Consider the following 48,204-nt stretch of genomic DNA (forward strand, 5'->3'; position numbering starts at 1 on the left):
AGTGCCCAGGCCCAGCGCCAGCACGCAGCTGGCGACCAGGCCCAGCCGCGCGCGCCGTTGCCGTTGCAGCTGGCGGCGAATCTGCGGCAGGAACGGGGTATCGGCCGGCGGCGGTTCCAGCCCGGCCCACGCCGCCCGCAGCGAGGCGGCATCGCTTTTCCAGCCGGCAATGCGCGCCGCCTGCTGCGGATGCTGGTGCAGCCGGTGTTCCAGCGCGCGTGCGCGCTCGGCATCGAGCCGCCCGTCCACATAGGCGTGCAGTTCTTCGTCGTCGGGGGGCAGTGTGTTCATTTCAGTACCCGCAGTACCGGGGTGGGGTCGAGGCTGCCTGCGTCCAGCGCGCGCAGCCGGTCGCGTGCCCGCGACAGCCGCGACATCACCGTGCCGATGGGAATGCCCAACGCGTCGGCCGCCTGGCGATAGCTGAACCCTTCAACGCTGACCAGCATCAGCAACGCCCGCTGTTCGGCCGGCAGCCGGGCAAACGCGGCCAGCTGCGCACGTCCATCGTGTACGCGCTCGGCCGACGGCGAGGTGCCGGCCTGCTGCGGCGCGAACAATGCCACCACCCGCTGCCAGCGCGCCGCGTGCCGGCGCTCATCGATGAACTGGCGATAGAGGATGGAAAACAGCCAGCCTTGCAGCGCGGCGTCCTCGCGCCGCGTATCCCAGCGCCGCAGCGCGCGCTCCAGCGTGGCCTGGACCAGGTCGTCGGCGCTGGCCGCATCGGCCGCCAGGGAGCGGGCAAAGCGGCGCAGGCGGGGCAATAGCGCGCGCAGGCGTTCGTCGTCGAAGGTGTCCATCACAGTCCGGCAGCAGGGGTACGGGTATGACGCTCAGGTCTGGCGATTATTCCCGTATGGATGCCCACATTCGCCGAAGATCGTTCGCAATCCGATGGAATAGATGCCGCGCCCGCACGTCCTACCTGTCAATCCACCCAGGAAACGCCGATGACTGCCGACTCCCCCCCTCCTGCACCGCGCCGGCGCCGCTGGCTGCCACTGGCCGGCATCGCCGCCATCGCCGGGCTTGGCGCGGTCGCCTTTGCCTGGTCGGCCGGCTGGATCGGCAGCAGCCAGCGCCTGACCGCGGCGGAGTTCACCAACACCATCGAGGCCACCGGGGCCCGGCATCCGGGCTTCCGCCGGGCGCACAGCAAGGGCATCTGTGTGACGGGCAGCTTCCAGGGCACGGCCGAGGGCGCTGCGCTGTCCAAAGCACGGGTGTTCTCGCAGACGGCGGTGCCGGTGCTGGGCCGGATGTCGATCGGCGGCGGCGATCCGCATGGCGCCGAGGCGGCCGCGCGCGTGCGCAGCATGGCGCTGCAGCTGCGCAGCGACGACGGCCAGGAATGGCGGATGGCGATGAACAGCTTCCCGTTCTTCGGCGTGCCCTCGGCGGCGGCGTTCCTGGAGCAGACCCGGGCGCAGATCCCGGACCCGGCCACCGGCAAGCCCGACCCGGCCAAGCTGGCCGCCTTCCTGGCCAAATACCCGCAGGCGCGGCGGTTCCAGGCCTGGGCCAAGTCGGCGCCGTGGTCCAACAGCTGGGCCAACACCGCCTACAACGGCATCCACAGTTTCCGCTTCACCAATGCCGCCGGCGAGACCCGGCTGGTGCGCTGGTCGATGCGGCCGCAGGCACCATTCGTGGAAATGGACCAGGCCCAGCGCGCGCAGGCACCGCTGGACTATCTGGCCGACGAATTGAGCCGCCGCCTGGCCGCCGGACCGGTGCGCTGGGACATGCAGGTGAGCCTGCCCGAGGCCGGTGATGCGATCGATGATCCCTCGCAACCGTGGCCGGACAGCCGCCGCCAGATCACCGTGGGCACGCTGACGCTGCAGCAGTGGCAGCCGCAGGCCGGGGGCGCCTGCCGCGACCTGAATTTCGATCCGCTGATCCTGCCCACCGGCGTGGCCGGGTCCGATGATCCGATCCTGGCCGCGCGGTCGGCGGTGTACGCGCAATCCTTCGACCGGCGCGAACGCGAGATCGCCAGCGGCACAGCCACCGAGGCCACCGGCCAGGGAGTCACCCGATGAACAGTCCACCCGTGAAATGCCCGCCCTCGCACTTCAACCTGCTTGCCCGCATCCTGCACTGGAGCATGGCGGTGCTGATCCTGACGATGCTGTTTGTCGGCGTGATCATGGTGAGTTCGCTGACCTTGCGGCCGACGCTGGTCGACCTGCATCGCCCGCTCGGTATCGCCATCGGGCTGCTGGCACTGGTGCGTCTGGGCAACCGCCTGAGCCACCGGCCACCGCCGCTGCCGGCCGACCTGCCCGCCATCCAGAAGTTCGCCGCGCTCGCCTCGCACTGGGTGCTGTATGCGCTGATGCTGGCGATGCCGCTGATCGGCTGGGCAATGCTGTCGGCCGGCGGCTATCCGATCGTGATGTTCGGCAGCGTGCATCTGCCGGCGATCGTGCCGCACTCGCCCGACGTGTATGCGCCACTGCGCGCGGCCCACGGGCTGCTGGCGTACCTGCTGTTCGCCACGGTGCTGCTGCACCTGTCGGCGGCGCTGTACCACGCCTGGGTGCGCCGCGACGGCGTGTTCGCGGCGATGGCCCGTGGCCCGCGGCGCGAGCGTTCGTAGCGGTTACAGCCAGCCTTTCTGCCGCGCGAGGCGATACGCCTCGATGCGGTTGGCCACGCCCAGCTTGCCGATGCACTCGGACAGGTAGTTGCGCACGGTGCCGTGCGACAGCCCGAGCTGTTCGGCGATCTCGTTCGCCGCACGGCCTTCGCCGGCCAGCCGCAGCACCTGCCGTTCACGATCATTGAGCGGGTCGGCTTCCGACCAGGCTTCCAGCGCCAGCTGTGGATCGATCGCGCGGCCGCCACGCTGCACCTGGCGCAGCGCTTCGGCCAGCTTTTCCGCCGGTGCATCCTTGAGCAGATAACCCGCCACCCCGGCGTCCAGGGCGCGGCGCAGGAAGCCGCTGCGGGCAAAGGTGGTGACAATCACCACCTTGACCGGCAGGCCATGACGCTGCACCCGCTGGGCCAGCTCCAGGCCGGTCAATCCGGGCATTTCGATATCGGTGACCAGCACGTCGGGGGTGAGCCGTTGCAGCTCGCGCCAGGCGATCTCGCCATCGGCGGCAGCCCCGACCACCTCGATATCGCTCTCCAGATTCAACAGCGCCGACAGCGCGCCGCGCACCATCGCCTGGTCTTCGGCCAGCAGGATGCGGATCATGCCGGCCCTTGGGGCGACAAGGCCGGGGAGGCGCCAGCGGGGACGGCGGGAGCGGCGGCCGGTTCCTCCCCGCCGCGCGCCGCGCCCGTGGCAATGCCGATGGGCACGCGCACCTTCAGCCGGGTACCGGCCCCGCGTGGTGAATCGATCTGCAGCGTCCCGCCCAGCGCCAGCACCCGCTCGCGCATGCCGGCCAATCCGTTGCCATGCAGCGAGACGCCGCCGCGGCCGTTGTCATGGATTTCCAGCCATACCGCATCGGCCTCGCTGCGCAGGGCGATCATCGCCTCGCTGGCCTGGGCGTGACGGGCGATGTTGGTGACCGCCTCGCGCAACACCAGCGACAACCCGGCTTCGATCCAGGCCGGCATCGCCGGCGGCGGTGCGTGGCGCAGGTGCACCCGCGACGATTCCAGCAGCAGGTGGGCGGCGGCGATCTCGGCCGCCAGATCGGCAGCGCGGAAGCCGGTCACCGCGCTGCGCACCTGCGCCAGCGCATCCCGGGCGATCTGTTCGGCCTCTTCCAGTTCGCGCCGGGAGGCGTCGCCATCACGATCAAACAGCTTGCGCGACAGCTCCAGTTTCAGCGTGATCAATGACAAGGTATGGCCGAGCAGGTCATGCAGGTCGCGGCCGATGCGTTCGCGCTCGGCGGTGGCGGCCAGCCGCCGCACTTCCTCGTGCGACAGCCGCAACGCGGCGTCCTTCTCGCTGCTGGCACGCTCGACGTTGACAATCAGGCCGATGATGACCGCCAATACCGGCACCCAGGCGATGGTCTGCCACGGATAGCCGATCCACAACGTCAACGCGACGAACACGGCATTGAGCACCGCCAGCTCCATCAGGTAACGCGTGGTGCTCCTCCCGCAGCCGGTACGCAGCATCACGCAGCCGAAGATGAAATAGCTGATACCGGACGGATACACCGGCAGCAATGCGAACGACAGCGCGATCATCGCCAGCGCGAACAGCGGTGCGATACGTCGCGACGCCAGCAGCGTCATGAAATAGAGCAGCACGAACAGCGGGTATGACCACAGCGTGACCAGCGCCCAGCGCAGGGTGTAGCCGCCACCGAACATCGGCGTGATGAACACCCATACCGTCCACAGCAGATGCACCGCATCCAGCCACGGCCATTTGCCGAGCTTGAGGTTGTCGGCCACCACCGAATCCGGTGCCGGGGTCAGCCAGCCGGGAATATAGCGACGCGTCACGCAGCGGCTCCTGTGCAGTCCCCGGTCATGATGCCATCAGCCATGCCGGCGCAAGCGCCAGCTGGCCAACGCGGTGACCAGCACGGTAAACAGCGCCAGCCACAGCACATGTGGCCACGGCGTGCCGCTGTCGAACCCCACCGCCGCCTGGGCCAGCTGGTTGAGGTGGTGGCTGGGCCAGACCGGGGCGAGCCTGCCGATCAGCGGCGGCAGCATCGACAGCGGAAACCACAGCCCGGACAGGAACGCCATCGGCAGGTACAGCAGGTTGACCAGGGCCGGTGCGCCATGGCCCTTGACCAGCGTGCCCAGCAGCAGGCCCAGCGCACAGAACGGCAGCGCGCCGCCGATGCACACCGCACCCAACCACAGCATCCGCGGCCATGACAGGGTGACTCCGCCCAGGGTGAGCGCCAGCGTCATCAGCAATGCCGCGATCAGCGCGGCCATCAGCATCGCCATCACCATCTTGCCCAGCAGGTAGGCCGCCGGCGGCATCGGCAGTGCGCGCTTGAGCGTGAGCAGGCCATTGTCGCGCTCCAGCGCCAGCGACATGCCGAAGCCGAACAGGCCCGGTGCCATCACCCCGAAGGTGGCATAGGTGGCCAGCAGGAAGCGTGGCGCTTCGGGGGAATTGCGCGCCCCCAGCACCACCGCGAACAGGGTGTAGAACAGCGCCGGGAACAGCAGCGTCGGCAGCAGGAAGCTGGGGCTGCGCAGGTAGCGCCGGCATTCGCAGCCGATCTCCTGCACATACGCGGCCAGCAGCCGGCGCCGCGTCATCGGCCGCACCGGCGAACCGGCATCGTTTGCAAAGGGCATGGCGTTCATCAGGCGGCCTCGGACCATGTGGGGGATGCGACATCGCGGGTCAGCTCACAGAAGGCTTCGCCCAGCCCGGCCGGTTGCACCTCCAATCCGGACAGCGCCGGATCGGCGTCGAGCAGGCGCCGCACCACCGCTTCGACCGGATCGCAGGACAGCCACAGGCGGTCGCTTTCGCGCCGGGCCTGCCGCACGCCCGGCCAGCGCGCGACCACCTCGGCGTCCAACGTGGTGACACAGCGCACGTGACGGGTGGCGACCCGGGCACGCAGCGCGGCCACGCTGCCGTCGCTGACGATGCGCCCGCCCCGCATCACGCAGACGCGATCGGCCAGCTGCTCGGCCTCTTCCAGATAATGGGTGGTCAACACCACCGCGGTGCCGGCCGCGACCAGCGCGCGGATCGTCTCCCACAGCCGCTGCCGGGCCTGGATATCCATACCGACGGTCGGCTCATCCAGAAACAGCAGCTCCGGATTGCCACACACCGCCAGCGCGAACTGCACGCGCCGCTGCTGGCCGCCGGACAACTTGCCGTACGGGCGCACCAGCAGGTCTTCGACCCCGGCCAGCACCGCGCTGTCCTGCACGCTGCGTGGCGCCGGATAGTAGCTGGCGGTCAAACCGATCAGCTCGCCCACGCGCAGGCTGGGTGGCAGTTCGGCATGCTGCAACATCACCCCGATCCGGCGCCGCGCCGCCAGTTGCTGCGGGTCATGGCCGAACAGCTGCACCCGGCCCTCGTCGGCGCGCAGCAGGCCCAGCAGCAGCGCGATGGTGGTGGTCTTGCCCGCGCCGTTGGGACCGAGCAACGCCAGCACCTGGCCGGCCTGCAGCGCCAGATCCACTCCATCCAGCGCCAGCTGCTTTCCATAGCGTTTGCGTACGCCCTGCAGCCGGGCCAGCACCGCTTCATTGCCTTGCATCGCGCACCACCTCGCACCGGGAATGGGTCCACGATAGGCAGGCCCCGGCCGTCGCGGCAGTGCGGCCGGTCAGTCAAAGCGGGTGACAAGCGTCACCTGCGCCTGACCCGGCTGTCTCCTAGAATCGGTGCCCGGTCCACCGTGCTCCTCGCCCTGCCGGCGGGAATTGCCAGCGGCATTCGGTTACCGTCAGTCACACTTTCCTTCAAGGGTCGTCCTGCTCTCCTATGAATGCCTCTGCCGAACTGTTGAAGGAACTGCGCATTGACCGCAAGACGGCGCCGCCGCCCCCCTCGCCGCGGCGCGGGTGGTGGATCGCGCTGGGGGTGCTGGGGGTGGTCGTGCTCGGCACGCTGGCCTGGCTGCTGCTCGGCCGCGCCAGGCCGGTGGAAGTCAGCACCGCCCCGGTAGTGGCCATCGGCCAGGACAACGCTTCAAGCTCGGTGCTGGATGCCAGCGGCTACGTGGTGGCCCGGCGCACGGCCACGGTGTCGGCCAAGATCACCGGCAAGGTGCGCGAGGTGATGATCGAGGAAGGCATGCGCGTGGAGGAAGGCCAGATCATGGCCACCCTCGACCCGATCGATGCCAATGCCCAGCGCAGCCTGGCAGCGGCGCAGCTGGCTTCGGCGCAAAGCCAGCTGGGCGCGTTGCAGGCGCAGATCAAACAGGCCGATGCCGATGCCCAGCGGCTGCAGGCCCTGGCGGCCCAGCAGCTGGTGTCGCGCTCGCAGTTCGAGCAGTCCGTGGCCGCGCGCGACAGCCTGCACGCGCAGCTGGTCACCGCCCAGCGCAACAGCACCGTGGCCCGTGAGGCGCTCGCCATCGCCGAGCTGGGCGTGGACAACAACATCGTGCGTGCCCCGTTCTCCGGCGTGGTCACCGCCAAGGCGGCGCAGCCGGGCGAGATCGTCTCGCCGCTGTCGGCCGGTGGCGGCTTCACCCGCACCGGTATCGGCACCATCGTCGACATGGATTCGCTGGAGATCGAGGTCGACGTCGGCGAGGCCTATATTGGCCGGGTACAGCCGCAGATGCCGGTGGAAGCCACGCTCAACGCCTATCCGGACTGGAAGATTCCCGGCCACGTGATTGCGATCGTCCCCACCGCCGACCGCGGCAAGGCCACGGTCAAGGTGCGGGTGGCGCTGGATCTGAAAGACCCGCGGATCGTGCCGGAGATGGGCGTGCGGGTGAGTTTCCTGGAAAAGCCGAAGGCCACCGGTGAGCACCGGCCCGAAGGCGTGCGCGTGCCGGCGGCGGCCATCGTGCAGCGCGGGCAGAAGCCGGTGGCGTTCGTGGTCGGCGACAGCGACATCGTGCAGGCGCAGGCGCTGCGGACCGGGATCGAGATGGGCAAGGACCGGCAGGTGCTCTCCGGCCTGTCCGCCGGGCAGACCGTGGTGCTCAATCCACCGGAGACATTGAAGGATGGCGACAAGGTGACGCTGGCAGGCGCGGCGGGCAAATAAGGCTGGGCGTCGCGCGTGATATCCCGCCTCCCACAGCGCGCAACGGACCAGGCCCCGCTCCACTTGCATTGCGGTTGATCGCGTTGTGATTACGGCTGCCCACGCTTTTGCTGTTCCGCTTTTGCTGTTCCGCTTTTGCTGTTCCGCGTTTGCTGTTCCGCTATTGCTGTTCCGCTTTTGCTGGTCCGCGTTTGCTGTTCCGCTATTGCTGTTCCGCTTTTGCTGTTCCGCTTTTGCTGACCTGCTTTTGACTCCTCAAACGCCGTAGAGCGAGCCGAGCACCGCCGCGAATCGGGGAGAACCGGCGCGGGTGTCTGAGCGCAGTGAATTCCGCGCCGCCCCGATTGGCGAGGAGCGCAGGGAACCGATGCGGCTGCATCGCATCGGATCGCGTCCCGGCGGCGTGTTCTTTGCTTACTTTCTTGCCCGGGCAAGCAAGTGACTCGTTCGCCGCGCAGCGGAAGCGAAAGCCGTTGCTTCTATTTCCCACCTGAAAAGGACGAACCAAAAAAGAACAGGCAAACGCTTTCGCGCCATTGGGCGCGAGTGACTTTTGTCCTGGCAAAAGTCACCAAAACCACCTGGCCTGACGTGGGATGCGGCGTTGCCGCACCGGTCCCCTGCGCGCCTCGCAGGACAGAGCCGGCGCACAACTCGCTACGTTCAGACACGTGCGCCGCTGCGCCCCCGTCCCGCTGTGGTGCTCGGCCCGCTCTAGCGCCAGCGAAAATCAAAAGAAACAAGCAACGGCAACAGCACCGCCTCAACTGCCCATCCCCGCATCACCTCGCAGAGGACTACCCATGAGCACCCTTGTCTCCCTCCGCAACATCACCAAGACCTACCAGCGCGGCCCGGAAAAGGTCCAGGTGCTGCACGGCATCGACCTGGAGATCGCCCGCGGCGATTTCGTCGCGCTGATGGGGCCGTCCGGCTCGGGCAAGACCACCCTGCTCAATCTGATCGGCGGCCTGGACACCCCCAGTGGCGGTGAGATCGAGATCGAGGGCGAACGCATCGACCGGATGTCGGCCGGCCAGCTGTCCACCTGGCGCAGCCACCACGTCGGCTTCGTGTTCCAGTTCTACAACCTGATGCCGATGCTGACCGCGCAGAAGAACGTGGAGCTGCCGCTGCTGCTGACCACCCTCAACGCCGCCGACCGCAAACGCCGTGCGCAGATCGCCCTGACCCTGGTCGGCCTGGCCGACCGGCGCTCGCACCGGCCCAGTGAACTGTCCGGCGGCCAGCAGCAGCGCGTGGCGATCGCCCGCGCGATCGTCTCCGACCCGACGTTCCTGATCTGCGATGAACCCACCGGCGATCTGGACCGGCAGTCCGCCGAGGAAATCCTGTCGCTGCTGCAGCAGCTCAATCGCGAGCACGGCAAGACCATCATCATGGTCACCCATGACCCCAAGGCCGCCGAGTACGCCACCCACACGGTGCACCTGGACAAGGGTGAACTGGCCGATGCGCCAGCGGCCCACTGACGGAGGATGCCGCGATGAAATATTTCTCGCTGATATGGGCGCAATTGTTCCGCAGCAAGACGCGGACGCTGTTGACCCTGCTCTCGGTGGTGGCCGCGTTCCTGCTGTTCGGGATGCTCGATTCGGTGCGCGTGGCCTTCAGCTCCGGTGGCAGCGTGGAAGGCGCCAACCGGCTGATCGTGACGTCGCGCCTGTCGATCACCCAGTCGCTGCCGATCCGGCTGGAGCCGCAGATAGGCCAGGTTGCCGGGGTGCGCGATGTCACCTATGCCATGTGGTTTGGCGGCATCTACCAGGACCCGAAGAATTTCTTCGCCAATTTCTCGGTGGCGCCCAATTACTTCGACATCTACCGCGAACTGCAGTTGCCGCCTGCACAGGTCCAGGCCTTCCAGGACACCCGCACCGGCGCGGTGATCGGCGAGACGCTGGCCAAGGAATTCGGCTGGAAGATCGGCGATACCGTGCCGCTGCAGGCCACCATCTTCCCCCATGGCGGCAGCAATGACTGGCCGCTGCAGGTGGTCGGCATCTACCGCTCCAAGGACCGCACGCTGGCGGCCAACGAGGAGCGCCAGCTGATGATGAACTGGAAGTACTTCGATGAATCCAACGACTACATCAAGAACCAGGTGAGCTGGTTCACGGTGACGCTGGACAACCCGGCGCATGCCTCGCGCGTGGCGCAGGCGATCGATGCGATCTCGGCCAACTCCGACCATGAAACCAAGACCCAGACCGAATCGGCGTTCCAGCAGGCCTTCGTCAAACAGTTCGCCGACATCGGCATGATCGTCACCTCGATCATGGGCGCGGTGTTCTTCACCCTGCTGCTGCTGACCGGCAACACCATGGCCCAGGCCGTGCGCGAACGCGTGCCGGAGCTGGCCACGCTGAAGACGCTGGGCTTCCCGGACCGCACGGTGCTGGTGCTGGTGATGGTCGAGGCGGTGCTGCTGATCGGCCTGGGCGGGGCGATCGGCATGGGCCTGGCCGCCGGGATCCTGCCGGTGCTGGCCCCGCGCACCATGGGCCTGCTGCCGCCGCATGTCCCGGTGCAGACCTGGGCGATGGGCATCGGGCTGATCGTGGTGATCGGCATTGTGGTGGGACTGCTGCCGGCGCTGCGCGCCAAGCGGCTGAAGATCGTCGATGCACTGGCCGGCCGTTGAGCCCGGGAGAACGCCATGAAGAAGCAATGGTTGGGGAATGCGCTGTCGATCCTGCTGCTGGCGATCGGCCTGGGAATCTGGATCGCGCTGCCCTGGTTCGGCGTGCTGGCGGTGGTCGTGCTGATCGGCGCGTGGCTGGCGTTCACCCGCAGCGGGCGGCTGGCGCTGGCGGCGACCCGTATCGGCATTGCCAGCCTGCCGCAGCGCTGGGGCGCCTCGTCGGTGGTGGTGGTGGGCATCGCCGGCGTGGTCGGGGTGCTGGTGGCGATGCTGGCGATGGGCGAAGGCTTCCAGGCCACGCTCAACAACACCGGCGATGACAGCAGCGCGATCGTGCTGCGCGGCGGTTCGCAGGCCGAGACCAACTCGGTGATCATGCGCGACCAGGTGCCGCTGCTGTCCACGCTGCCCGGCATCGTCAAGGATGCCCAGGGCCGTCCGCTGGTCTCACCGGAGCTGTCGCAGGTGGTGAACCTGATATCCAAAAGCGATGGCACCGACGTCAACGCGCAGTTCCGTGGCGTCGGCGAGATGGCCTGGGCGGTACACGACAAGGTCAGGATCACCGAGGGCCGGCGTTTCACTCCCGGTCTGCGCGAGATCGTGGTCGGCAAGGGAGCGCAGTCGCAGTTCGCCGGGCTGGAGGTCGGCAAGACGCTCAACCTGGGCAACCAGACCTGGACGGTGGTGGGCGCATTCGCTTCCGGCGATGCGCATGACTCGGAGGTGTGGACCGACGCGCAGACGCTGGCCACCACCTATCAGCGCAGTGCCTGGCAATCGATCAGCGTGCGCACCACCGGCAAGGCCGGCTTCGAGCAGTTCAAGGCGGCGGTGGCCAACGACCCGCGGTTGAAGCTGGACGTGGAAACCACCCGCGACTACTACGCCAAACAGGGCGGCGGGCTGACCAGGCTGATCAGCGTGCTGGGCACGGTGATCGGCGCGATCATGGCCATCGGCGCGGTATTCGGTGCGCTCAACACCATGTACGCGGCAGTGGCGACGCGGGCGCGCGAGATCGCCACGATGCGTGCAATCGGCTTCCGCGGCGTGCCGGTGGTGACCGCGATCATGCTCGAGACCATGCTGCTGGCCCTGCTCGGCGGTGCACTGGGCTGTCTGGTGGCCTGGGGCATCTTCAACGGCTACAGCGTGTCCACCATCGGCAGCAATTTCAGCCAGGTGGTATTCCAGTTCAAGGTGTCGCCGGATCTGCTGTGGAGCGGGTTGAAATGGGCACTGGGCATCGGTCTGGTCGGCGGCCTGTTTCCGGCCCTGCGTGCGGCGCGGCTGCCGATCACCACCGCGTTGCGCGAGACCTGAGGATGACGTCGCGGCACCGCGACCGCTGAGATCGCGCCGGCACGGCCAGCAACGGCCGTGCCGGCGTTGCCCGGCCACTGCCGCAGGCCCCACGTTGAACCCTGCCGCATTGCCGCCGCGCGTGCGTCGGCCCACAAGCCCGGCAACCACCCGCTGCCGTACGTGCCCGCCGCGCGGACACGTTCCAGGGCGGTGCATGCGTCTTTTTTTGCCGGCAGACGGGCGCAGCCCCTGGATGCACCGGTGCGCCGGTACGCCGCACTGCCGGAACCGGGGGTCCCGCTTTCGAATAAGCATCGGCTTCGTGTGCCGGCACGCCGCGGCGGCGAGTTCGCAGCGGTGGCTTGCGTGCCGCACCCGGCGCGCCCCTCTGCAAGGGCTGCGGCGGGGGCCGCATTTGCATGCCGGCGCGGCCACCCGCGCCGGCATGCGCGGTCGTGCAAAGCCCTATTTGCAAACTTTTCGTTAAACTGTCTGGTTCCCCCACGTGTTCCACCTCATGGCGCCGGTAAAAGGGCGCTTTTCCGTAGTACAGAAAGAGAATTTGTTCAGATGTATTTGAATCACCACCCGCTGCACACTGCTGTCCTGTTCGCCCTTGCCGCTGGCGCCAGCCTGCCGGCCTTCGCCCAGAGCGAAGACGCCCCGATCACCCTGGACCGGATGGAAGTCACCGGTTCGCGCATCCGCCAGGCGAGCCTGGAAACCGCCCAGCCGGTCTTCGCGATCGGCCGCGCCGAAATTGAAAAGAAGGGCTACGTCAACGTCGCCGACATCCTGCAGGATGTTCCCGCTGCCGGTTCGCCGAGCATGAGCCGCGCCTCGGCGCTGACCTCCTCGCGCGATTTCGGCGGCATGTACGTCAGCCTGCGCAACCTCGGCCCGGAGCGCAGCCTGGTGCTGGTTGACGGGCGCCGCATGGGCGTCAGCGCCGGCGGCTATTCCGACCTGGCCTCGATCCCCTCGTCCATCGTCGAGCGCGTTGAAGTGCTGACCGACGGCGCCTCGGCGCTGTACGGCTCGGACGCCATCGCCGGCGTGGTCAACGTCATCACCCGCAAGAATTTCGACGGCGCGGAAGCCAGCGCCTACGTCGGCCAGTACAGCCAAGGCGATGGGCAGAAGAAGGCCTACAGCGCCACCTTCGGCAAGACCTTCGACCGCGGCTGGCTGACCCTGGGTGCTGAAGTCACCAAGGAAGATCCGGTGCTGGGCGGCGCGCGCGAGTTCACCGCGTACCCGAACGGCCCGCTGCATCCGCAAGACGGCCTCAGCGGTGTCACCGAATGGGGCTGGGCCACGGTCGGCGGCAAGACCATCAGCGTCGGCCCCGGCGGCAATCCGGCCAATATCGGCGACTACCAGCCGCGCGACCCGGCCACCTATGCCAACACCAAGCGCAGCATGACGCTGCTGACCGGTCTTGAGCGCAAGGCGGTGTTCGCCAACGGTGGTTTTGACATCACCGACAACCTGCGCCTGGTCGCCGATGCGCTGTACAACGAGCGCGAGTCGAGCAAGCAGCTGGCCGGCTATCCCTACCAGGTCACCGCCGCCAACGTCAGCAGTGGCGCCCGCGCCGCGCTGTCCAAGAACAGCGTGTTCAACCTGTGGGGCCAGGACGTGCTGTTCGCGCACCGCACCGAAGAGCTGCCGCGCGGCACCGAGAACAACCTGACCACCAAGCATGCCAGCCTCGGCCTGGAAGGCGTGCTTGAAACCGGTTCGCGCTACTGGGACTGGAACGTCAGCTACATGTACAACCGCAACGAAGGCGAGCGCATCGGCACCGGCAGCTTCTACCAGCCGCATGTCGATCTGGCCGTCGGCGCCTCGTTCATCGATGCCGGCGGCGTGGCCCGCTGCGGCACCGTCGGCAACGTGATCGCAGGCTGCACGCCGTGGAATCCGCTGGCGCCGATGGGCAGCAACAGCACCGGCTCGCTCAGCAACAAGGCCGTGCGCGATTACCTGTTCACCCGCTTCACCGACCAGATCCAGAGCACCACCAAGGTCGCCAGCGCCAACATCTCCGGCTCGCTGTTCAGTCTGCCGGCCGGTGAGCTGATGGCCGCCATGGGCGTAGAGCACCGCGAGGAAGCCGCCAGCTACATCCCCGACCTGATGGTGCAGAACGGCACGATCGCCGGTACCACCGGCCAGCCCACGCGCGGCGACTACGCGCTGGACGAGGTCTACCTGGAACTGCAGGTGCCGTTGCTGGCCGACCTGCCGCTGGTGCGCGAGCTGTCACTGGACGTGGCCGGCCGTTATTCGGACTACGACAACTTCGGTGCCACCACCAACGGCAAGTTCGGCCTGAAGTGGAAGCCGCTCGACGCCCTGCTGGTGCGCGCCACCTACGGCACCGGTTTCCGCGCGCCGACCGTGGACGATCTGTACGGTGGCTCGGTCAGCACCCGCGACCGCCTCACCGATCCGTGTGACAGCGCCTTCGGTGCCGCCTCGCGTACCGCCGCCGTGGCGGCGCGCTGCAATGCCGCCGGCCTGGCCAGCGACTTCCGCCAGAAGACCGCCGATGGCGACAACGCCGCTACCGCCGGTGCCCAGGCCGTCACCGATTTCAGCTCCGGCTCCAACCCGGACCTGAAGCCGGAAACCGCCAAGACCTGGACCGCCGGCGTGGTCTACAGCCCCGAGTTCGTCCGCGGCCTGGACCTGAGCCTGGACTGGTGGAAGATCCGCATCGACAACGTGATCGTTGGCGAGTCGGCCACCGACATCCTCAACCAGTGCTACGTGCAGGGCATCGCCTCGGCCTGCGACCGCTTCACCCGCTACACCTCGGGCACCAACAAGGGCCAGGTCAGCGGCATGAACCGCACGTTGAACAACGCCGGCTACCAGGAAACCGCCGGCTACGACATCGGCATCCGCTACCGCCTGCCGGAACTGGCGATCGGCCAGTTCGCCGTGCGCTGGAACACCACCTACGTGGATTACCTGCAGCGCAAGAACGACAACGTCGACACCACGCCGGTGGAGGAATTCACCGGCTGGGGTGGCAACTTCCGCGTGCGCTCCAACCTCAACCTGGATTGGCAGTACGGCAACCTCGGCATCGGCTGGACCACCCGCTACTACTCCAGCATGAAGGAGAAGTGCTCCTACGATCTGGATGGCGGCCCCGAGTGCAACCTGCCCGGCTTCCAGTCGGCCTATACCGACGTGCAGCCGAGCCGCAAGACCGGTGCCAACACCTTCCACGACCTGCAGGTGCGTTATGCGATGCCGTGGAACGGCACCGTGTCGCTGGGCGTGAACAACGTGTTCCAGCATGAAGGCCCGACCATGTACAGCCAGCCGAACAGCAGCTTCACCTACTACGGTGGCTTCGACATCGGCCGTTTCATGTACATGAAGTACCAGCAGCGGTTCTGATCGTGCAACACCGCCGGTAACGGCACGCAAATGGAAACGGCGCCCCGCAAGGGCGCCGTTTTTCCTGGCACGCGTGCAGTGCCGGGCAACGCCCGGCAAGCGCGGTCACGCCGCCGCTTTATCCGGCTGGCGCGCGCGGGCAGCGCGCAGGCCGGCAATCGCGAACACCGCCAGCCCCGCCCAGATCAGGCCGAAGCCGAGCAGCTGGCTGTGCCCGAACGCCTCGCGGAACACCAGCACCCCGACCAGGAACTGCAGCGTCGGCGCGATGTACTGCAGCAGCCCGACCACCGTCAGCGGCACCCGGCGCACGCCGTAGGCGAAGGCGATCAGCGGAATCGCGCTGACCGCGCCGGCCAGCACCAGCAGCACCTTGCTGTCCCACCCCCAGCCGGAAATGAAGCCGCCGCCGTGGCCGTTTTCGGCCCACAGCACATAGCCCAGCGCCGGCAACACCATGAACAGGCTTTCCACGCCCAGCCCGGCCACCGCGTCCACCACCACCAGCTTGCGGATCAGCCCGTACAGGCCGAAGGTGATCGACAGCCCGATCGCGATCCACGGCGGCCGCCCGCTCTGCCAGGTCAGCCACGCCACCCCCAGCGCGGCCAGCGCCACCGCCAGCCATTGCAGCTTGCCCAGCCGTTCGCCCAGCACCAGCACGCCGAGCAGCACGCTCAGCAGCGGGTTGATGAAGTAACCCAGGCTGGTTTCCACCACATGCCCGGCATTGACCGCCCAGATGTACAGGCCCCAGTTGGCGGCGATCAGCAGGCTCGACAGCCCCAGCAACCAGAAACGGCGCGGGCGCGCGGCAATGGCCCGCAACCAGTCCCAACCGCCGCGCAGCACCAGCCAGCCGACCAGCAGCACCGCACTCCAGACAATGCGGTGGGCGATGATCTGCAATGACGGCACCGCCTTGAGCAGATGCCAGTACAACGGAAACAGGCCCCAGATCACGAAGGCCAGGGTGACGCCCCACAGGCCGTGGTGCGGCTCGCGCGGGTCCTGGCTCATGCGCGGCGGACCCTGGCCAGGGTGATGACCACGACGCCGGCCAGGATGACCACCATCGCCCCGATATCGGCGCCGCTGAAACGCTCCGACGCCAGCCATGCCCCCAACGCCACCGCGATCACCGGATTGACGTAGGCATAGCTGCTGGCCAGCACCGGGCGCACGTTCTGCAGCAGCCAGACATAGGCGGTGAAACCGACGATCGAGCCGAACACGCTCAGATATCCCACCGACAGCACCCCCTGCAGCGACGGCCAGCCGTGCACGCGCTCGCCGCCAAGCAGGCCGACCGTCATCAGCACCGCGCCACCGCACAGCATCTGCGCGGCGGCGGCCATGAACGGCGAGGGCAGGTCGCGGCCCTTGGACCAGATCGAGCCGGCCGCCCAGCCCAGTGGCGCGATCAGCAGGAACACCAGCCCGCGCGGGGTCGAGGTCAGGCTGCTGCCGGCGTTGAGCCAGAGCACCCCGGCAAAGCCGATGGCGATACCCAGCCATTCGCCCCGGCCGATCGGTTGCCCGCGGAACGCGGAGAACAGCGCCATCCACAGCGGCACCGAGGCCACCGCCACCGCCGCCAGTCCGGAAGACACGTCGCGCTCGGCCATCACCACCATGCCGTTGCCGAGAAACAGCAGCGCAAAACCCATCACCGCCAGCGTCGGCCATTGCGTGCGGGTCGGCGCCGGCACACCGCGCCAGCGCAACACGCCGTACAGCACGCTGCCGGCGATCACGAAGCGCAGCCCGGAAATCACCGACAGCGGCGGCAGCCCGCTTTCCAGCGCCAGGCGGATACCCAGGTAGGTGGAACCCCAGACCACATAGACCAGCAGCAGGGCGAGAACGACAAGCCCGCCACGCGGAGCAGGCGAAGCGGAAACGGGAACAGACATGGGCGTGGCCGGCGGGTGAGGCGGCAATTCTAGGGCAGGCGCCGCGGCCATGGGTGCGCCATCGCTGGAACGCCCGGTTGCAGCGACATACGCCGGTTGTCGCGGAAGGCGCCCGCGCGGCGATCACGGCCGCCGGCGGAACACCTTCCGATCAAGCGTGGGCGCCGCAAGCGCTCACCCTTCGCGCTACGCGGCGGTCAGCGCCGCGCCGCCTCGCTGTGTTCCCGGATGGCGCGGAACTCGGAGCCCTCGTCCCACTGTGGCCAGCGCCGGCTGTTGGCCAGCTCCAGCCCCAGGTCGTAGACCAGCAGCGTGTCGGCGGCGTGGCCGCTGGCATCCCAGTCCGGGCGCCATCCATCACAGGCCTGGTGGTAGCAGCTGGCGAAGTAGGCATCACGCAGCGCGCGACCGGTTTCCACCCCGCCCTCCAGCCTGTCCAGGCCGGGGCCGATGGTGATCGCCGGCACGCCCAGGCGGGCGAAGGCGAAATGGTCGGCGCGGTAGAAGAAGCCGGCCTCCAGGTTCGGATCCGGCGAGTAGCGGCGGCCGCGCGCCTTGGCCACCCGCTCCAGATCGCCTTCCAGCGACACCCGGCCCTTGCCCCAGGAAGCGATGTCACGGGTTGGCCCATCGGGGCTGAACATCTCGATATTGAGCACCGCGGCGGTCTTGTCCAGCGGCGCCAGCGGGTGCGCGGCGTAGTAGCTGGCACCAAGCAGGCCTTTCTCCTCGACGGTGAGCGCCACGAAATACAGCGTGCGTTGCGGCTGCGGCCCGGCGGCGAACACGCGGCCCAGTTCCAGCACCGAGGCCACCCCGGTGGCGTTGTCGATCGCGCCGTGGCGGATGCGGTCGCCATGGGCATCGGGCTGGCCGATGCCGAACGCGTCCCAGTGCGCGGAGAAGATCACCGCTTCGTCGGCATGGCGGGCACCGGGCAGCTTGGCCACCACGTTGCGGGTCACCACCGGGTCACGCTTGAGCGCGAAGTCCGCCGACAGCGCGGCATCGCCCAGCGCCAGCGGCTGGAAACCGGGCCGCATCGCCTTGCGCTTCTCGGTCTCGAAATCGAAACCGGCGCTGCGGAAAATATCGTCGGCCAGCGCCCGCTGCATCCAGCCGCGCACCGGCACATGCTGGGCCAGCGCCTGCTCGGGGCTGCGTTCGATATCGAACAGCGGCGAGGTGCCCGAGGCCCGTACCGTCGCCCACGGATAGGCGGCCGGCGCGGTCTCGTGCACGATCAGCACGCCCGCGGCCCCGCGGCGCGCGGCTTCCTCGTACTTGTAGGTCCAGCGGCCGTAATAGGTCACCGCCTTGCCCTCGAACGCGCCGGGCCGGTCGGCCTCGAAGTCGGCATCGTTGATCAGCACCACCGCGATCTTGCCGTGCAGGTCGAGATCCTTGTAATCGTTCCAGCCGCGCTCGGGCGCATCGATGCCGTAACCGACGAACACCAGCGGCGCATTCTCAAGCTTCACCCGCGCCTGCGGCCGCAGGCTCTGCAGGGTCACATCCTCGCCGTTGACCAGCGCGCGGCGCTTGCCCCGCAGGCGCAGGCTGGCGCGGACCGGGCCTTGGACCTGCGCCCGGACCAGCGGCACCGGCTGCACCCAGCCCCCCTCGCTGCCGCCGGGCTGCAGGCCGGCCTTGCGGAATTCGGCGATCAGATAATCCACCGTGCGCTGTTCGCCGGCACTGGCCGGCGCCCGGCCCTCGAACGCATCCGACGCCAGGATGCGCACGTGCCGCGACAACGCCTGCGGATCGATGCCGCCGCCGGGAAGATCGTTGGCCGCATGGGCAATGCCGCCGGCAAACAGGCAGGAAGACAGCAGCAACATGTGCATCGGATTCACGGCAGGCACCAGCGATAACGGACCGGCGAATTCTATCGCGCCGCCCCGCCGAAGCTGCAGCAATCCTGTATCCGGGGCGCACGCCGCCATGCACTTTGCCGCCAGCGGGGTCGGGCAGCGAATGGCGGGCGCCGCAATCGAAGAGCGCACCGCCGCCATCGTCGAGCAGCCGATACGCCGCGTCGAAATGGTCGCGCTGGACCGCCGTGTCGATGGTGTGGAAGACCGCAATCGCCAGGCATCGTGCGAAGGATTGCGCAGCAGGGGCTGCCGCTCCTGGCCACACCCACGCAACGGCGTTGGTCGCCGCCCGCCAACCGCCGCAGCTCAGCGGCGCAGCAGCACCGGCCGCAGCAGCAGCGCGGCCGCCATCACCGCCAGGAACACGCCGTACGCGTAGAGCACGGCAAGCACCTGCCGCCAGATCGCGCCGGCTTGGGCATCGGCCAGCCCCGCGGCGTAGCCGTGATGCATGGCGAAGACGCTGGCCACCAGCGCCACCCCCAGCACGCCGCCATCAAACCACTGCCGCCGGCGATGGCGTGGCTGCCGCGGAAACCACCAGTACAGCGTCGCCATGACGCAGAACCACGGCAGGAACAGCAGCAACGACAACCAGGCCATCAACGTGCTCCTTTGGATCGGATCGGTTACGCGGCGTCGCGCAGCGCCTGCAGGGCGGCCAACACCTCGGCCACGTCGGTTTCCACCCGCATCAGCGGCGTCTGCAGCGCAGCGCCGTGGTCGGCCTGCCTGATCACCGCGATCAGCTGCCCGGCATCGCGCGGCGAATCGAAGCCTTCGCTTTGCAGCAGCAGCTTGCCTTCACCATCGAGCAGCTTGAAGTAGAAGCGGCCGTCCTTCTCGCGGTACTGTTTGAACAGCGGCAGTGCGGCCTTGGCGGCCACGTGCGCCGGCGCCGCGTCACCGGCCTGCGACAGGTCGCGCAGGCCCACGGCGTGGCGCAGTTCCTTCAACAGCGGGATCGCGAACTGCTCGCGCAGCTGCTGGCCACGCTTGCGCAGGATCGCCTCGATCTTTTCCGGCTCGGCCATCAGCGCGTTGTAGCGCTCGCGCAGCGGCGACAGCTCGGCGTCGATGCGCTCGAACAGCTGCCGCTTGGCATCGCCCCAGCCGATGCCCCCGGCAAACGCCTGGGCGAAGGCCGCGGTCTGCTCCGGCGTGGCGAACGCCTGGTACATCTGGAACAGCGCCGAGCCTTCGGTGTCCTTGGGTTCACCGGGCGTGCGCGAATCGGTCAGGATCGAGAACACCAGCTTTTTCAGTTCCTCGCGCGGGGCGAACAGCGGGATGGTGTTGTGGTAACTCTTGCTCATCTTGCGGCCGTCCAGGCCGGCCAGGGTGGCGACCTGCTCATCGATCACCACTTCCGGCAACGGGAAGAACTCCTTGCCGTAGACGTGGTTGAAACGCTGGCCGAAGTCGCGCGCCATCTCGATGTGCTGGATCTGGTCACGCCCGACCGGCACCCGGTTGGCTTTGAAGATCAGGATATCGGCGGCCATCAGCACCGGGTACATGAACAGGCCGGCGCTGATGCCGGCATCGTCATCCAGCTGCTCCTCGCGGTTCCTGTCCACCGCCGCCTTGTAGGCATGGGCGCGGTTGAGCAGGCCCTTGCTGGCCACCACGGTCAGGAACCACATCAGCTCCGTGGTTTCCGGGATGTCACTCTGCCGGTAGAACCACACCTTGTCCGGGTCCAGGCCACAGGCCAGCCAGCTGGCCGCGATCTCCAGCGTGGAGCGCTGGGTACGCGCCGGGTCCTGCGCCTTGATCAGGCTGTGCAGGTCGGCCAGGAAGAAGAAACTCTCGATTTCCGAAGCCCGGCTGGCGGCAATCGCCGGGCGGATGGCGCCGACATAGTTGCCCAGATGGGGGGTGCCGGAGGGCGTGATGCCGGTAAGAACGCGGATAGTCATGCAAAAAAGTGACGGTCAGTTGAACCGCGCCAGTCTACCTCCCCGCGCGCAACCCCGCCGGCACAACCGCGGCGCTTTACCGCTACGTCCCTTCCCCTCGCCCTGCCAGGTCGCGCCGGTTCGCCTGTGTGCTGCCCCTGCTGTTGTGCGGGTTATCGCTTCGCGCAAAAAACAACGGACCGCATGCGGCCCGTTGTCGTGTTGGCTACGGCTTCGGATTACGGATTGTCGGGATAGTCCCGGCGCACCGCCTCCTGGAAATCGCGGACTTCGGTTTCAGCGCGGTCCTTGGCCCAGCCGTAGCGCTCCTGCAGGCGCCCGGCCAGATATTCGGCATTGCCTTCGGCCACCTTGAAATCGTCGTCGGTCAGGTCGCCCCACTTGGCCTGCATCTTGCCCTTGAGCTGGGTCCACTTGCCGGAAATGATGTCTTTGTTCATGGTCGGTCTCCTTTCGGACGGAACATCCGCCGCACCGCCACCATGCCGCAACCGGAGTCGACGCCAGGTGCAGCCCGCGTCCACGGATGCTCATGTCCTTGAACGGTTTGGCGCAGGTGGTTCAGCTGCGACGGAAGACGGCAAACCGCGCGCACAAAAAAGCCGGCGGGCGCCGGCTTCTTTGTCCAACTGCACCGGTGCTCAGTGCTTGGCAGCGTCTTCGACTTTTTCGCCGGCCTTCTGCACGTCCTTGCCAGCGCCGGCGACGGTATTGCAACCGGCCAGCATCGCCACGGAAAACATCGACACCATCGTCAGGGCAATCAAACGCTTCATATATTTCTCCCGGTGAGTGAATGAAAAAGTGTCAGCGACCGCTGCAGCGGCGTGGGCAATGCCTCAGCACCTGCCGTCTTTGCAATCCTCGGCCTTGTCTTCCACCTTTTCGCCCGCCTTCTGCATGTCCTTGCCGGCGCCGGCCACGGTGTTGCAGGCGGTGAGCATGCCCATCGAAAACATCCCCAGCGCCATCAGCATCAGTACTCGCTTCATTCCTTTCTCCTTCGCCACGGTGAGCGGCGGCCGATTCCACCGGTTACGGCGATCGGCTCCCCCGCGTGTGAAGGGAAATCTGGCTGGAGCGCTGTGGAGTGGGTGTGAACACCCGCATCGTGCATTCAGCCGCAAAGCGATTTCTTCAATCGCGCATCAACGTGGATTTGCCGAACAGGCTCTCCACCAGATCCACCGCCAGCTCGGCGGTTCTGTTGTGGTCATCCAGTAGCGGATTGAGCTCGACGATATCCAGCGAGCCCATGCGGCCGGTGTCGGCGATCATCTCCATCACCAGCTGCGCCTCGCGGTAGTTGGGGCCGCCGGGCACGGTGGTGCCCACGCCCGGAGCGATGCTCGGGTCGAGGAAGTCGACATCGAAGCTGACGTGCAGATGGGTGTCGACATCCAGGTTGGCCAACGCCGCCTGCATGGTGCGTTTCATGCCGGCTTCATCGATGTAACGCATGTCGTAGACATCGACATGATGCTGCTTGATCAGGCGTTTTTCCTCGGCATCCACCGAGCGGATGCCGATCTGCCGGACCTGGTGCGGCAGGATCGCCGGCGCCGTGCCCCCCAGATGCGTCAACGGCTCCGGACCCAGTCCACACAGGCACGCCACCGGCATGCCATGGAGGTTGCCCGACGGGGTGACCGCACTGGTGTTGAAATCCGAATGCGCATCCAGCCACAGGATCCGCAGGTTCTTGCCCTGTTCGCGGCACCAGCGCGCCACCGCGGTGATCGAGCCGATGCCCAGGCAATGGTCGCCGCCAAGCATGATCGGCAGCCGGCCATCGCAAAGTTCGGAATAAGTGGCCTCCATCAGCGCGCGGTTCCACGTCACCACTTCGTCCAGATGGCGGTAACCGGCCACCGGCGCCGACCATGGATTGCGGGGTCCATCAAGGTTGCCCAGATCGCGCACGTCCACCCCGCGCGCGCCCAGCGCTTCGGGCAATCCGGCAATGCGCAACGCCTCCGGCCCCAGCCGTGCACCGCGGTGACCTGCGCCGATATCGGTTGGCACACCGATCAATGAGACACGCGGAATGTCGGCCATGTCGCCACCTCCCTTGCAAAACGAAGCAGTCTAGCCAGCGCGGGGCGATACAACCCGCGGCAGCGCAGCAGGCGCGCGCAGACAGCGCACGAAGGCGCACAGGCAGGAGACGTGGGTGGTGCCGGCACCCGGATTCGAACTGGGGACCTACCGCTTACAAGGCGGTTGCTCTACCAACTGAGCTATGCCGGCAAAGGCATGCGGGGTGCAGACCCCGGCAAGGGCGCCATTCTAGCGTAGCCGGGCGCAATCAAGCGATTGTTGCCGCGCCGCGCCGCTGCGCTGGAGCACCGCCGCGGGCGAAGACGTCGCCGGGATCGCCGTATCGATCCACCAGCTGGCCGGCGCGTCGTCAGCCCCGGGGGCCAGCGACGCCGGGAATCCTGCCGCAACCAGGCTTGCCAGGCGGCGTTCGGCCCCCTCGCGGTTGCGGTATTGGCCCAGTGCCACGGCATTGGCCTCGTCGCCCTGGGCGATGATGTAGTAGTCGCTGAAACCGGCGTCCACGATCCGCTTGGCCATCGCCTGCGCGGCCTCGCGCGAGCCGGCCGGTGCGATCCATACCCGGTAGCTGCCGGCCTTGCTGCCGGCAACTTCACGCAGGCGCGGACGTACCATTGCGCTGCCGGCCTGCGCCAGCGCCGTCTGCGCGCTAGCGCGCTCGGCAAAGGGTCCCAGACTCAGGCACTGCTCCGGCTCCGGCGTCGGCCTGGGCGCGGCCACGGGGTCGGCTGCGTGCTTCGGGGGCGGGGATCCTTCGGGGGCAGCGGCGACCCACGCCTGCGCCGCTTCTTCCGGTGCGGTCCGCGCAATCGCGGCCGCGCTACCGCCCGTGCCCGCGTCCGGTGGTGACGGCAGCAGCTGCAGCCCGGCCACCCCGGCTTCGCTGTGCGGCCGGGGCGGCGGCGCCTCGTTGCGGCTCATCCACCACAGCGCCACCCCCACATTGAGAACGGCAAGCACAACAATCAGGGCACGGGTCAGCATGGGTTGATCCTAGCCGCGTGACGCATCGAATGTCCTGCCCAGCACGCCAGCCCTTCCAGCACCAGCGACGGCCGGTAGACCGCATCCGGCAACAGCGGCAGCAACGGCGTCGCCCCGCCACCGTGCACGATCAACGTCGGCCGCTGTCCGAGCAACGCGGCCGCGTGCTGCAGGCTGCGTTCGATCAGCGCCACCGCGGCGCCGTCACAGCCGGACGCCAGCGCCGCCTCGGTGTCGTTGGCGAATTCGGCATAGTCGCCGCCACTGGCCGGCAACTGCACCGCGCGCGCATGCAGCGCCTCGCGCATGGTGGTGGGCGAGGCGCTGATGCGGCCACCACGGTGCAGCCCACTGGCGTCCAGCAGATCGATGGTCAATGCAGTGCCAACCCCCGCCACCAGCACCGGCGCGATGGACGCGGCCGCCAGCAGTGCCAGGAACCGGTCCACGCCGAATTTTTCCGGACGCGCGTAGGCGATCCGCACCCCGGCGCATTCGGCCTCGGTGCGCGCCACCTGCACGTGCGCAAAACGCGTGCGCAGCAGCTGCAGCATCTCCGCGGTCAGCGCCGGCGCCGCCACGCTGGCCACCCAGGCGGTATCGCCGGTGGGCAAGGCCTGGCGCGCGGCCGCCGTCGTCACTTCGGCACCGTGCGCCCACGCCTGCACCACTCCCACTCCGGCCGCCTGCAGCGGCGCGAACTTGAAGCGCGAATTCCCCAGATCGAACAACCAGTCGCTCATACCGCCCTCACACTGACTTCCCCGGCATGGAACCGGACCTCGCCGTGGGCGGTGCGCACCCGCAACGCCCCATCCTCGGCCAGACCGCAGGCCTGGCCATCATGGAATACCCCGCCCTCCTCGACCCTGACCGCCTGGCCCTGCAACGCATCCATGGCCGCGTAGCGGGGCAGGAACGGCGCCAACCCCTCGGCATCGAACTGCTCCAATGCCGGCAGCAGGCTCGACAGCAGCGCGGCGACAATCGCATTGCGCGATACCGGCGCACCCGCCAGCGTGCCCAGATCGGTCCACGGCTGGCCGATGTCGCCGGCAACGGCCGCCGGCATGCGCACGTTCAAGCCGAGCCCGATCACCGCGCGCGCCGGGCCGGCGAACTCGCCGCCGCCCTCCACCAGCAACCCGCCCAGTTTGTGACCGGCCACCACCAGGTCGTTGGGCCACTTCAGCGCGACCCCGGAAAATCCCTGCGCGCGCAGCGCCTCCACCGCCGCCACGCCGACCGCCAGACTGAGCCCGCCCATGCGCGACAAGCCACCGCCGAATCCGCGCGACAGCGACAGATAGACATGTGCGGCCAGCGGCGAGGCCCACTGCCGGCCACGACGCCCGCGCCCGCCCGTCTGGCGCTCGGCCAGCAGCACGTCCACCCCGCGCACAGGCGTGCCGCGGCGCAGCAATTCACTGTTGCTGGAGGTCACCGTCCATAGAATTTCCAGCTCGCCCAGCGCCGCGAGCGCAGCCGCGCCCAGCTGCTGGCGGATCTGCACGGCATCCAGCAATTGCAGCGGCTGTTGCAGCCGGTAGCCTTCGCCGGCGCGGCCGTCGATGGCGACACCGGCTGCGCGCAATCCCTGAATACGCTTCCATACCGCGGCCCGGGTCTGCCCGAGCTCGCGCGCCAGCGCATCGCCGGACAGAGGTCCTGCTCCCAGTTTGGTTAGCAGTTCGCGGTCGTCCACGGCAAGCTTCCATCGGATTAACGTCAAAAGTATGCGGCAAGCGCAGCGGAGCGCCCAGCACGGCTTCCAATCCGCGTGGGAAAGCAGGCTAGAATCGGCAATTCACCCGCTCTGGATGTCGACGATGCGCCACCTTGCCCATTGCCTGATCCTGTTGATGGCGCCGGTGGCAGCGCATGCCTCCGATGCGCTCAGCGGCAACGCCCATACCGGTTGCAGCTATTCCCCGGGCGAAGTGGAACGGATCGCCACGCCGGCGGCCGCGGTCAATCTGGCCAACACCCCCTCAAGCCCGCCGGCCAAACCGGCGGCCGCGCACAGCGGCGGCGGGGATGACGAGCTGATGCCGCGCCTGCGCGCGCCCAAGTGGCACCGGTTCCTGCCGGGAATGTTCCGCTGATCCAACGTCTGTGGCGCTGGCTGCAGCGGGCCCCTGCGGCGATTGACGACGTCCTGTGGCGCGAGGTGATCCGCAGCTGCCCATGGGCGCACGGCCTTGATCCGGACCGCGAGCAGCGCCTGCGGATGCTGACCACCCGGTTCCTGCATGAAAAACAGATCACCCCGGTTGCCGGGCTGGAACTGGATGGGCGCCAGCGTCTGCTGCTGGCGCTGCTGTGCTGCCTGCCGCTGGTCGAATTCGGCGGCGAGGGGCTGCATGGCTGGAGCCAGATGATTGTCTATCCCGATGCGTTCCGCGTGCACCGCAGCNGCTGTGCTGCCTGCCGCTGGTCGAATTCGGCGGCGAGGGGCTGCATGGCTGGAGCCAGATGATTGTCTATCCCGATGCGTTCCGCGTGCACCGCAGCCACGTGGACGCGGCCGGGGTGCTGCACGAATGGGATGACGAACTGATTGGCGAGGCATGGGGCAGTGGCCCGCTGATCCTGTCCTGGGCCGATGTGCAGGCCGATATCGCCGATCCGCACGCCGGCTTCTGCGTGGCGGTGCACGAGATGGCGCACAAGATCGATGCACTCGACGGCGCGCTGGATGGCACCCCGCCGCTACCGCGCGACTGGCAGCGGCAGTGGGCCCACGATTTCCAGCGCTGTTACGACGCCTTCCGCGCCGACGTGGAAGCCGGCCGTCACTGCGGCGTGGATGCGTATGCGGCCGAGGCACCGGAAGAATTCTTTGCCGTAGTCAGCGAATACCACTTCTCCGCTCCGCAGATCCTGCAGCAGGAGATGCCGGAAGTGGCCGCGCATCTGCGTCGTTTCTATGGCCCGCCGCCGTTTGCTGCCGCGCCCGCGCCCGCGCACTGACGGTGGTTACAGGCCCGGCGGCAAGCTGACTTCGAAGCGGGCGCCACCGAGTTCGGGCGAACGCTTGACCTGCAACTCGCCGCGATAGTCCTTGATCAGGTCCTGCACGATCGACAGGCCGATGCCGTGGCCCTGTACCCGCTCGTCGCCGCGCACGCCGCGCTGCAGCACCTTGGCGATATCGTCCGGGGCAATGCCGGGGCCGTCATCATCCACGGCCAGCATCAGGCCGGCGCGGCGCCCGGGCGCGGCCGGTGTCGCCCGCGCCGTCAGCAGCACGCGTCGTTTGGCCCACTTGAACGCGTTTTCCAGCAGATTGCCCAGCAGCTCCTGCAGGTCGCCCGGTTCGCCATAGAACTTGACTCCCGGATCGACCTCGAATTCGCACAGCACGCCCTTGGCGACGTAGACCTTCTCCAGCCCGCGCACGATCTCCTCGGCACTGGCCTCGATCGGCACCGGCGCGGAGAACAGCTTGTGGCCGCTGGAAGCGGCCCGTGCCAACTGGTAGGACACCAGGTTGTTCATGCGGCGCAGCTGCACGTCGATTTCCTCGCGCAGCTCCGCTTCGCTGCTCTGGCCGCTGTCCAGCTGCGTACGCAACACCGCCAGCGGCGTTTTCAGGCTGTGCGCCAGATCGGCCAGGGTATTGCGCTGGCGGTCGAGGTTCTCGCGCTCGCTTTCAATGAACGCATTGATGCTTTCGGTCAGCGGCTCGAGTTCGCGCGGATGCTGCTCGCTCATGCGCTCGCTTTCACCGCGCTGCACCTTGGTCAACTCGTTGATCACGCGTCGCAGCGGCCGCAGGCTCCAGCGCAGCACGAAGGTCTGCAGCAGCAGCAGGATGACGCCGGTGACTCCCAGCCAGAACCACACCCGGCCGCGGAACACACGCAGCTGCGCGCCCATCGCGCGCGCATCCTCCATCACATAGATGGTGTAGGGAAATTCAGCTTCGGGCACACCATCGCCGCCCCAGATCAGGCCCAGCCCGTAGCGATAGACCTTGCCGGGGCTGCCGTCGATCTGGGTGATCGGCAACGGCCCTTCGAAAATCTCGTGGCGTGGCGGCAACAGGCGGTCGCTGACCTCGGGCAGGATCGGCCCCTCGGCCGACATCGAATTGCCGTGGCCGCCGGGCATCACCACCTGCAGGTACAGACCGCTGCCGGGTACATCGAAACGCGGATCTGGCGGTTGCTCGCGGATGTACAGCGAGCGGTCGCGGGTAAAGTCGATGCCCCCGGCATAGGCGGTGGCATAGTTTTTCAGGCGCTCACGCAGGTTGGCTTCGGCGGTGTCGGCAAAGGCCGCATCCAGCGCATAGCCGGCCAGCGCCAGAAACGCCACCAGGCCCACGCTGGCGGCCAGCAACTGCCGCGCCTGCAACGAGCGCGGCCGCCAGCGCCGGAATAGCCATAGACGACCCACTGCGATCCCGGCGCCTCGAACAGACTCAGCCTTCGTTGCGGGGAATGGCGAAGCGGTAGCCGCGACCCCGCACGGTTTCGATCGGCTTCAATTCGCCGTCCGGATCCAGCTTCTTGCGCAGGCGGCCGATGAACACTTCCAGCACGTTCGAATCGCGGTCGAAGTCCTGCTGGTAGATGTGCTCGGTCAGGTCGGCCTTGGACACCAGCTCGCCGGCATGCATCATCAGGTACTCCAGCACCTTGTACTCGTAACGGGTCAGATCGACATTGCTGCCACTGACGCTCACCGTCTGGGCCGCCAGGTCCAGCGCCACCGGGCCGCATTCCAGGGTCGGCTTGCTCCAGCCCGCCGCACGCCGCAGCAGCGCGTTGACGCGGGCCAGCAGCTCTTCGACATGGAACGGCTTGACCAGGTAATCGTCGGCGCCCTGCTTCAGGCCCTCGACCTTGTCCTGCCAGCTGGAACGGGCGGTCAGGATCAGCACCGGGAACTTCTTGCCTTCGTCACGCAAGGCCTTGATCAGTTCCATGCCCGACATCTTGGGCAGGCCCAGATCGATGATGCCCACGTCGAACGGCACTTCGCGGCCCATGTACAGGCCTTCCTCGCCATCCTGGGCCGCATCCACCGCAAAGCCTTCGCGCTTGAGGCGTGCCGCCAGGGTTTCCCGCAGCGGGGCTTCGTCTTCGACCAGAAGGATACGCATGAACTCTCCCTAGTTTCTTTGGCCGGCAGGCGCCGGCGGATATGGGGTTGACGCGGACTATCGCTGTTCAGGGGTTAGCGCCGCGTGGTGGCCTCTCGGCCGGATGCGGGGCCTGGGGCGCGGACCGTGCTGGCGCCGGATCGTCCATATAGCGCACCCGTCCGCGGTCATCCATGAATTTGACCCGGTTGATGTCGCGCCCGTCGTAGGGCACGCGCTCGGCGCCGAGAATGCGACCACCGGTTTCGCGCTGCACCCGGCGTACCGCATCGGACAACGAGCGCTCAGGCGCCTGGGCGCGCGCTTCATTGGCTCCAAGGGCCTCATCTCGTACCCGCTGCGCCATCGCTGGCGCCACTCCGGTCCCGACTGCGACAAGCGCAGCGACAACGGCAAGGACGGGGCGATAGCGGAAAGCGGAAGGCATGGTCTGATCCTAACGAACTGCAACGGAACGTTCAAAATCTGTAAAACCGGCCGCGCCGGAAACTTTCACAGAACTCACGAAATCGACGCAAATTCTTGATTTTTAGGGGTGAATCCGGTCTGAACTCATCCGCCCACCCCCAACCTGCGTTCAGCTAGTTGAACGATATCACCCCCGCCGTGCGCCAAACCGTCAGCCCGCGATCCGCTCCCCCTGGTAGCGGGTGACCTGCAATGCCTGCTCGAGCAATTCCCAGCCCGCCCCGGGGCGGTGCGCGCCTTCGCTCAGGATCTGCCTGAATGCGCGTCCGCCGGGTTGTCCATGGAACAACCCGAGCACGTGCCGGGTCATGTGCTTGAGCGCCACGCCCTGGGCCAGTTGCGCCTGCGCATACGGGGCGAAGGCGCTCAACAACGCTTCACGCGATTGCAGCGGCGCGCCGGTCTGCGCCGATTCCAACGCATGCAGCACGTAGGGATCGTGGTAGGCGGCGCGTCCGAGCATCACCCCGTCCAGGGCCGGCAGCTGTGCCTGCGCGGTCTCCACCGTGGCCAGGCCGCCATTGAGCACTACCTGCAGCTCCGGCCGCTCGCGCTTGAGCCGGTGCGCCCAGTCGTAGCGCAGCGGCGGCACCTCGCGGTTTTCCTTGGGCGACAGGCCCTTCAACCATGCGTTGCGGGCGTGCACGATGAACAGGCCGGCGCCGGCCGCGGCCACCTGGTCGACAAACGCGCGGAACCGGTCGTAGTCGTTGTCCTCATCCACCCCCAGCCGGCATTTGACCGTGACCGGGATGTCCACCGCGGCCACCATCGCGGCTACGCACTCGGCCACCAGCGCCGGTTCACGCATCAGGCAGGCGCCGAAACGCCCGGCCTGCACGCGGTCGGAGGGACAGCCGCAGTTGAGGTTGACCTCGTCATAACCCCAGTCCTGGGCGATGCGCGCGGCCTGCGCCAGCACGGCCGGCTCACTGCCGCCCAGCTGCAGGGCCAGCGGGTGTTCGGCCCCATCGAAGCCCAGCAGCCGCTCGCGATGGCCGTGAATCACCGCATTGGCATGCACCATTTCGGTGTACAGCCGCGCACCCGGCGCCAGCACCCGGTGGAACACCCGGCAGTGGCGATCGGTCCAGTCCATCATCGGGGCCACGCATAGCCTCAAACCATCTAGAACGTAAGGCTTCCGGGGCTTTTCAGACAATTCTGACGAAACTTCAACAACTTGCATTGTTCACCTATTTCCGGGGGTTTCGGGGCGTTACCCCAGCTGCAGTGCTACAGTCGGCGCTACAAATGGAGGCTTGTAGCACCGATGGGAACGATCACATCACGCCGGCGCGCGGACGGCTCCACAGGATACACCGCACAAATCCGGCTCAAGCGCGACGGAAAGATCGTGCACTCAGAAGCCGAGACCTTCTCGACCAAAGCCTTGGCCAAAGAATGGACGACTCGCCGTGAAGCCGAGCTGGCCGGCCAGCGGGCGCGCGGGGAAACCCTTGGCGCGCGGATGACGGTCGAACAGATGATCGAGTGGTACCAAGCTCAAGAAAGGCCAGACAACCCCTGGGGAAGATCGAAGCGCGCCGACCTGGCGCGGATCAAAGCCGGGGCGCTGGCCGGAAAGCGGGTCGACAAACTCGCGCAAGTGGATTTCATCGCGTACACGCATGCCCGGCGCGTGGCCGGCGCCGGGCCCGCCACTGCAGCAAACGACCTAATCTGGCTTCGCCAGGTGTTGCGGGCGGCACGGGTGGCTCTGCAAGTGCCGGTGCCGATGCAGGCCTTGGATGAAGCTGCGGAGTATCTGCGCAACAGCCGATCCATCGGCAAGCCGAAACAACGCGATCGCCGACCTACGCCGGCTGAACTCGTCGCGCTTGAGGACCACTTCGCACACCGCGATATGCGTGCACAGATCCCCATGCACGACGTGATGTGGTTTGCCATCCTGAGCGCGCGTCGGCAGGAAGAAATCACCCGACTGCGCTGGGAAGACATCGACACAGCAAAGGGCGTGGCGCGGCTGCGCGACGTGAAGCACCCAACGAAAAAACTGGGCAACGATCGCACGTTCCGCCTGCTGCAACCTGCGCTCGACATCATCAATGCCCAACCTCGACACAAGCTGCCTGACGGCACCGAGGATCCACTGGTCTTCCCCTACGAACCTAAGTCCATCGGCGCGGCATTCACGCGCGCATGCCGAGTGTTGGGCATCAAAGATTTGCGCTTCCACGACTTGCGACACGAGGCCACCAGCCGGCTATTCGAAGCGGGTTACAGCATCCAAGAAGTCGCACTGTTCACCCTCCACGACAGTTGGGCCACGCTAAAGCGCTATGCGAACCTCCGTCCGGAAGACATCAAAGCGCGATAAGCCTATTCAGCCAACCTTGCACACACTTAAAGAAAAACGTGTGCCCCTTCTCAGCAGGTGTCACTAATGCGCGAAATTCCTTACCCGCATCCTGGCGAAATTCTTGAGGCTGAGTTCATGGTGCCGATGGGGATCGGTGTCCCAGAACTCAGCCCGGCAATAGGCGTGACTATTGCTGAGGCTTCGATGCTTCTGAAGGGGAAGCTAGCCGTGACACCCCATATCGATTCAGCCCTCGCAGCATTCCTTGGCACATCGCCCGGCTTCTGGAGCGGACTTCAAGTTGACTACGAAAAGTTCAACGGGCTTAACCGAACTCCTATAGAGCAATAGCCCAACAGTGTCCGGGCCACGGGGCCCAGATGACACTCTCAGGCTCTGTTTGACTGCCTTGTTTCTGATAGCGACTTCATCCGCCGTCGCCCTACTTAGATCAGTCAAAATTGCGGCCGCCGCAACTTTGGGTTCCCTGACAGCGTTTTGCTGGGTGGAGCTGCCCAGGCGCGGCGGGGAATCGCCGTTGCTGGCCGCCAGCACCTCGCCTATCCCTAGGCGAGGCCGAACCGGTCGGATTGCAAGTTGCACCGATCGTTGCTGTTAGAAGAGGTTGATGTCCTCTGACGAAGTGCTCAAGAGGAACTCCCCGCTGTAGCCTGTAGGTATTGGACTACCCTGGAAAGAAAGAGCGGGCACGCTAATTCGTGGTCTGGCGAAATCTTCCCGCCGTTGCTAAGAAGTGCCAATCTGGGTGCCCCATTAGCCCGCGAGGGAGTCCACGGAGACGCTCCGGTAGCCCCTCAAAATTGCGGCAGCCGCAATTATCGGTTGATCCCTGGCGAAGTCTCCACCCGGGGGCCGGGTAGCCCTTCAAAGTTGTGGTAACCACAACTTTCAGTGGGTGTGGCCCGCCCCCATCGGTCAGGCCCGGCGTTCGCCTAGGGGCATCCAAAATTGCGGCTGCCGCAATTTTCATCAGGCACCCTCCCCGTCTTCGCCGTCGCCGTCGCCGTGGTCGTCGCCGATGACCTGGGCCATTCGTTCGAACAGACCCGTATCGCCATGAAGGCCCTTCGCGACTTCCCGAAGGAACCGGTCGTAGCGGACATCGGCGGCTGCGGCCGAAGCCTGTACCGCCTCGGGCGGGATCGGCGGCGTGTGCAACAGGTATGACCTGGCGAACGTGTCAATGAAGGCAATGCACACGTGAACATCGTTGCGGGCAATCCGAATGTCTTTGGACAGGCGCCCCAACGTGGCCACAAACCGGGCCTCCAAGTGCTCGATGTCGTCCTTTTGTTCTCCCTGCTTCAGGTAGGCCCGTAAGGCTTCCCGCTGGTAAGCGGCCGGGGTCATACCCCGCTCTTTGGCCGCGTTGATGGCCTGGGCGTGTAGCTCGTCGGACACGCGAAGGCCCGGAAGTTGTTTTGCCATGGTGTGTCACGCTTGTGACACGGAAGGGCGTTGGCTGTGATACAGAATAAAGCGAATGAAATTAGATTCTTAGTGTCGCAAAGCGCGACTACCGCATCACACCCTTTATGTTCCACTATCTTTGGCTGTGGGCTTTTCGCTTTCGCGAGTCTTTGCTGGTCTGATTCAACATCCCCTGTGCCTGAGTTTCAGCGCGTCCCCCCAACGAGACTCGATGCAGGTGTTTCTGGACCTGGGGAACGCTTCCTCGCCGAGCTTTTGGTCTGCCGAAAATTGCGGCTGCCGCAATTTTGGAACTACCTTGACCGTGATCTAGCCGCATCAGCGTAGGCACCGCGGACTCCGGCGTAGCGGCTTTTCCGCGCGAGCGAATTCAGACGTCGGACGAATTTTCGAACTCTTCGTGCTCGGGTCCGAAGTGCTTCTGGAACCACTTCTCCGTGGGCTAGTCCCATGAACTGGACTGAGTCGTCCCGAACAGCAGCGGCAGAAAGCTGCAGCTTGGAAACATGCTGCCGCCGTCGCCTACGCCCGATAACCCTCCACCTATCCCTAGGAGTGGCCCAAACCGGATGGATTGCCGTAGGCACCGATGACTGCCGCCCTCATGACAGCCACCTCACACGCCAAGAATGCTCAGCCAAAATTGCGGCCGCCGCAATTTTGGTGCGATGCAATTGCGATGCACCATGAGGGGTAGCGCGATGCGCATGAAAGCCGTGTAGCTTCAACATCCCACTCTGGCTGACTTGCCCGCATGTTCCCGCGAGCGTCGGGCTGCTGATTCATGATGCGAGTAAACCGGCTAAGTCAGTACTTGGGCGGCTAGGGCAACCCGATTTGTAGAACTTCAAAATTGCGGCGGCCGCAATTTTGGGAAGCTGCCGTATACAGATAGTGGCAAATTCCTAGGGCGTTAATTGACACGCTAGAGCACCTTGGCACTGTGCCAAAAGCGGTCACCGCAGTCTCGGGTCCGCCGGCTCCTGCTCAGGAATGTTAAGTCGAAGCAAGTTGGCCACGCAGCGCGCTGCAGCCGGCGAGGCGAAAGACCAGCCCGCACCGCGCGGGCGCGGGAAGAAGGGCTAGAACGATGGAGGAGGGGAACCAATTCTCCCACTATCCGGTGTGGATCGGCCCCCTTCTAGTAGCGGGCTGATTTGAGCCAGCGCGTTGCCTAGGCCGTAACGGTCTTCGACGATGTAGCGGGTAATCCGCTCGGCTGGCCGTCGCAGGATGCGCCGCCACGCCCAGATATACAGCTGGCTGCAGGGGCCGCGCTCCCAGCTGTCTATACGGGTTGCAGCACGCTGCAGCAGGGCCTTGTCAGCATCTCCCAGCGGATCTTGCAGGCGGATGGCCAACTCAGCATGCAGCTGAAGCCGGCGAGCCTCCAGAAGCCACTGGGCTTCAAGGGCTGCACGACGCGCTGAGAGCAGGTCAGTCATCGGCCAAGTTCCACCACGGGCGGGGGCGGGTTCGTGGGTTAGCCGCTGCCGTCTCCCAAGCGCTGTCGCGCTCCGCATCGGCCCGCTTCACAAGGTGCGACGGCGGCCTAGCGCGATCCAGGTTGATTACCTGGGATGCCGGCCGAGCTGTACCTTGTGTCCTAGCGAGGCTAGGCGGCAGCAGTCCGACTCTTGGGCGATCTTGGCAAAATTTCAAAGATACGCACCTCAGGGAAGGGGCGGGCGAAGCCTTTTTTTTTCACGAGGCTCCAGCTGCAGCCCGTGTTCAATGCACCGCCACATGCAGGCCTTTGCAGCTGGTGGTACGTAGGAAGGTCGCCAGCTCCATCCGCTCAGCCAGCGTCGGCACATTCCTAGCGGCCTACTTTACCTCGTCCAATAGTACGGTCGAGATGACGCGCCCTGTCGAAGTCTAATCAAGAGCGAGAGCTACCCACCCGCTCTTGGTAGAGATGCTTCTGGAACCCGATGAACACGTTACGGATCTGCTCGGGCGTACCCAAATCAGCAGCCGCATCGGAGATGGCGTGGTACTTGAGTCGCAACAGCGGTGACAGCTTGTCGAGATCAAGCTCGTCGACCCCTTGGTCCACGTAGTGGCCAAGTACGAACTCCAGGAACGCCAGCTGGCGGTTGCTCTGGTAGCTGGTACTGATGCTCGCCTTGGCCATGACCGCACGCTCCTCGCGCGTGATCGGCGGACGCGTATAGGCCACGTAAGCCAGCACATCGAACAGGTCGCTGTCTTGGGCCTCGATGGCCTTCTGCATTTCGGCCAACGCGTCGCGGCCGAAGCCTTTCTCGCCCAGCCCCGTCAGCAGCGCCTTACGGGTGGCAGGCTCGCTCCATATCTTCCGCAGCTGATCTTCGTCCTTGAAGAACTCCGGCAACGTGCCGAACAGGCTTTCGAGAAACTGCGCGGCCGACATCGGCTTGCCGTCTGCGCTCCAGAATGTCGTGGCCATCATGCTCTGGATCTGGCGTGCCTTGCCGTCTGCCAGCTTGACCTGGATCTTCACTGGCCGTGGTTCGAGCGGTTTCGGCCCGCGTGGCGGCTCCGGATCGGCGCCATCGTTTGGCGTGCGCGGACGCGGCGACTCCGGATCGATCGGCTCGCCGTCCCACTCCGGGTCACTGAAGTGGTGGTGTGCCTTCACGAAGTCGTAGACGGTGAAGAAATCCTTGCCGTCGTACAGGCGGGTGCCGCGACCGATGATCTGCTTGAACTCGATCATCGAATTGATCGGCCGCATCAGCACGATGTTGCGCACGTTGCGGGCGTCGACGCCGGTTGAGAGCTTTTGCGACGTGGTCAGGATCGTCGGGATGGTCTTCTCGTTGTCCTGGAAGTCGCGCAGGTGCTGGTTGCCGCGCTCGCCATCGTTCGCCGTCACCCGCACGCAGTACATGGGGTCGGAGCTGATCCTGGACTGGTTGATCAGATCACGCACCATCAGCGCGTGTTCCTGGGTGGCGCAGAACACCAGCGTCTTTTCGCGCTGGTCGATCAGGTCCATGAAGATCTTGACGCGGTAAGCCTCGCGCTCAGGAATCACGATGACACGGTTGAAGTCGCTTTCCGTGTAGCGCTTGCCTGGCACCACCTCGCCCTCCACCACGGCGTCGTCGGGGGTGTAGGTGTAGTCGTCGATGGTGGTGGCGAACTGCTTGACCTTGAAGGGCGTCAGGAAGCCGTCGTTGATGCCTTCCTTCAATGAGTAGCTGTATACCGGCTCGCCGAAATACGCGTAGGTGTCCGCGTTGGTGTGGCGCTTGGGCGTGGCCGTGAGACCCAACTGCACGGCCGGCTTGAAGTACTCCAGAATCTCCCGCCAGCTGCTCTCGTCCTTCGCACCGCCACGGTGGCATTCGTCGATGACGATGAAGTCGAAGAAGTCCGGCGGGTAGTCACCAAAGTACGGCGTCTCCCCCGGCCCGCTCATGAAGGTCTGGAAGATGGTGAAAAAGATGCTGCCGTTCTTCGGTACGCGGCCCTGCTTGCGGATCTCATCCGGGGCGATGCGCACCAGTGCATCCTCGGGGAATGCGGTGAACGCGTTGTAGGCCTGGTCGGCGAGGTTGTTGCGGTCGGCCAGGAACAGTACGCGCGGGCGGCGGGTGGGCTCGTCCTCGTTCTTCCAGTCCGCGAGGTTCCAGCGGCTGTGGAACAACTTCCACGCCAGTTGGAATGCAATGAACGTCTTGCCGGTGCCGGTGGCGAGCGTCAGCAGGATGCGGTCGCGACCTTCGGCAATGGCATCGAGCACGCGCTGGATGGCGATGTCCTGGTAGTAGCGGCCCTGCCACGTGCCGCCCTTGTCCTCGAACGGGACGGCGGCGAAGCGGTCGCGCCAGGCGTTGGCCGTGGCGTAGGTACGCGCCCACAACTCCTCGGGGCCGGGAAACGCGGCAACGTCTCCCTCCGCGCCGGTTGCCATGTCGATCGCATAGATCTTCTGGCCGTTGGTGGCATAGGTGAAGCGCACCGCCAGCTTGGCGGCGTACTGCTTGGCCTGCCCGACGCCTTCGGTATGCGGCTTGTCCCAGGCCTTGGCCTCGATCACCGCCAGCTTGGTATTGCGGTACACCAGCACGTAGTCGGCAATCTCGGCTCGGGCGCGTTGGCCGTTGCCCTGCAGGCGGCCGGGCGCGATCACGCACTGGCTTTCGCGCAGGACGCGGCTGCCTTCGAGCACGCCCCAGCCGGCCGCTTTCAAGGCGGGGTCGATATGCTCGGCCCGGGTCTCGGCTTCATTCACGCGTAGCTATCCCCCTGATAGACAGGACGATAGTAACTGGTCGCCGCACTACACACGGCGACGCATCGCCCCGTCAGCACAACGCCGAAGCGACACATCAAAGCTGGCCGGAGAAGGCCTGGTGAAGCAGGGATTGCTTGAGGGCGTCGAGGGCGGTGAATTTACGGTGGTAGAGGGAAACGAGATGTGCTTCTTTTGCTAATAAGTCCTCGACCTGCACAACAACCGCCTTCTGCTCGTCCAGTGACGGAACGTCAGCTAGTCGGAACGCCCTTATGTCTTTCACGTTGATGTGCTGCACCGTTGCCCCACGGGAATGCGCAAGCAATCTACGCTGACTGTTTTTCTGAAGAAGCAGGTATGCAAGGTAGGTTGAATCGAAAGCATTCTTCTTTGGCCGAATAAGAACCGTCCGTTGACCAAGACAGACCTTCATCCCTTCAGGGATTACCGCTACGTTCCCTGCAGGTGCTTCCCTAGCCAAAATCAGGTCGCCAGGGCGCGGCTCCGCTCGGCGCGTCCACTCTTTGTAGGTTGAGTCAGACACCCGATAGACACCTTCAAGCAGCAACTTTCCTCTGCCGATATTAGGAGTGCGAATAGAGGGAATTCCGGAGTCCTGAGTCGGCGCGGTCTTGTGTTCGCAATCAACGATTGATTCGCTCAATTCTTCAAGAGTGTGTTCGGCAGGCGCATTCGAGTCATGCGGGAACAAAGATTGGATCAGCGCATCCGATAGATCGCGCGCGTTCCTGAGGTTCTTTTCGGCGTTGGCTTTTGCGGTGGCAATGCCCGCCAACGCTTCATCGAGGATGCCGACGATCCGCTGCTGCTCAGAGCGAGCCGGATAGACGATCTTCAACTCTTTGAGTAGCTTGTAGTGACGGGCGTATCCGAGTGAGACGAGATTGGCTGCCTGGAGCTGATAAAAGAAGTACTTCGGCGATAGGAATTCTCGTGACTGCAGCAACTTCACACCATCGGCCCCAAGCACGAAGTCGAAATCGACATACTTCAGAACCTTGGTGTGATCACCGAAGATCACGATGGGCGTCGTCACCTTGAAGAGATCAGCCTCGTTATCCCAATAGCCGTTGATGAACGCGTCTTCTTGCGAAACGATTGGATAAGCACCGTCGTCCAGGAAGTCCTTGCGTTGGACCTTCGTCGTGTAAACCACTTTTTCGATGCATTCCTCGAAGGGCTTTAGCTGCCATCCGGCCTTCATAGCAATGCCCGAATGCTCGCCAGCACTCCCGCACTCTCCGCATCCAGCGCCGCAATCTCGTCCATGATTTCCTGCGGGCTGCGATGCACGACTTCCTCGCCGCCATCCGGGTTCTTCACCGACAGATCGAAGGTCGCCTGATCGAAGCCGGTCGCCTCCACGCTCCAACTCTTCGGCGAATCGGAAAACGTCTTCTGCAAGGCCACGAACTCGACCAGGTCCGCATCATTGAGCGGGTTGGTCTTGCCCATGCTGCGGCCCGGGTCGAGCTGGTAGTACCAGGTCTTGCGCGTCGGCGCGCCCTTCTCGAAGAACAGCACCACGGTCTTCACCCCGGCACCGAGGAACGTGCCGCCGGGGCAGTCGAGCACGGTGTGCAGGTTGCAGCTTTCCAGCAGCAGCTTGCGCAAGGACACGCTGGCGTTGTCGGTGTTGGACAGGAAGGTGTTCTTGATGACGATGGCGGCGCGGCCGCCCGCGCGCAGCGACTTGATGAAGTGCTGCAGAAACAGGTACGCGGTCTCGCCGGTCTTGATCGGAAAGTTCTGCTGGATCTCCTTGCGTTCCTTGCCGCCGAACGGCGGGTTGGCCAGCACGACATCAAAGCGGTCCTTCTCCTGGATGTCGGCGAGGTTCTCGGCCAGCGTGTTGGTGTGGACGATGTTCGGCGCCTCGATGCCATGCAGGATCATGTTCATGATGCCGATGACATAGGCGAGGCTCTTCTTCTCCTTGCCGAACAAGGTCTCGCGTTGCAGCGTGCTGCTGTCGCTGGTGGACAGGTTGGGCTTGCTGCTCAGATAATCGAACGCTTCGCAGAGGAATCCGGCCGAACCGCAGGCCCCGTCATAAATGGTCTCGCCGACCTTCGGGTCGATGACCTGGATCATCGCGCGGATCAGCGGACGCGGCGTGTAGTACTCGCCGCCGTTGCGCCCGGCGTTGCCCATGTTCTTGATCTTGGCTTCGTACAGGTGCGAGAGCTCGTGCTTCTCCCTGTGGGTACCGAAGCGCAGCTCATCGACACGCTCGATCACATCGCGCAGGTTGTAGCCAGACTGGATGCGGTTCTTGATTTCACCGAAGATCTCGCCAATCTTGTATTCCAGCGTCTGCGGCCCGCTGGCCTTGGCCTTGAAGCCATGCAGGTACGGGAACAGCTTGCCGTTGACGAAGGCGAGCAGATCATCGCCGGTCATCGCCTTGTTGTGATCGAATTTGCCGTCTCCGTCCTTGGGCGCTGCCCAGTTTTCCCAGCGGTATGTCGGTTCCAGCAGAAAGCTGTAAGCCTTGCCTTCCAGTTCGGCTTCGAGCGCCTTGTCGCGTTCGAGCGCGTCCAGGTACTTGAGGAACAGCAGCCATGAGGACTGCTCGGTGTAGTCGAGTTCGCTGGTGCAACCGGCATCCTTGTGCAGGATGTCGTCGATGTTCTTGAAGGTCTGTTGGAACACTGCGTGGAATCCCCGTATGCGCCCATCAATTTTACAGGAGGGAGAACGCCTGGAGCTGGGTCCCCGCGCCGTTCTTCTGCTGATCCCTTGCGAGGCAAGCAAGTCCATCCAGCTTGTCCGACGAACAAGTGAGTCCAGGATTGCGAGAGCACGGCGACCGAATAGCGTTTCGGCAAGAATATGGCTGCACCGACCGGCGCTTTGAGTGATGGGAATCTCATCACACTGTTCTGATCTTTGGAGCGTGCAGGGGACGCGCCTACCCCGTTACCAACAATTACGCCTTGCGTGGAAGATCCTTGGCACTGAGGCCATTTTTTCTGCTTCCAGCTTGTAAAACGATCCCATATATATATGGGGATTAGCGCGGGTACATTTAGGTTCGCTCGGGGTGACATGTAGCCATGCTGGGTTGCATCTGATTTCCACTACAACGCGCTAATCAGAGCTAGACATGAGCGTTCAGCCCTGCGAAAGATGGGCCAACGGCCGTTTTCGCATTCCTATTTTGCAAAAAAAGGGCGCCGTTAGGCACCCTTATTCGTCATTCTGGCTTATCGCCCACGTATGCCCGAACCGAGGCTAGGCTCGGCTCTTAAAGAATCCCGCAATCTCGGCAATATAGCTCGCAGAACGAGCTGACGCGGACCGGCTCACCCCGGTCGAGCATGGATCTCGACTGCTGCCAGGCCCTGGAGGTCCGCTGGTGTCGGGCGCTGTGGTTTCACCAAGACTATTTTTTGCGGGAGCATCTTGCTGAGAGTGCCGTTTGCCCGAACAACGGGACACGCTATCCACGGTTCCACGAGACGTTCTCGCCTCCTTCATGGCGCGAAGGGTGTCTTGATCGCGCTCCTTCTGGATCTGCTTGCGTGCGCCATGTAGGCCTAGCAACTTGAAGAACTTTGACGTCAGATACTTTCGTGACTCGCGCCCGACAAATTTTCTGTTTTTGATCACAGGCGCCTGCCTCTCTTGCCGAATCAGCCCCAGGCGGATTGCAATGCGTATCCAGCGTTTGTAACGCTTGACTGATACCTCTTGGGGTCTAAACGCACCAAACGCATAACGTCCGATCGTGCGCCACGATTTGGCGGTGTTGGTTCCACCGCACAGGAAGCCATCTGGGTCGGAGACCGCCAGGCAGCCTGACAGGAAAGCACAGAAGTTGATGAAGCCGTCCAATCGCGGTGCACGAATTCTTGCACGTGCTCCGTCTGGCAACTCGCGATTGAGTGCAGCTAGCTCGGCGAATAGAGCGCTGTCCCGCGTTTCGCTCCAAGTGCGTAGCTTAGCGACCCCCTTCTCGACAAATAGAGGAAACTTGACTCCCTTCGGGCGCTTCCAATGACACGCTCGATAAGGTGTCGAAATGACAGTCTTTCCACGCGCAGGACCTATGATCAACGTGTCCTTGAGTGAGAAGGTCTGCTCGTGCTGCAAACAGTCGAGTGCGCCCGATGCACTTTGTATTCGGACCTCGGTCTGTACTGCACAATGAACAGCTCGACTCAGAAACAGTCCTTCCAGGCACTGGTCGTGCCACGTAGTCAAGATCACGGCAACGACTACAGGTGCGCGCTAGATGCGCTGGCACTTTGGATCTTTTTCCACTCCAATTCAGCTGCCTCACGCTGTCGGTCTACATACGCCGCTAGCGCAGGCGCATCAATGATCCACGGTGATTTCTGGCTCGCCAGTCTAAAAGCCGGGACAGGCAGCGCTGCACGAATGGCGCGCTTCGCCGCTTCGGCAGGAGTTAGACCAAATAGAGGGGCACACTTCGCCAAGGGAATTTGTGCAGTCCCGTACTCGGCCATAAGAAGCATCAGGGTCTTCATGCCTGCACCGAAGGGCCGGCGACTTGAGGCCGCTCCAAAAGGTCAGCGACTTGGTCAGTACGAAAATATGCTCGGTTGCCTATCCTGACCTTGGCCACACTCAACACAGTCGCCGCATGCCCGGTACTCTTGCTCAGGGTGGTTTTGAGCCCTGCCTCGCTTCGATCCAAGATGATCGCCAACTGCGCATAAGTGAGCAGCGGTCCGTACTTGTCGAATAGCGCCTGTTGGATGTCCATGTTTCGCGTGATCCTGGGTAAGCCTGCGCAAAAGATAGGCCGTCACACGCAATAGCTGGGTAGCGTTTTATGTCAGAATAGGTTGACATGAAATCTTTCCACGCCCACATCAACACAGCAATCAATGCCTACGCGGAGTGCCCACCTCAGCTTTTGTCAGGGATGTCAGCCTTCGGGCTTGCGATGACGGATTCGCACTCGCTTACGTCGCGGCGCTTTTCCATCTGGAGCTTGTTGAAGAAGCATGTTGACGAGCCGTTCGCAGCTGCACTCGTCTGCTACTCCGGTGAATGGAGCCGGGAACTACTTGTTGGATACAGACCGTCTTCCAGCGGGCGCCCACCTGGACAAGCCGTGCTGGACCAACTAGCTCTAATCCCAGCTGTCGCCCATCTGAGTAGTCCTGCGATCCCGCCAAGCAACTTGGCGTCAGCAGACAGGGCCATCTTTGCGTTAGAGCGCTGGATTCAGTGTTTGCGACTATCAATTCACAGCTGCGATAGCACGAGCGGGGTTTTACCCCCTAGCGCCAGGCCGCTTGTCCAAGCGCTCGACTTGATGCGTGAAGTTCTACAACTACTTGAACGGCTTCGTCCACGGCACGAAGGAAGTGCCGTTCTGGGGCGTTTACCGGACCACGCAGCCGGCGGTAGCCATGATCTATGTTGCGAGCTGTGCTGGCGGCCAAGCATGCGGTGGGTGGCCACATCCAAAGCGCCTCATTTGCTAGGCAGCCGACTCAAGAGCGGCCGCTTCTGTGAAGCACACGACCCCAGCGATCCCAAGTCTCGTTACCGAACTGACATGCGGTACAAGACGGCTTTCTTGCACGAGCTGGATGCCGTCTACAACTTCGCCAGGTCAGCATTCGCTCTTGAGCTACCTGGCCTCCCCCATCCGGACGAACATATGCTTCGGCGATTGGCATATGACCGGGTCCACGCAGGGATACGGACACCCAATGCTCGCAACAAATCGAGCCTCATAGAACGCGTCTGGATGCTCCACCAAGAAGGACTTACGCAGTCTGATATAGCACGAGTGTTAGGCATATCGAGGCAGGCCGTTTCCGGTGCAATGCGTAAGTTGAAGACAATTTGGAACGACCATCAGACGCGGCTGCGCGAGTATCTTCTGCCCTAGTCGAAACCGTCTATCTCAGCGAGGACCGACTGTCCCAGAGAGATGACGGCAGCGATGCGATCAAGCGTCACGGCGGCGCCGAATTTCTCAACCGCGCGTTCTCCGGCCCAAGGTAAGCGAAAAATCCTCAACTCGTCCGACCCTAAGGCAGCTGTCACCCACGGCACGCGCGACATTATTGTGTCGTGGTCACAATGTGAAAATGCTGAGTGCTGCCGATATGTTGTCCGCAGCGTGGCATGCGCAACTACATCGATAGCCAGAGAGATGAATGAAACCCCGAAAAATGCTTCAAAAAAAGCATCTGATGAAGGCGCAGCGCGAGAGGGCAACTAGTGAGAAGTCCAGATCTCGCACGAAATAAATAATGCTAAGGAAGAACTGTAGTTAACCCAAGGATGGATTCCCGAACAGGCGGCAGAATAACTCCCACACCATAGTCTAAGAGTGCCTCCCTAACGTTAACGATCTGCTGCTCGAGTTCCCTGATCAAATCACCAGTCTCGCTTGTCGCAGGCAGCTTCCCTTCGTCAATGGCCCGTTTAGCGCGATCAAGATCTATCTCCAGCCCAACCAACTGGCTGTTCAGAGCACGAACAGTTGCCAAGGTCACTCGCCTGTACTTTGGCACTTCTCCATCATTGAGTCCAAGCAACTTGGAGGTCCACACTCCATGAGGAGTGAACGCCTTCACCTCACCAGTAGATGCGTCGAACTTCATATGCGAAGCCATCTGATGGTCGCAGGGATTGACTATGTGCGGATCAGCCAACTCATCTGCGGGCCAGTAGCTTCCCTTGCGGGAGTTGCAAGCGTGGCAGCAGTAGTACAGATTGCCGTAATCGGCTACAAGACCTGCGAACTGCGGCAGCCCCTTGGGTCGGTAGTGATCTACCGTGAAAATCTGGCTGGGATTGGAAATTTTAGGGGCGCGGCAATAGACACACACGCCGGAGAATTCGGTTCTCAACACGCGCTTGTAGGTCTGATATCGTTTGAACTGGCGAGGCCGCTCAGTCCGCACGTGCCTATCTTTCGGATAGTGAAAGAGAGCCGACATTTAGCATCCGCGAAGAACATCGCGGACGCGGACGCGGAGGTCGGCTGCCGACTCGGCTATTCCAGCGGATTGCTCAAGCCGCTGCCACTGCTCCGGTGTTACGCGCGGCGCTAGCAGGTCCAAACGGCGATTGAGAATACTCAGCCGCGCAAGAATCTCATCACTAATCTGCGAGCCGCTTTCCTGTATTTGCAACAACTGCGCCCTGTACTTGGACGCCTTCGCCAAGGCTCCCTGCTCCGGATGCACTCCAACGTCGTGCGCTGAAGCATGAAACTCCGTTCCCGATGCAACAGCCCTACCCTTCGGCCTGAAATAATTGTTCGCCTTAGCGACTACTGTGACGTCCGATTCCTCAGCATCTACTGACTTAGACATCTCAAGAAGGCTTGTCGGCGCGTCAACAGAAAAAATGCGGCGCAATGTGGCGTTGTCAGAGAGGAAACGACTGATTAATTCAGTGCCTGCTCCACTCGGGCGCGGCGGCGCTGTCGAGTACGAGGCAGCGCCGCCCCAATATTGACTGTTCGTATCCATTGGCGGGCTATACAAGTCCATGTCACCCTCTCAGGAAATTTCTGGCTGCATCACCGAGCGACCAATCGAAAATCTGGAAGGCCGACGAGTGAAGGCGCTCAATGACGCTGATGCTATCTGAGACTTCCACTTCCTGCTGGTACACATCGATATCGATAACGTACTGCGGCCGCTGCTCCTTGGCATCAAGGTCGGCCGCAGCAAAACGCAGACCGTGTTGGAGCAAAAACCCTTTCTCCTCATCACCGGCCGCCAGTCGGCCAGAATAGTCACTGATTCCCCTGGCATTTCCTTCTAGAACCGGGGCTACCAAACTCGGATTGATCCAGCCTTCCCCTATCGGATCCGCCGGTTGGTCAATCACATTGATGTAACGCAACCCGATTCGTGTAAAGAAGGTTGAATCGATAATTTTCTCGGCCGCCGGGACCAATTCCGCCGCTCTTTTTAGCAGCTCCGAAAAACCTTTGTAATGCGTTCCCTCTATTGCGACAGAGTTCGGCTTCAGAGAGATCGACCAGCCACCCTTAATCGAACGAAACACATGGAAAAAGGTTGATCCAGTTCCACTCGCGCCAATACTCAGCTCGTTCCCCCGCTCCAAGTTGGGGTAGCTCTTCCGCAATGATCGAGCAAAGTCGATCGGCGGCTTAGCCTCCCCCAGTTCAAGTAGGGTTGGGAACCGGAACTCACACACAATGGTTCGCACCAGACTTTGCTTGTACTGGTCGAGATTGGCAGATTCAGCCGTAAACAAGGATTCCATGGTCGCTCAAGGCAGGCCGAATGGTGTGGTGAACCATTGTCGCATGATCAATGAGCCGCTGTCCTGGCAAACGAAGAGCCACATCAGTGCAACAAACCATCATAACAATGATGCAACCAATTGATTTAATTGTAACTATGCCTAATGTCGGTCCAGTCCATCATCGGGGCGACGGACAGGCGCAGGGAGGTGGCGTAAGACTGGTTCTGAATCGACGGCAAGGCAATAACCCATCACAACGGGGGTCCGGGCCGCACAGCGGCAGGCATCGACGGACACGGGGGGACGACAAGATTAAACGATGCCCGGCTGCACCCCGATGCACCCGCGCAGGGCCGGGAAGACGGGGGCGGTCTGCTATGGCCGTTCCAGCCCGGCGTTCCGCTTTCCGAAGCGGACCGGCAGCGCCGATGGCGCGGCCGCCTGACGCGGCGGCGAAGCCCTGGCCACAACCGGGGACTGGAGCTTCAAACGGAGGGAGCCGCGGTGAGCGCGATCACCGCCACCCACAGCAGCTTGCACCCCACGTGCAGCGCCTGGTCGAGATTGAAACCGATGCGCCTGGCGCATTTGAGGTCATCGATCAGCGCGTGCGCGGCGAACTCCAGCACCCCCAGCAGCAGACTGCCGGTGATGACGCCCACCACGCCGCCATGGATGAGCGCATGCGCGCCCAGCGCCTGGTACCACGGCACCCCGGACACCGGCGCAAAGCGGTTCTTGGCGCGGGCCAGGAACTCGCCCTGCAACGGGTAGTCGGCCAGGGCGTGGCCGACGATCAGCAGCGCAAACAGCTGGAGCAGTTCGTAGCAGGCCATCGGCACGCTTCCGGCAGGCGATGCGGCAAGTCTGGCATCACTTGGCCATGACCGTGAATACGCCGCCCCCGCCTGCCGGGCCGCTTCAGCGGTGCGCCGGGGGCTCCAGCATGCCGACCGAGGTGATCCCCTGCAGGTCGGCCAACTGGTCGGCCACTTCCAGCAGCCGCGCCCGCGGCAGCTGCGCATCACAGTGGATTTCCACCAGATCCTCGCTGTCGTCACGGCGTTTCAGCGAGATCCGCTTCACCGGCAGGTGGAAATCGGCAATCGCCGATTCCAGCCGCGCCAGCGACGAGCCGCGGGCCAGCGTCACCCGCAGCCCGTTGCCGATCGAATTGCGGTGCAGATAGCGCTGCTCCAGCGGCTTGAGCAGTGCCAGGATCGCCCACAACAATGCGGTGGCCATGCCCGCGGCGGCATACAGTCCCGCCCCGGCCGCCAGCCCGATCGAGGCCACCGCCCACAGCCCGGCCGCCGTGGTCAGTCCGCGGATCACCTGCTCGCGCTGCAGGAACAAAATGGTGCCGGCGCCGAGAAAGCCGACGCCACTGATCACCTGCGCGGCAATGCGCGAGGGGTCGAGCATCATGTGCGGTTGCTGCAGCACGTCGGCAAAACCATAGGCCGAGACGATGATGGCCAGCGCCGAGCCCACGCACACCAGCATGTGCGTGCGCAGGCCCGCGGCCCATTCCAGACGGCCGCGGTTGATGCCGATCACCGATCCCAGCAACGCGGCCAGCAGCAGCCGCAGGCCCACTTCCCACCACTGGATCATCGCGCCCTCCGCCTGTCGTCGTCCGGTGCGGAAAGTGTAGGCGCATGCCCGCACACAACGCGCAACCGGCGCGCTGGCGCGGCATGCCGCACGTACCGCTGCCGGGCGCCGCCCGGCCCTGGCGGCCTCCTGTGAAACCAGCTCTGTCGTCTGCCCGGCATCACCCGGACTGCTTGTAGGGCATAACAGCGCTGCGCCGGAGCCTTGCCGCAAGCGCCCCCTGCCGGGTGCTGCCCGGCACTACGGACAGGGCCTTACACTCGGCTCCTCGCTTTCTTCAGGAAACATGCCATGTACGGCAACGACACGGCGCTGCTGGTGATCGACCTGCAACCGGACTTCATGCCCGGCGGCGCCCTGCCCTGCCATGACGGCGCCGCGGTCGTCGAGCCGATCGCGCAACTGCTGGCCGCGCGCCGCTATCGCACCGTGGTCGCCACCCAGGACTGGCACCCGCCCACGCATGCCTCGTTCGCCCGCCAGCACCCGGGCAAGCAGGCGTTCGAGGTGATCCCCCTGCACGGCCAGCCGCAGACGCTGTGGCCCGATCACTGCGTGCAGGGCACGCCGGGCGCGGCGCTGGACCCGCGCGTGGACTGGTCGGTGGTCGACATGATCCTGCGCAAGGGCGGCAATGAAGCGGTCGATTCCTACAGTGCGTTCCGCGAAAACCACGATGCCCACGGCCGGCGTGCGCCTACCGGACTGGCCGGCTGGCTGCGCGAGCGCGGCATCGCCGAAGTGCATGTGTGCGGACTGGCCCGCGACTATTGCGTGCTGTGGAGCGCGCAGGACGCGGTGGCCAGCGGTTTGCGCGTGCGCTTCCTGTGGGAGTTGACCCGTCCGGTCACGGTCGCCAGCGACGTCGCCACGCGCCGGGCACTGGCGGAAGCCGGCATCGCGATCGACTGATCCGTCCCGGCGCTGGCGTCCGCCCGCCAGCGCC

Annotated in this window: 44 protein-coding genes, 1 tRNA gene and 3 pseudogenes; 13 read left to right on the top strand and 35 right to left on the bottom strand. The window is 64.8% G+C overall.

Features of this window, described 5'->3' with window-relative positions; translation table 11 throughout:
* Positions 1–291: pseudogene (locus QZH66_RS10660) on the bottom strand (anti-sigma factor); the annotation flags it as partial.
* Entirely contained in the window at positions 288–803 is a 516-nt protein-coding gene (locus QZH66_RS10665) for a sigma-70 family RNA polymerase sigma factor (RefSeq protein ID WP_305805923.1), read from the bottom strand. The gene QZH66_RS10665 and the pseudogene QZH66_RS10660, both read right to left, overlap by 4 nt.
* Before the next feature lie 150 nt (positions 804–953).
* On the opposite strand from QZH66_RS10665, the gene QZH66_RS10670 reads away from it, so the two are divergent.
* Together QZH66_RS10670 and QZH66_RS10675 are read left to right on the top strand one after the other, a co-directional pair.
* Positions 954–2,048 (top strand): catalase family peroxidase, encoded by a 1,095-nt coding sequence (locus QZH66_RS10670; protein ID WP_305805924.1) that lies wholly within the window; start codon positions 954–956, stop codon positions 2,046–2,048.
* Complete coding sequence (locus tag QZH66_RS10675; protein WP_305805925.1) at positions 2,045–2,608, top strand: cytochrome b; 564 nt, start codon at positions 2,045–2,047, stop codon at positions 2,606–2,608. The genes QZH66_RS10670 and QZH66_RS10675 overlap by 4 nt, the downstream gene beginning before the upstream one ends.
* 3 nt (positions 2,609–2,611) lie before the next feature.
* On the opposite strand, the gene QZH66_RS10680 is transcribed toward QZH66_RS10675, so the two are convergent.
* The 4 genes from QZH66_RS10680 to QZH66_RS10695 are packed head-to-tail and all read right to left on the bottom strand — an operon-like array spanning position 2,612 to position 6,185.
* Positions 2,612–3,214, bottom strand: coding sequence for a response regulator transcription factor (locus QZH66_RS10680; protein WP_305805926.1), 603 nt, complete (start codon positions 3,212–3,214; stop codon positions 2,612–2,614).
* Positions 3,211–4,434 (bottom strand): sensor histidine kinase, encoded by a 1,224-nt coding sequence (locus QZH66_RS10685; RefSeq protein ID WP_305805927.1) that lies wholly within the window; start codon positions 4,432–4,434, stop codon positions 3,211–3,213. The genes QZH66_RS10680 and QZH66_RS10685 overlap by 4 nt, the downstream gene beginning before the upstream one ends.
* A gap of 36 nt (positions 4,435–4,470) precedes the next feature.
* A complete protein-coding gene (locus QZH66_RS10690; protein ID WP_305805928.1) occupies positions 4,471–5,265 on the bottom strand; it encodes an ABC transporter permease in 795 nt (264 codons plus the stop codon).
* Positions 5,265–6,185 carry an ABC transporter ATP-binding protein gene (locus tag QZH66_RS10695; RefSeq protein ID WP_305805929.1) on the bottom strand — a complete coding sequence of 307 codons (921 nt, stop codon included), beginning with the start codon at positions 6,183–6,185 and terminating at the stop codon, positions 5,265–5,267. The genes QZH66_RS10690 and QZH66_RS10695 overlap by 1 nt, the downstream gene beginning before the upstream one ends.
* Before the next feature lie 227 nt (positions 6,186–6,412).
* Here QZH66_RS10695 and QZH66_RS10700 point away from each other — a divergent pair, with 227 nt between their 5' ends.
* The 5 genes from QZH66_RS10700 (at position 6,413) to QZH66_RS10720 (ending at position 15,050) form a co-directional block, all read left to right on the top strand.
* A complete protein-coding gene (locus QZH66_RS10700; RefSeq protein WP_305805930.1) occupies positions 6,413–7,657 on the top strand; it encodes an efflux RND transporter periplasmic adaptor subunit in 1,245 nt (414 codons plus the stop codon).
* An 803-nt stretch (positions 7,658–8,460) separates the two neighbouring features.
* Positions 8,461–9,150 (top strand): ABC transporter ATP-binding protein, encoded by a 690-nt coding sequence (locus tag QZH66_RS10705; protein WP_305805931.1) that lies wholly within the window; start codon positions 8,461–8,463, stop codon positions 9,148–9,150.
* 14 nt (positions 9,151–9,164) lie between these two features.
* Entirely contained in the window at positions 9,165–10,322 is a 1,158-nt protein-coding gene (locus QZH66_RS10710; RefSeq protein WP_305805932.1) for an ABC transporter permease, read from the top strand.
* A gap of 15 nt (positions 10,323–10,337) precedes the next feature.
* Positions 10,338–11,648 carry an ABC transporter permease gene (locus tag QZH66_RS10715; RefSeq protein WP_305805933.1) on the top strand — a complete coding sequence of 437 codons (1,311 nt, stop codon included), beginning with the start codon at positions 10,338–10,340 and terminating at the stop codon, positions 11,646–11,648.
* Between the two features lie 552 nt (positions 11,649–12,200).
* Positions 12,201–15,050 carry a TonB-dependent receptor gene (locus QZH66_RS10720; RefSeq protein ID WP_305805934.1) on the top strand — a complete coding sequence of 950 codons (2,850 nt, stop codon included), beginning with the start codon at positions 12,201–12,203 and terminating at the stop codon, positions 15,048–15,050.
* Between the two features lie 105 nt (positions 15,051–15,155).
* Here QZH66_RS10720 and rarD read toward each other — a convergent pair whose 3' ends face one another.
* From rarD to birA, 13 genes are all read right to left on the bottom strand, one after another.
* Positions 15,156–16,070, bottom strand: a complete 915-nt coding sequence (rarD, locus tag QZH66_RS10725) for an EamA family transporter RarD (protein WP_305805935.1) — start codon at positions 16,068–16,070, stop codon at positions 15,156–15,158.
* Positions 16,067–16,966, bottom strand: a complete 900-nt coding sequence (gene yedA, locus QZH66_RS10730; RefSeq protein WP_305805936.1) for a drug/metabolite exporter YedA — start codon at positions 16,964–16,966, stop codon at positions 16,067–16,069. Before yedA ends, rarD begins: the two co-directional genes overlap by 4 nt.
* 197 nt (positions 16,967–17,163) lie before the next feature.
* Entirely contained in the window at positions 17,164–18,816 is a 1,653-nt protein-coding gene (locus tag QZH66_RS10735) for a M28 family metallopeptidase (protein ID WP_305805965.1), read from the bottom strand.
* 336 nt (positions 18,817–19,152) lie between these two features.
* The gene (locus QZH66_RS10740) at positions 19,153–19,449 is read right to left on the bottom strand and encodes a hypothetical protein (protein ID WP_305805937.1); all 297 of its coding nucleotides are present in this window, start codon (positions 19,447–19,449) and stop codon (positions 19,153–19,155) included.
* 26 nt (positions 19,450–19,475) lie between these two features.
* A complete protein-coding gene (locus QZH66_RS10745; RefSeq protein ID WP_305805938.1) occupies positions 19,476–20,768 on the bottom strand; it encodes a tryptophan--tRNA ligase in 1,293 nt (430 codons plus the stop codon).
* A gap of 218 nt (positions 20,769–20,986) precedes the next feature.
* Positions 20,987–21,208, bottom strand: a complete 222-nt coding sequence (locus QZH66_RS10750) for a CsbD family protein (protein WP_305805939.1) — start codon at positions 21,206–21,208, stop codon at positions 20,987–20,989.
* A gap of 201 nt (positions 21,209–21,409) precedes the next feature.
* Positions 21,410–21,544: an entericidin A/B family lipoprotein gene (locus QZH66_RS10755; protein WP_305805940.1), complete on the bottom strand. Its 135-nt coding sequence runs from the start codon at positions 21,542–21,544 to the stop codon at positions 21,410–21,412.
* A 63-nt stretch (positions 21,545–21,607) separates the two neighbouring features.
* Positions 21,608–21,760 carry an entericidin A/B family lipoprotein gene (locus QZH66_RS10760; RefSeq protein WP_305805941.1) on the bottom strand — a complete coding sequence of 51 codons (153 nt, stop codon included), beginning with the start codon at positions 21,758–21,760 and terminating at the stop codon, positions 21,608–21,610.
* Positions 21,761–21,905: 145 nt separating this feature from the next.
* On the bottom strand, positions 21,906–22,826 hold the full coding sequence (gene rocF / locus QZH66_RS10765; RefSeq protein WP_305805942.1) for an arginase: 921 nt from the start codon (positions 22,824–22,826) through the stop codon (positions 21,906–21,908).
* 116 nt (positions 22,827–22,942) lie between these two features.
* Positions 22,943–23,018: transfer RNA gene (locus tag QZH66_RS10770), tRNA-Thr, on the bottom strand.
* Between the two features lie 39 nt (positions 23,019–23,057).
* The gene (locus QZH66_RS10775) at positions 23,058–23,813 is read right to left on the bottom strand and encodes an SPOR domain-containing protein (protein ID WP_305805943.1); all 756 of its coding nucleotides are present in this window, start codon (positions 23,811–23,813) and stop codon (positions 23,058–23,060) included.
* Entirely contained in the window at positions 23,807–24,556 is a 750-nt protein-coding gene (locus QZH66_RS10780; protein ID WP_305805944.1) for a type III pantothenate kinase, read from the bottom strand. The genes QZH66_RS10775 and QZH66_RS10780 overlap by 7 nt, the downstream gene beginning before the upstream one ends.
* The gene (gene birA, locus QZH66_RS10785) at positions 24,553–25,518 is read right to left on the bottom strand and encodes a bifunctional biotin--[acetyl-CoA-carboxylase] ligase/biotin operon repressor BirA (RefSeq protein WP_305805945.1); all 966 of its coding nucleotides are present in this window, start codon (positions 25,516–25,518) and stop codon (positions 24,553–24,555) included. Before birA ends, QZH66_RS10780 begins: the two co-directional genes overlap by 4 nt.
* Positions 25,519–25,642: 124 nt before the next feature.
* On the opposite strand from birA, the gene QZH66_RS10790 reads away from it, so the two are divergent.
* From QZH66_RS10790 to QZH66_RS10800, 3 genes and pseudogenes are all read left to right on the top strand, one after another.
* Complete coding sequence (locus tag QZH66_RS10790; RefSeq protein ID WP_305805946.1) at positions 25,643–25,918, top strand: hypothetical protein; 276 nt, start codon at positions 25,643–25,645, stop codon at positions 25,916–25,918.
* Positions 25,885–26,229: pseudogene (locus QZH66_RS10795) on the top strand (zinc-dependent peptidase); the annotation flags it as partial. The gene QZH66_RS10790 and the pseudogene QZH66_RS10795, both read left to right, overlap by 34 nt.
* Positions 26,230–26,231: 2 nt before the next feature.
* Positions 26,232–26,786: pseudogene (locus QZH66_RS10800) on the top strand (M90 family metallopeptidase); the annotation flags it as partial.
* Positions 26,787–26,792: 6 nt separating this feature from the next.
* On the opposite strand, the gene QZH66_RS10805 reads toward QZH66_RS10800, so the two are convergent.
* The 4 genes from QZH66_RS10805 to dusA form a co-directional block, all read right to left on the bottom strand.
* Positions 26,793–28,223: an ATP-binding protein gene (locus QZH66_RS10805; protein ID WP_305805966.1), complete on the bottom strand. Its 1,431-nt coding sequence runs from the start codon at positions 28,221–28,223 to the stop codon at positions 26,793–26,795.
* Between the two features lie 19 nt (positions 28,224–28,242).
* Positions 28,243–28,926 (bottom strand): response regulator transcription factor, encoded by a 684-nt coding sequence (locus tag QZH66_RS10810; protein ID WP_305805947.1) that lies wholly within the window; start codon positions 28,924–28,926, stop codon positions 28,243–28,245.
* 67 nt (positions 28,927–28,993) lie between these two features.
* Positions 28,994–29,272 (bottom strand): hypothetical protein, encoded by a 279-nt coding sequence (locus QZH66_RS10815; RefSeq protein ID WP_345783843.1) that lies wholly within the window; start codon positions 29,270–29,272, stop codon positions 28,994–28,996.
* A 273-nt stretch (positions 29,273–29,545) separates the two neighbouring features.
* A complete protein-coding gene (gene dusA / locus QZH66_RS10820; RefSeq protein ID WP_305805949.1) occupies positions 29,546–30,556 on the bottom strand; it encodes a tRNA dihydrouridine(20/20a) synthase DusA in 1,011 nt (336 codons plus the stop codon).
* Positions 30,557–30,667: 111 nt separating this feature from the next.
* Here dusA and QZH66_RS10825 point away from each other — a divergent pair, with 111 nt between their 5' ends.
* Both QZH66_RS10825 and QZH66_RS10830 read left to right on the top strand, forming a co-directional pair.
* Positions 30,668–31,735 carry a site-specific integrase gene (locus tag QZH66_RS10825; protein ID WP_305805950.1) on the top strand — a complete coding sequence of 356 codons (1,068 nt, stop codon included), beginning with the start codon at positions 30,668–30,670 and terminating at the stop codon, positions 31,733–31,735.
* Positions 31,736–31,801: 66 nt separating this feature from the next.
* The gene (locus tag QZH66_RS10830) at positions 31,802–32,068 is read left to right on the top strand and encodes a HigA family addiction module antitoxin (protein ID WP_305805951.1); all 267 of its coding nucleotides are present in this window, start codon (positions 31,802–31,804) and stop codon (positions 32,066–32,068) included.
* A 639-nt stretch (positions 32,069–32,707) separates the two neighbouring features.
* Here QZH66_RS10830 and QZH66_RS10835 read toward each other — a convergent pair.
* The 12 genes from QZH66_RS10835 to QZH66_RS10890 all read right to left on the bottom strand — a co-directional run bounded on the left by QZH66_RS10835 (position 32,708) and on the right by QZH66_RS10890 (position 47,258).
* Positions 32,708–33,166 carry a hypothetical protein gene (locus QZH66_RS10835; RefSeq protein ID WP_305805952.1) on the bottom strand — a complete coding sequence of 153 codons (459 nt, stop codon included), beginning with the start codon at positions 33,164–33,166 and terminating at the stop codon, positions 32,708–32,710.
* A gap of 1,085 nt (positions 33,167–34,251) precedes the next feature.
* Entirely contained in the window at positions 34,252–34,614 is a 363-nt protein-coding gene (locus QZH66_RS10840) for a hypothetical protein (protein WP_305805953.1), read from the bottom strand.
* A gap of 437 nt (positions 34,615–35,051) precedes the next feature.
* Complete coding sequence (locus tag QZH66_RS10845; protein ID WP_305805954.1) at positions 35,052–37,394, bottom strand: type I restriction endonuclease subunit R; 2,343 nt, start codon at positions 37,392–37,394, stop codon at positions 35,052–35,054.
* A gap of 97 nt (positions 37,395–37,491) precedes the next feature.
* Positions 37,492–38,622 carry a restriction endonuclease subunit S gene (locus QZH66_RS10850; protein WP_305805955.1) on the bottom strand — a complete coding sequence of 377 codons (1,131 nt, stop codon included), beginning with the start codon at positions 38,620–38,622 and terminating at the stop codon, positions 37,492–37,494.
* Positions 38,619–40,073 (bottom strand): type I restriction-modification system subunit M, encoded by a 1,455-nt coding sequence (locus tag QZH66_RS10855; RefSeq protein ID WP_305805956.1) that lies wholly within the window; start codon positions 40,071–40,073, stop codon positions 38,619–38,621. The genes QZH66_RS10850 and QZH66_RS10855 overlap by 4 nt, the downstream gene beginning before the upstream one ends.
* A gap of 1,568 nt (positions 40,074–41,641) precedes the next feature.
* The gene (locus QZH66_RS10860; protein WP_305805957.1) at positions 41,642–41,914 is read right to left on the bottom strand and encodes a pyocin activator PrtN family protein; all 273 of its coding nucleotides are present in this window, start codon (positions 41,912–41,914) and stop codon (positions 41,642–41,644) included.
* Complete coding sequence (locus tag QZH66_RS10865) at positions 41,911–42,153, bottom strand: DNA-binding protein (RefSeq protein ID WP_305805958.1); 243 nt, start codon at positions 42,151–42,153, stop codon at positions 41,911–41,913. The genes QZH66_RS10860 and QZH66_RS10865 overlap by 4 nt, the downstream gene beginning before the upstream one ends.
* A gap of 1,513 nt (positions 42,154–43,666) precedes the next feature.
* Entirely contained in the window at positions 43,667–44,356 is a 690-nt protein-coding gene (locus QZH66_RS10870; protein WP_305805959.1) for an HNH endonuclease, read from the bottom strand.
* Positions 44,357–44,893, bottom strand: a complete 537-nt coding sequence (locus tag QZH66_RS10875) for a hypothetical protein (RefSeq protein ID WP_305805960.1) — start codon at positions 44,891–44,893, stop codon at positions 44,357–44,359.
* Between the two features lie 22 nt (positions 44,894–44,915).
* Positions 44,916–45,659, bottom strand: a complete 744-nt coding sequence (locus QZH66_RS10880) for a TIGR04255 family protein (RefSeq protein WP_305805961.1) — start codon at positions 45,657–45,659, stop codon at positions 44,916–44,918.
* Positions 45,660–46,126: 467 nt separating this feature from the next.
* The gene (locus tag QZH66_RS10885) at positions 46,127–46,477 is read right to left on the bottom strand and encodes a DUF3307 domain-containing protein (protein WP_305805962.1); all 351 of its coding nucleotides are present in this window, start codon (positions 46,475–46,477) and stop codon (positions 46,127–46,129) included.
* An 85-nt stretch (positions 46,478–46,562) separates the two neighbouring features.
* The gene (locus tag QZH66_RS10890) at positions 46,563–47,258 is read right to left on the bottom strand and encodes an MgtC/SapB family protein (RefSeq protein ID WP_305805963.1); all 696 of its coding nucleotides are present in this window, start codon (positions 47,256–47,258) and stop codon (positions 46,563–46,565) included.
* A gap of 291 nt (positions 47,259–47,549) precedes the next feature.
* On the opposite strand from QZH66_RS10890, the gene pncA reads away from it, so the two are divergent.
* Positions 47,550–48,170, top strand: coding sequence for a bifunctional nicotinamidase/pyrazinamidase (gene pncA, locus QZH66_RS10895; RefSeq protein ID WP_305805964.1), 621 nt, complete (start codon positions 47,550–47,552; stop codon positions 48,168–48,170).
* Positions 48,171–48,204: the final 34 nt, after the last annotated feature.

The sequence above is a fragment of the Stenotrophomonas sp. YIM B06876 genome (assembly GCF_030711595.1).
Classification (GTDB): Bacteria; Pseudomonadota; Gammaproteobacteria; order Xanthomonadales; family Xanthomonadaceae; genus Stenotrophomonas.

Coding starts and splice junctions, on each gene's coding strand:
- QZH66_RS10665 (WP_305805923.1), bottom strand. CDS start 803: ATGGACACCTTCGACGACGAACGCCTGCGCGCGCTATTGCCCCGCCTG.
- QZH66_RS10670 (WP_305805924.1), top strand. CDS start 954: ATGACTGCCGACTCCCCCCCTCCTGCACCGCGCCGGCGCCGCTGGCTG.
- QZH66_RS10675 (WP_305805925.1), top strand. CDS start 2,045: ATGAACAGTCCACCCGTGAAATGCCCGCCCTCGCACTTCAACCTGCTT.
- QZH66_RS10680 (WP_305805926.1), bottom strand. CDS start 3,214: ATGATCCGCATCCTGCTGGCCGAAGACCAGGCGATGGTGCGCGGCGCG.
- QZH66_RS10690 (WP_305805928.1), bottom strand. CDS start 5,265: ATGAACGCCATGCCCTTTGCAAACGATGCCGGTTCGCCGGTGCGGCCG.
- QZH66_RS10695 (WP_305805929.1), bottom strand. CDS start 6,185: ATGCAAGGCAATGAAGCGGTGCTGGCCCGGCTGCAGGGCGTACGCAAA.
- QZH66_RS10700 (WP_305805930.1), top strand. CDS start 6,413: ATGAATGCCTCTGCCGAACTGTTGAAGGAACTGCGCATTGACCGCAAG.
- QZH66_RS10705 (WP_305805931.1), top strand. CDS start 8,461: ATGAGCACCCTTGTCTCCCTCCGCAACATCACCAAGACCTACCAGCGC.
- QZH66_RS10710 (WP_305805932.1), top strand. CDS start 9,165: ATGAAATATTTCTCGCTGATATGGGCGCAATTGTTCCGCAGCAAGACG.
- QZH66_RS10715 (WP_305805933.1), top strand. CDS start 10,338: ATGAAGAAGCAATGGTTGGGGAATGCGCTGTCGATCCTGCTGCTGGCG.
- QZH66_RS10720 (WP_305805934.1), top strand. CDS start 12,201: ATGTATTTGAATCACCACCCGCTGCACACTGCTGTCCTGTTCGCCCTT.
- rarD (WP_305805935.1), bottom strand. CDS start 16,070: ATGAGCCAGGACCCGCGCGAGCCGCACCACGGCCTGTGGGGCGTCACC.
- yedA (WP_305805936.1), bottom strand. CDS start 16,966: ATGTCTGTTCCCGTTTCCGCTTCGCCTGCTCCGCGTGGCGGGCTTGTC.
- QZH66_RS10735 (WP_305805965.1), bottom strand. CDS start 18,816: ATGCACATGTTGCTGCTGTCTTCCTGCCTGTTTGCCGGCGGCATTGCC.
- QZH66_RS10740 (WP_305805937.1), bottom strand. CDS start 19,449: ATGGCCTGGTTGTCGTTGCTGCTGTTCCTGCCGTGGTTCTGCGTCATG.
- QZH66_RS10745 (WP_305805938.1), bottom strand. CDS start 20,768: ATGACTATCCGCGTTCTTACCGGCATCACGCCCTCCGGCACCCCCCAT.
- QZH66_RS10750 (WP_305805939.1), bottom strand. CDS start 21,208: ATGAACAAAGACATCATTTCCGGCAAGTGGACCCAGCTCAAGGGCAAG.
- QZH66_RS10755 (WP_305805940.1), bottom strand. CDS start 21,544: ATGAAGCGTTTGATTGCCCTGACGATGGTGTCGATGTTTTCCGTGGCG.
- QZH66_RS10760 (WP_305805941.1), bottom strand. CDS start 21,760: ATGAAGCGAGTACTGATGCTGATGGCGCTGGGGATGTTTTCGATGGGC.
- rocF (WP_305805942.1), bottom strand. CDS start 22,826: ATGGCCGACATTCCGCGTGTCTCATTGATCGGTGTGCCAACCGATATC.
- QZH66_RS10775 (WP_305805943.1), bottom strand. CDS start 23,813: ATGCTGACCCGTGCCCTGATTGTTGTGCTTGCCGTTCTCAATGTGGGG.
- QZH66_RS10780 (WP_305805944.1), bottom strand. CDS start 24,556: ATGAGCGACTGGTTGTTCGATCTGGGGAATTCGCGCTTCAAGTTCGCG.
- QZH66_RS10790 (WP_305805946.1), top strand. CDS start 25,643: ATGCGCCACCTTGCCCATTGCCTGATCCTGTTGATGGCGCCGGTGGCA.
- QZH66_RS10810 (WP_305805947.1), bottom strand. CDS start 28,926: ATGCGTATCCTTCTGGTCGAAGACGAAGCCCCGCTGCGGGAAACCCTG.
- QZH66_RS10815 (WP_345783843.1), bottom strand. CDS start 29,272: ATGGCGCAGCGGGTACGAGATGAGGCCCTTGGAGCCAATGAAGCGCGC.
- QZH66_RS10825 (WP_305805950.1), top strand. CDS start 30,668: ATGGGAACGATCACATCACGCCGGCGCGCGGACGGCTCCACAGGATAC.
- QZH66_RS10830 (WP_305805951.1), top strand. CDS start 31,802: ATGCGCGAAATTCCTTACCCGCATCCTGGCGAAATTCTTGAGGCTGAG.
- QZH66_RS10835 (WP_305805952.1), bottom strand. CDS start 33,166: ATGGCAAAACAACTTCCGGGCCTTCGCGTGTCCGACGAGCTACACGCC.
- QZH66_RS10840 (WP_305805953.1), bottom strand. CDS start 34,614: ATGACTGACCTGCTCTCAGCGCGTCGTGCAGCCCTTGAAGCCCAGTGG.
- QZH66_RS10850 (WP_305805955.1), bottom strand. CDS start 38,622: ATGAAGGCCGGATGGCAGCTAAAGCCCTTCGAGGAATGCATCGAAAAA.
- QZH66_RS10860 (WP_305805957.1), bottom strand. CDS start 41,914: ATGAAGACCCTGATGCTTCTTATGGCCGAGTACGGGACTGCACAAATT.
- QZH66_RS10865 (WP_305805958.1), bottom strand. CDS start 42,153: ATGGACATCCAACAGGCGCTATTCGACAAGTACGGACCGCTGCTCACT.
- QZH66_RS10870 (WP_305805959.1), bottom strand. CDS start 44,356: ATGTCGGCTCTCTTTCACTATCCGAAAGATAGGCACGTGCGGACTGAG.
- QZH66_RS10875 (WP_305805960.1), bottom strand. CDS start 44,893: ATGGATACGAACAGTCAATATTGGGGCGGCGCTGCCTCGTACTCGACA.
- QZH66_RS10880 (WP_305805961.1), bottom strand. CDS start 45,659: ATGGAATCCTTGTTTACGGCTGAATCTGCCAATCTCGACCAGTACAAG.
- QZH66_RS10885 (WP_305805962.1), bottom strand. CDS start 46,477: ATGGCCTGCTACGAACTGCTCCAGCTGTTTGCGCTGCTGATCGTCGGC.
- QZH66_RS10890 (WP_305805963.1), bottom strand. CDS start 47,258: ATGATCCAGTGGTGGGAAGTGGGCCTGCGGCTGCTGCTGGCCGCGTTG.
- pncA (WP_305805964.1), top strand. CDS start 47,550: ATGTACGGCAACGACACGGCGCTGCTGGTGATCGACCTGCAACCGGAC.